Below are 57,435 nucleotides of genomic sequence, written 5' to 3'. Positions count from 1 at the left end.
CGGTCACCGGCCGGACCGGCGGGCCCTCAGACGGCGAGCGCCTGTGCGCGGCGCTTCACCTCCGTACCGCGATTCTCACCCAGGGCCTGCGCGGGGGTGCCGGGCAGGGTGTCGTCGGGAGTGAAGAGCCACTCGAGCATCTCTTCGTCGGTGAAGCCGTCGTCCCTCAGGAGCGTCAGGAGGCCGGAGAGCCCCTTGACGATCTTCTCGCCGTCGATGAAGTCGGCGGGTACCTGAAGCACCCTGTTCTCACCACGGCGTACGGCGATCAGCTGGCCGTCCTTGACCAGCTGCCGGACACGGGTCACCTCGACGTCGAACCGTTCGGCGATGTCGGGGAGGGTGAGCCAGGCGGGGACGAGAGCATCGATCTTTGCGTCAATCTCAGTCACGGGGACAAGCCTGCCATCTGGGGCTGACAGTCGGTACCCGATACTCGACCGTTTGCCGGGGACCCGCAGGCTCCGGCGGTATCGGCACGGGCGTCACGTGCGTGACCGGGGCGCGGTTTCACGCGCGGAAAGCGCGGTCCACGCGCGCGTGGACCGCGTCGAGTGCCGATCCGGGCAACCGGTCACTCCGCCGCCAGGACGGCCTTCTTCAGCGGCACCGCCGGATCGGCCAGCAGTTGCGGGTCCAGGAGTGCCCCCGCGTCGATCAGCCTGCGCCCCTGGGCGAGGTCGCGGGGCCGTCCGACGGCGAGCAATGCGACCAGGGCTCCGTCCTTGAGCCAGCACATGGACCAGGCCGGGCCGTTCGGGTCCCCGCGCCCGACGCTGGAGTCGGCCGCCGCGTGATGTCCGGCGTACTGCACGAAGCGTCCGAACTGCTCGGACCAGAAGTACGGCACCGGGTCGTAGTCGGGCGGGTTCTGGCCGAGGATGTCCGCGGCCACCGTGCGCGGGCCCTGGAGGGCGTTGTCCCAGTGGTGGACCAGCAGGCGTGTGCCGTAACGGGCGGACGGGAAGGACGCGCAGTCGCCGACCGCGTAGACGTCCGGCGCGGAGGTGCGCAGGCGGCCGTCGGCGAGGACCGCACCGTCCTCGCCGAGTGCGATGCCCGAGCCGGTGAGCCAGCGGGTGGCCGGCACGGCGCCGATGCCGACGACGACCGCGCCCGCGGGTACCCGGGTGCCGTCGTCGAGGACGACGGAGGAGGCTTCGACGCGCTCCACGCGCGCGTGGAGGCGCAGTTCGACGCCCGCGGCCGCGTACCAGGCGGGCATCGCCTCGGTGACCTCGGCGGGCAGCGCCCCGACCAGTGGCCGGTCCGCCGCCTCCACCACGGTGACAGCGCAACCGGCCGCACGGGCCGCGGTGGCGAACTCGGCGCCGATCCAACCCGCCCCGACGACGACGATCTCGTGCTGCGCGGCGAGCACCGGACGCAGCCGCTCCGCGTCGTCCAGGGTGCGCAGCAGATGAACCCCCGCGATCCCCTCGGCCCCCGGCAGCGCCCGCGGCTCGGCGCCGGTGGCGATCACCAGCACGTCGTACGCAACGGGTCCTTCGGCGGTGTCGAGACGGTGCTCGGCGGGCCGTACGCCGGTGACGGCGAGACCGAGGCGCAGTTCCACCTCGAGCTGCTCGAAGTCGACGTCGAAGGCGGATCCCTCGGCCGTCCCGAGCAGTACCGCCTTGGACAGCGGCGGCCTGTCGTACGGCTGATGGGGCTCCGCGCCGATGAGGGTCACCCGCCCGGTGAATCCGCCCTCCCTGAGGGCGACCGCGGACTGCACCCCCGCCATGCCCGCTCCGACGATGACGACGTGCCGCGCCTGCTGCGTCTGCTCACTCACCCGGCCACTGTAATCACCTGACGATCCGTCAGGACATGGGGCGGGGGCGGCCGCACCGTACGACCTCGGCCCGCGCATCCCCTGACCGCTCCCCCACCCCGCAAAGCAGCCTTCCCGCGCGCCGGGTCCCGCTCGGCCGCTCGCGAAGCACCCCTCCCGACGACAGCGTGCGCCGACGACAGTCCGCACGCACAGCCCCATCAGCCTCACGAGCCCCGCCCGTACCTCAGGTACGCCTCCCTTCAGCGGCCACGCGCGCGGGGGCTACGCTGGCCGGGTAGCAGCAGCACGCGGGAGCCCGGACGCACGGGCTGAGAGGGAGGCTGACGCGGCCTCCGACCGTACGAACCTGATCCGGGTCATGCCGGCGAAGGGAGGAGCGGGACACCCATGCCAGCACGTACCACTTCCGACGTCCTCGTCATCGGGGGCGGAATCATCGGCCTGGCCACGGCCTGGCGGGCCGCCCAGCAGGGACTCGGCACGGCGGTCGCCGATCCGGCGCCGGGCGGCGGCGCCGCCCAGGTCGCGGCGGGCATGCTCGCCGCCGTCACCGAACTCCACCATGGCGAGCAGGCGCTGCTGGCCCTCAACCTGGCCTCCGCAGAGCGCTATCCGGACTTCGCCGCGGAACTGACCGAGGCCACCGGCCAGGACCTCGGACATCGCGTCTGCGGCACCCTCGCCGTCGCCCTGGACGCGGACGACCGCGCCGAACTGCGGGAACTGCACCTCCTGCAACAGCGTTCCGGGCTCGACTCGCAGTGGCTCTCCGGGCGGGAGTGCCGTCGCCTCGAGCCGATGCTGGCCCCCGGGGTGCGTGGCGGCCTGCGGGTCGACGGCGACCACCAGATCGACCCGCGCAGGCTCGCCGCCGCCCTCGTCACGGCCTGCGAGCGGGCCGGTGTGACGTTCCACCGGCAGCGCGCCGCGCGGCTCACCGTGACCGGAGGCCGGGTGCGCGGTGCGGTGCTCGACGACGGCACCGCGCTGACAGCCGGACAGGTGGTCCTGGCCGCGGGCAGCCTGAGCGGCGAGCTGGCCGGGGTGCCTGCGCACGTCCTGCCGCCGGTACGGCCGGTGAAGGGCCAGGTGCTGCGCCTGCGTATGCCGGCGGGGCGGGCACCGTTCCTCGGCCGCACCGTTCGGGCCGTGGTGCGCGGCAGTTCGGTCTACCTGGTGCCGCGGGAGAACGGCGAGCTGGTCGTCGGCGCCACCAGCGAGGAGCTCGGCTGGGACACCACGGTCACCGCGGGCGGCGTCTACGCGCTGCTGCGCGACGCCCACGAACTCGTGCCCGGACTCAGCGAGTTGCCGCTCACCGAGACCCGGGCGGGACTGCGCCCCGGCTCGCCCGACAACGCCCCGCTGCTCGGCCCGACCGCACTGCCGGGACTGCACCTGGCGACCGGCCACTACCGCAACGGCGTCCTGCTCACCCCCGTCACCGGGGACGCCATGGCCCACGTACTGACGACCGGTGCCCTCCCCGACGCCGTACGCCCCTTCACGCCCACCCGCTTCGAGAGCCCACCCCCGGGACCGGCCGCCCTGCCCGCCGCCCAGCAGCACGGGCGGCGTGCGCAGCAAGCCCGGCACGACCAGGAGGAGCAGACCGTATGAAGCCTTCCCCCGACACCGTCCGGACGGGCCCGGCCGTCTCGGTCAACGGCGAGACCCGCTCCCTGGCGCGGGACACCACACTCGCCGAGCTCGTCGCCACCCTGAGCGCCTCGCCCTCCGGGGTCGCCGCCGCGGTCAACGAATCCGTCGTCCCGCGCGGGGAGTGGCATCGCACGACACTCACCGACGGAGACCGGGTCGAGGTCCTCACCGCCGTACAGGGAGGCTGAAAGCCATGGCAGACGATCCCCTGGTCATCGGATCCACGACGTTCTCGTCGCGGCTCATCATGGGTACCGGCGGCGCCCCCAGCCTCGACGTCCTGGAGCGCGCGCTCACCGCCTCCGGCACCGAGCTCACCACGGTCGCGATGCGCCGCCTCGATCCCACCGTCAAGGGCTCGGTGCTGTCCGTACTGGACCGGCTCGGCATCCGCGTACTGCCCAACACCGCAGGCTGCTTCACGGCCGGCGAGGCGGTCCTGACCGCCCGGCTCGCACGCGAGGCCCTCGGCACCGACCTGGTGAAGCTGGAGGTGATCGCGGACGAGCGCACTCTGCTGCCGGACCCGGTGGAGACCATCGACGCCGCCGAGACCCTGGTCGACGACGGATTCACGGTCCTGCCGTACACCAATGACGATCCGGTGGTCGCCCGCAAGCTGCAGGACGTCGGGTGCGCGGCGATCATGCCGCTCGGCTCCCCCATCGGCTCGGGACTCGGCATCCGCAACCCGCACAACTTCGAGCTGATCGCGGAGCACGCGCGCGTGCCGGTGATCCTGGACGCAGGAGCGGGCACCGCTTCGGACGCCGCGCTGGCGATGGAGCTGGGCTGCTCGGCGGTGATGCTGGCCTCGGCGGTGACCAGAGCACAGGAGCCGGTCCTGATGGCCGAGGCCATGCGGCACGCGGTGGAGGCCGGGCGGCTCGCACATCGGGCGGGGCGGATCCCGCGCAGGCATTTCGCCCACGCATCTTCACCGACGTCCGGTTTGGCCCAACTCGATCCGGAACGACCGGCTTTCTGAGTGGCTCCGGTCACGGCTCCGGCTCGAACGGTCACAGCTGCGCTGCAGTAGAGCCCCGAGAGCAGCGGGCGGGACGGTCCTGTCGGCGACGGCTCGTACACTCGCCTGCGTGGACACGACCCTCCAGGACCCGCTCGTCGGCCAGGTGCTCGACGAGCGGTACCGCATCGATGCGCGCATCGCGGTCGGCGGGATGGCCACGGTCTACCGGGCCGTGGACACCCGCCTCGACCGCGTGCTCGCACTCAAGGTGATGCACCCCGCCCTCGCCGCGGACACCACGTTCGTGGAGCGCTTCATCCGCGAGGCGAAGTCGGTGGCGCGGCTCTCCCACCCGAATGTGGTCGGCGTCTACGACCAGGGCACGGACGGCAGTTACGTCTACCTGGCGATGGAGTACGTGGCGGGCTGCACCCTGCGCGACGTCCTGCGCGAGCGCGGCGCCCTGCAGCCGCGCGCCGCCCTGGACATCCTGGAGCCGGTCCTGGCCGCCCTCGGCGCCGCCCACCGGGCCGGCTTCGTACACCGCGACATGAAGCCGGAGAACGTCCTGATAGGGGACGACGGCCGCGTCAAGGTGGCGGACTTCGGCCTGGTCCGCTCGGTGGACACGGTGACCAACACGACGGGCGCCGTGCTCGGCACCGTCTCCTACCTGGCGCCCGAGCAGATCGAGGCCGGCACCGTCGACCCCCGCGTCGACGTCTACGCGTGCGGGGTGGTGCTCTACGAAATGCTGACCGGCGGCAAGCCGCACGCCGGCGACTCCCCCGCCCAGGTTCTCTACCTGCACCTCAACGAGGACGTTCCACCGCCGTCCGCGGCCGTCCCCGGGCTGCCCTACGTACTCGACGAACTGGTCGCCGCCGGCACCGCGCGCAACCCCGAGCTGCGCCCGCCGGACGCCGTCGCCCTCCTCGCGGACACCCGCCGCGCGCGCGGCACGCTGACCGAGGACCAGCTCGACGCGGTACCGCCCGGCGCTCGCGCCACGGAGCACACGAACACGGACGACCGCACCAGCGTGATCCCGCGCACCGCCGCGGGCGTCGGCACCGCGCACGCGCGGCAGCTCGAGCTGCCCGAGCCGGCGGGGGCGGCCGAGGACGAGCAGTTGAACCGCACGAGCCGGTTCGTGATGCCGCCCGCGCCACCCGTCGGGCGTCCACCGGGCGGCTCCCGGCTCGCACGGGCCTGGCACAGGCCGCGCCGCGGCGTGCTCCTCACCGTGACCGCCGTACTGCTTGCGCTCGGCCTCGGCGCCGGTGTCTGGTACATCAACTCGGGCCAGTTCACCCGCGTCCCGCCGCTGCTCAGCAAGACGGAGAAGCAGGCCGCGTCCGCGCTCGACGACGCCGGTCTCTCGGTGCGCGAGGTGGACCGGGCCTACAGCGTCGCCTACGACCGCGGCACGGTGATGAACAGCGCCCCGAAGGCCGGTGACCGCATCCGCAGCAACGGCCGCGTGAAGCTCACCATCTCGCTCGGCCCGCGCATCGTCACCGTCCCGAACGTGAAGAACGAGACGCTGTCCGAGGCCAGGAAGGAACTGGACAAGAGCGGTCTCAAGCCCGGGATGGTCAAGCGCGCGTTCAGCGAGGACGTTCCGCGCAACTCGGTGATCGGCACCGAGCCGGCCGCGGGCAGCAAGCGCAAGCCCGGCAGCGCGATCGCCCTGACCGTCAGCAAGGGCAGCCCGATCGAGGCGCCCGACGTGGTCGGCGAATCACTGGACGACGCACGCGGTGAGCTCGAGGAGGCCGGCCTCGAGGTCAAGGTGGCCTCCCAGCGGATGTTCTCCGAACACGACGAGGGCGACGTCGCACGCCAGAAGCCGGGCGAGGGCACGCAGCTCGCCACCGGCGACACGGTGACTCTGACGGTCTCCAAGGGCCAGGACATGGTCGAGGTGCCGGACGTCGAAGGCATGCAGAAGGACGAGGCGCGCAGCGAACTCGAGGACGCCGGATTCGAGGTCAAGGTCCAGAGCTGGTTCATCGGCGAGAAGGTCTGGGACCAGTCGGTGGCCGGCGGCGAAGAGGCGAAGCGGGGCAGCGAGATCACCATCCGCGTGCGCTGACGCCCGCACGGCCGGGCCGCCGTCCGGGCACTGGCGGCTCCGTGTCACCCTGGACGGCGTGACCAGCAAGAACCTTCGCAATCCCGTCGGCGGCCATGTCCCGGTGGCAGGCGGCCTCGCATCCGTCGGCCTGACGTACGCCCGCGAGATGGGCGCCGAGTCCGTCCAGGTCTTCGTGGCCAATCCGCGCGGCTGGGCGACGCCCACCGGCAATCCGCAGCAGGACGAGGCCTTCCGCACGGCCTGCGCGGACGAAGGGCTGCCTGCTTTCGTCCACGCTCCGTACTTGATCAACTTCGGTTCCCACACGGCCGCGACGGTCGACCGGTCGGTGGATTCGCTGCGGCACTCGCTGCGCCGCGGGCGCGAGATCGGCGCACTCGGCGTCGTCGTGCACACCGGTTCGGCGACCGGCGGCCGGCACCGCGAGGAGGCGCTGCGTCAGGTGCGTGAACGGATGCTGCCGCTGCTCGACGAGCTGACCCACGAGGACGACCCGCAGCTGCTCCTCGAATCGACGGCCGGACAGGGCGCCTCGGTCTGCTCGCGCACCTGGGACTACGCCCCGTACTTCGAGGCCCTGGACGCACACCCGAAGCTCGGCGTCTGCCTCGACACCTGTCACATCTTCGCGGCCGGACACGACCTCACGGGTCAGGACGGCATGCGGCAGACCCTCGATCTGCTGGTCGACACGGTCGGCGAGGGCCGACTGCGACTGATCCACGCCAACGACTCACAGGACGTGGTCGGCGCACACAAGGACCGGCACGCGAACATCGGCGCAGGGCACATCGGACTTGACCCGTTCCGTGAGCTGCTCGCCCACCCCGCGACGGAGGGGGTTCCGCTGATCATCGAGACGCCCGGCGGCAAGGAGGGCCACGCGGCCGACGTGGCCCGACTCAAGGAACTCCGGGAGCTCCCGGACCGCCGAGCGCTCGCCCGCACCGCTTGAGGAACGCGCCTGCGCAGGCGCTACAGCTCAGGCCCGTCGCCGGGCTCCTCCTGGTAGGAGTAGCGCTGCTCGCGCCAGGGGTCGCCGACGTTGTGATAGCCGCGCTCCTCCCAGAAGCCGCGCCGGTCGGCCGTCATGTACTCGACCCCGCGGACCCACTTGGGCCCCTTCCAGGCGTACAGATGCGGAACGACGAGGCGGAGCGGGAAGCCGTGCTCCGCGGTGAGCGGCTCCCCGTCACGATGCGTGGCGAAGATGGCCTGCTCCGACGCGAAGTCGGCGAGGCGCAGATTGGAACTGAAGCCGTACTCGGCCCAGACCATGACATGCGTGACGTCAGGGGCCGGGGGCGAGAATTCCAGCAGCGTACGGGACGACACTCCGCCCCATTCGGCGCCCAGCATCGAGAATTTCGTGACGCAGTGCAGATCCGCGACGATAGTCTCGTACGGCAGGTCGCCGAATTCCTCGTGGGTCCAGCAGTGCTTGTCCCCGTCGGCGGTGGCGCCGAACACCCTGAACTCCCAGCGTTCCGGCCGGAATTTGGGGACGGGGCCGTAATGGGTGACCGGCCATCCGCGCTGCAGCCGCTGCCCTGGCGGAAGTTCCGACCGCTCCGACACTCCGCGACTTTCCGGCTGACCCATGCGTCCATCCTGACAGACCGGGCAGGGTGGACGTGACCAGGTCTGCACCGATTCGGGCAACTCCTACTAAGCATGCACTTACTGGACGCCCCACGGTGCCGATGCAAGGATGCGCGCACCTGCCCCGAACGCGCCTGGAAGGAGCCTCTGCCATGCAGGGCGACCCCGAGGTCATCGAATTCCTGAATGAGCAGCTGACCGCCGAGCTCACCGCGATCAATCAGTACTTCCTGCATGCCAAGATGCAGGACAATTTCGGCTGGACGAAGCTCGCCAAATACACCCGCGCCGAGTCCTTCGACGAGATGAAGCATGCCGAGATCCTCACCGACCGCATCCTGTTTCTCGACGGACTGCCCAACTACCAGCGGCTGTTCCACGTCCGGGTCGGCCAGACGGTCACCGAGATGTTCAAGGCGGACCGGCAGATCGAGGTCGAGGCCATCGACCGGCTCAAGCGCGGTATCGAGATCATGCGCGCCAAGGGTGACATCACCTCGGCGAACCTCTTCGAGTCGATCCTCGAGGACGAGGAGCATCACATCGACTACCTGGACACTCAGCTGGAGCTCGTCGAGAAGCTCGGGGAGCCGCTCTACATCGCGCAGCTGATCGAGCAGCCGGAGGGCTGACCGCGGCGACCGCGGCTCAGGCCGCTTCCGGTAGTCCGGGCCTGGCGAGGGGCTCGGCCTCCGGAGCCGGTACGGGTTCGGGGGCCAGGGCCGTCGCGCTGGACCCCTGCTCCACGAGCTCGCGCCGCGGGCACGCACCCCGGCCGAGCAGGGACTGGATGCGGCGGACACAGGAACCGCAGTCGGTGCCCGCCTTGCAGGCTGAGGCGATCTGCCGCGGGGTGTACGCACCGTCGTCCACGTGCTGCTTCACCTGCTGCTCCGTGACACCGAAGCAAGAGCACACGTACACGCGGTTCACCTCCCCGGGCTTGGTTCGGGATCGATCCGTACGGCCTGTCCCGATGATTCGGTGAGGCTAACCTAACCGTACCCGGCCTGCTCCGGCCACAAAACGCTGTGGGGCACGAATCACATCGATCCGTGCCCCACAGTCGTACGTCCAGCCAGGATCTACTGGTCCCGGTACATCTCCGCGACGAGGAATGCCAGGTCGAGCGACTGGCTGCGGTTGAGCCGCGGGTCGCAGGCCGTCTCGTAGCGCTGGTGCAGATCGTCGACGAAGATCTCGTCGCCGCCGCCCACGCACTCGGTGACGTCGTCACCGGTGAGCTCGACGTGGATACCGCCCGGGTGGGTGCCCAGGCTCTTGTGGACCTCGAAGAAGCCCTTGACCTCGTCGAGCACGTCGTCGAAGCGGCGGGTCTTGTGGCCGGAGGCGGCCTCGAACGTGTTGCCGTGCATCGGGTCGGTCACCCAGGCGACCTGTGCACCCGATGCGGTGACCTTCTCGATCAGGGTCGGCAGCTTGTCGCGGATCTTGTCCGCGCCCATCCGCACGATGAACGTGAGCCGGCCGGGCTCGCGGTCCGGGTCGAGACGCTCGATGTACTGCAGCGCCTCCTCCGGGGTCGTCGTCGGGCCGAGCTTGATGCCGATCGGGTTGCGGACCTGGGAGGCGAACTCGATGTGCGCGCCGTCCATCTGCCGGGTGCGCTCGCCGATCCACACCATGTGGCCGGAGGTGTCGTACCAGTTCCCGGTGCGGGAGTCGGTACGGGTCAGCGCAGTCTCGTAGTCCAGCAGCAGCGCCTCGTGGGAGGCGTAGAACTCGACGGTCTGGAACTCGGCGGGGTCGGTGCCGCAGGCGCGCATGAAGTTGAGCGCCATGTCGATCTCGCGGGCGAGCTGCTCGTAGCGCTGGCCGGACGGGGACGACTTCACGAAGTCCTGGTTCCAGGCGTGCACCTGGCGCAGGTCGGCGTAGCCGCCGGTGGTGAAGGCGCGGACCAGGTTCAGCGTCGAGGCGGAGGCGTGGTACATCCGCTTCAGGCGCTCGGGGTCCGGGATCCGGGCCTTTTCGGTGAAGTCGAAGCCGTTGACGGAGTCGCCGCGGTAGGTCGGCAGGGTCACGCCGTCGCGGGTCTCGTTCGGCTTGGAGCGCGGCTTCGAGTACTGGCCGGCGATGCGGCCGACCTTGACCACGGGCACCGAGGCCGCGTACGTCAGGACGGCGCCCATCTGCAGGAGCGTCTTGAGTTTGCTGCGGATGTGGTCGGCGGACACCGCGTCGAAGGCCTCGGCACAGTCGCCGCCCTGGAGCAGGAACGCCTCCCCCTTGGCGACGGACGCAAGGCGGGCGCGCAGCTGGTCACACTCGCCGGCGAAAACCAGCGGGGGATACGACTCGAGGTCCGCGATCACATCGCGCAGCGCCTCGGCATCGGGGTACTCGGGCTGCTGCGCCGCGGGAAGGTCTCGCCAGGTGTTGCCACCGGTTGCGGTGGTCTTAGCGTTCACGGTCACCTCGTCAACATTACGGGGTCGTCAGGCGTGCCCTGCGCCCGGACCACTGGGTGAGACGCGCTGTCCGGTTCCGCAGGAGCCGGCAGACACCTCGCCCATGCGGGTGACCGGGTCGCGAGACGCGAGTGCCCCCGCGCCCCCGGGTCCGCTAGGGTTCCCGGCATGTTCGCGCACACGACCCGTAACTGGTGGTGGACCGCTCAACCGGCGGCCCACTGACTGCGCGTATCCGAAGACGCGAAGGCCGCCCGAGGGGCGGCCTTTTCCATGTCCGGGGCCGTTCCTCCCACTCGAACCGTCGACGTGATCCGACTGGAAGGAACACCATGCCGCTGAACCGTCTGCTCGAGGACGACTCCCCGCCGTTCGCACTGCTGCGCCGCCGCACTCCGGGCCGCGATCACGACACCGTCGAGGTGCTGATCGGCCCCACCCACGAGGCCGAGCGCCTCGCGGACATCCCCGAGAGCCCGCTGCCCGTGCTCGCCCTGGTGCCGTTCCGGCAGATCGCCGAGCGCGGCTTCGACGTACGGGACGACGGCACGCCGCTGACCGTCCTGACCGCGTCGCAGAGTTACGAACTGTCCGTGGCGGAGGCGCTGGAGCAGCTGCCCGCGCACGAGGTGCGGGTCACCGACGGGGCCTTCGACGTGGACGACGAGGCGTACGCGGAGATCGTCGAGCGGGTGCTGCGGGACGAGATCGGCCGGGGCGAGGGGGCGAACTTCGTCATCCGCCGGAACTTCGAGGGGCGGGTGGACGGCTTCTCGCGGGCGGACGCTCTGGCCCTGTTCCGCCGGCTTTTGGACGGCGAGCGCGGGGCGTACTGGACGTACGTCGTGCACACCGGAGGCCCGCAGGGGCGCACGCTGGTCGGTGCGAGCCCCGAGGTGCATGTGCGGATGAGCGGCGGCACCGTCGTGATGAATCCGATCAGCGGTACCTTCCGCTACCCCGAAGGGGCGCCCAGCGCGGACGATCTGCTCCGGTTCCTCGACGACGCCAAGGAGACGGCCGAGCTGTCCATGGTGGTGGACGAGGAACTCAAGATGATGTGCACCGTCGGCGACATGGGCGGGGTGGTGGTGGGTCCGCGCCTGAAGGAGATGGCTCATCTCGCGCACACGGAGTACGAGTTGCGCGGCCGTTCCTCGCTCGACGTGCGCGAGGTCCTCCGGGAGACCATGTTCGCCGCGACGGTCACGGGCTCGCCGGTGCAGAACGCCTGCCGGGTGATCGAGCGGTACGAACCCGCCGCGTCGGACGGCGCCGGCCGCGGCTACTACGCGGGCGCGCTCGCACTGATCGAACGGGACTCGGGCGGCGCCCAGACCCTCGACTCCCCCATCCTGATCAGGACCGCGGACATCGCGGCGGACGGGCGGCTGAAGGTGGCGGTCGGCGCGACCCTGGTGCGTGACTCCGATCCGCGGGCCGAGGTCGCCGAGACGCACGCCAAGGCCGCCGGTGTACTGGCCGCGCTCGGGGTGCGCCCGGGGCGTGCACACGAGGAGGGCCGACGGGGGCGGCTCGCCGACGATCCCCGGGTGCAGGAGGCGCTGGATTCCCGGCGGGCCTCACTCGCGCCGTTCTGGCTGCGGATGCAGGAGCGGACCGCTGAGCTGAGCGGGCACGCGCTGATCGTGGACGGCGAGGACACCTTCACATCGATGCTGGCGCATCTGTTGCGGTCCTGCGGGCTCGATGTCACGGTGCGGCGCTACGACGAGCCGGGGCTGCGGGAGGCGGTGCGGGCCCATGAGGGGCCACTGGTCCTCGGCCCCGGGCCTGGCGACCCGGCGGATCTCGGGGATCCGAAGATGCGGTTCCTGCGGGAACTCGCCGCCCGGGCGGTGCGCGAGCACCGGCACGGGGTTCTCGGGGTCTGCCTGGGCCACGAACTCCTGGCCGCCGAGCTGGGGTTGGAGATCGTACGCAAGCAGGTGCCGTACCAGGGGGCGCAGGTGCGGATCGAGCTCTTCGGGCGCCCGGAGACGGTCGGCTTCTACAACAGCTTCGTGGCGCGCTGCGACGACGAGGGCGAAGCGGAACTGGCGGCGCACGGGGTGCGGGTGTCCCGGGACGCGGCCAGCGGGGAGGTGAACGCCCTGAGCGGACCGGGATTCGCCGGGGTGCAGTTCCACCCGGAGTCGGTGCTCACGCTGCGCGGCACGGCTGTCGTCTCGGAACTGGTGCGTCAGCTGGTGGCGGGCGGGGCCGGGACGAGCACGTTCTCGCTGCGTCGGCCCTCGGTGTAGTCGAGGACGTTCTGCAAGGTGGTGGCGATGATCTCGCCGACCGCGTCGACGGTGTAGTACGCCTGGTGCGAGGTCACCACCACGTTGGGGAACGTGACGAGGCGGGCCAGGGTGTCGTCCTCGATGCCCTGGATCGACTTGTCGAGGAAGAAGAGCCCGGCCTCGGCCTCGTAGACGTCGAGGCCGACGCCGGCGAAGCGGCCGAGGCGCAGCTCGCCGACCAGGGCCTCGGTGTCGATCAGGCCTCCGCGGCTGGAGTTGACCAGGATCGCGTCGTCCTTCATGGACTTCAGCTGGGCGGCGCCGATCAGGTGCTCGGTGGCCGGCAGCAGGGGTACGTGCAGGCTGATCAGGTCGGACTCGGCAAGGAGGCGCTCCTTGTCGACGTACTCCATGCCGAGTTCCTCGAGGGCCGGGTTCTCTGCGACGTCCCAGCCGAGCAGGCGCATGCCGAAGCCGTGGGCGATCCGGGTGAAGGCTTCGCCGATCTTGCCGGTGCCGAGTACTCCTGCGGTACGCCCGTGCAGGTCGCGGCCGAGCAGACCGTCGAGGCGGAAGTCGAAGTCGCGGGTGCGGCCGGCGGCGCGGACGATGCGGCGGTTGACGGCCATGGCGAGGGTCCAGGCGAACTCGGCCACCGAGTACGGCGAGTAGTACGAGACACGGGCGACGGTGAGGCCGAGCCGCTCGGCGACCTGCAGGTCGATGTTGTTGAAGCCGGTCGAGCGCTGGGCGATGAACTGGGTGCCGCCGGCTGCGAGGGTCTGCAGCACGCGGTGGTTGAGGCTGGCGTTGACGCTGGTCGAGACGGCCTCGTAGCCCGCCGCGATGGGGGCGGTGTCCTCGTTCAGGAAGACGTCCACGCAGCGGATGTCGTGGTGGCCCGCGAAGGCCCTCTCGAGCAGCGGCCGCTCGTCGGACTGCACACCGAACGCCAGGATCTCCACGTCTCGTCCCGTCTTCTCGTCGCTGCGGCTTTCGTCTGCTTTGCGCAGTGCACCGGACAGGGCGAATATACGGCGGTGTCCCGGCCGGGACACTCCGGAGCGCTCGGTGGAGCACGGCCGGCCGGGACCACGGATCGACGGACAGGGCGGACGGACGGGCCGGCGGGCCGACGGGCCGACGGGCCGACGGATCAGCCGAAGAAGACGCCGACCTCCTCGTACAGCTCGGGGTCCACCGTCTTCAGGCGGGCGGTGGCGTCGGCGATCGGCACCCGCACGATGTCGGTGCCGCGCAGCGCGACCATCTTCCCGAAGTCCCCGTCGCGCACCGCCTCGATGGCGTGCAGGCCGAAGCGGGTGGCGAGCCAGCGGTCGAAGGCGCTCGGGGTGCCGCCTCGCTGCACATGGCCGAGCACCGTCGTACGGGCCTCCTTTCCGGTGCGGTCCTCGATCTGCTTGGCCAGCCACTCGCCGACGCCGGAGAGCCGGACGTGACCGTAGGAATCGAGCGAGCCGTCCTTGAGCACCACGTCGCCGTCGCGTGGCATCGCCCCTTCGGCGATCACCACGATCGGTGCGTACGAGGCGCGGAATCGCGAGTTGACCCAGGCGCAGACCTGGTCGACGTCGAAGCGCTGTTCCGGGATGAGGATCGCGTTGGCTCCGCCGGCCAGACCCGAGTGCAGGGCGATCCAGCCCGCGTGCCGGCCCATCACCTCGACGACCAGGACCCGCATGTGGGACTCGGCCGTGGTGTGCAGCCGGTCGATGGCCTCGGTGGCGATGCCGACCGCGGTGTCGAAGCCGAAGGTGTAGTCGGTTGCCGAGAGGTCGTTGTCGATGGTCTTGGGTACGCCGACGACGTGGACGCCGTACTCGTCGTCGAGGCGGGCTGCGACGCCCAGGGTGTCCTCGCCGCCGATCACGATCAGGGCGTCGACCTCGGACTTGGCGAGGTTCTCCTTGATCCGGCGGATGCCGTCTCGCTCCTTGAGGGGGTTGGTCCGCGAGGAGCCGAGGATGGTGCCGCCGCGCGGCAGGATGCCGCGCACCGACGGGATGCCGAGAGGCACCGCGTCACCCTCGAGCGGTCCCCGCCAGCCGTCCCTGAAGCCGATGAATGAGTAGTCGTACTCCTGCACGCCCTTGCGGACGATGCCCCGGATGACGGCGTTGAGCCCAGGGCAGTCGCCTCCTCCGGTCAGTACTCCGACCCGCATGGAATCATCCCTTCACCACATGGCTGTGTGCGGCCACGCTAATGGTGATCCAGGTCACTCCGGGATGGTCGGGACGTCAATTCCCTTGAAAGAAGCAGGTGTTGATCTCCTGCTTCCCCCGGGTTGCCTCCGGGTCAGCGGGACTCCGGAGGCTCCTCGTCGAGGCCGCGCTCGATGGCGTAGCGGACCAGCTCGACCCGATTGTGCAGCTGGAGCTTGCCGAGGGTGTTCTGGACGTGGTTCTGCACGGTGCGGTGGGAGATCACCAGGCGCTCGGCGATCTGCTTGTAGCTCAGGCCCTTGGCGACCAGGCGGAGCACCTCCGTCTCCCGGTCGGTGAGCTGCGGGGCCAGGGGCTCGTCCGCGGTCGCCGGGGCTGGTTCGGAGGCGAGCCTGCGGTACTCGCCGAGGACCAGGCCCGCGAGACCCGGCGTGAACACGGGGTCTCCGTCGGCCGTCCGGCGCACGGCGTCGATCAGTTCCTCGGTGGAGGCCGATTTGACCAGGTACCCGGTGGCCCCGGACTTGACCGCCTCCAGAACGTCGGCGTGCTCGCCGCTGGCCGAGAGGACCAGGACGCGCAGAGCCGGGTCGGTGCCGACCAGTTCCTTGCAGACCTGGACCCCGGGCTTGGCGGGCAGGTTGAGATCGAGGACGAGGACGTCGGGTGCTGCCGCCCGGGCCCTGCGCACCGCCTGCTCGCCGTCGCCCGCGGTGGCGACGACCTCGAAGCCGGGCTCGGCGCCGAGGTCGCGGGCGACGGCGTCCCGCCACATCGGGTGGTCGTCGACCACCATGACCTTGATGGGGGCGGGGCCGCCGCTCCGCCGCGCTTCCGCCTGCTCGCCGTCCGGTGCGTCGGCGGCGTCCGTCGGCCTCCCGTCGCCTCCTTCGTCCGGCGCCTTCCTACGGTCCGCTCCGTCCGTCCGTGGTCCCACGGTGTCGCCAGGGCCTGTCATCGTGCCGCCTTCCCCCGCTTGTCGTCCTGCTTCGGTGTCTTGAGCTCGACCTCGGTGCCCTGCCCCGGCATCGAGACCAGGTCGGCCGTACCGCCGATGTCCCGGAGCCTGCCGCGGATCGACTGGGCCACACCCAGGCGGCCCTCCCCCTCCGCCTGCGCGAGCCGGCCGTCCGGGATGCCGGGGCCGTCGTCGCGCACCGTCACGATCACCTCGTCCGGCCAGTCCTCGACCAGGATCCAGGCTCGGGCCTCGTCCCCCACGTGCTGCCGCACATTGTCCAGGGCCGCACCGACAGCGGCGGCCAGTTCACGTGCGGCGTGCGCGGGGAGCAGGACCGGGGCGCCCGGTTCGGAGAGAGTGACCCGCGAACCGGCGTACGGGGTGAGCAGACTCCGCAGGTCACGGGGACCGTCCGACGCGCCGCCGGATTCGGGGTGCTCGGGATCGTCGACCTCGCGGACCAGCGCACCCTGCGAGGCGTCGTCGCTGGCGCGGGACACCGGGATCACACCGCCGGCCACCAGGCTGCGCAGGGCGACCTCCTGGTCCCCAGCCATCCGGCCGAGTTCCGCGGCCTCGCCGCCGATCTGGGCGCCTCGGCGCTGCACCATGGACAGGACCTGGAGCACGCTGTCGTGGATGTCGCGGGCGAGCCGTTCGCGCTCGCGGGTCGCGGCTTCGATCTCCAGCGCCCTGGCCAGGGTCCGCTCCGATGCGCGGGCCACCTCGACGACGTAGCCGATGGCGATGGAGGCGACCCAGACCAGGAGCACGTTGTGCACGACGTCCTGGCTCGGTGCGCCGCGCTGGACCAGGTTGGCCATGGCGACCAGCGAGGAGGCCACGGCCGCCCAGCGCCAGCCGCCCTTGACGGCGAAGGCCAGGACGGCACCCGCGGTCCAGATGGACGGCAGGGTCGGCCCGTCGCCCTCGGTGGTGTCGGCGAGCGGGGTCAGGAGTATGCCGGTGAGGGCGACGGTGAGGTCGGCGGCCAGGAAGCGCCGGGTGCAGCTGGCCGCGTTGGCCACTCTCGGCAGGGTGGCGACGGTCCAGACGGCGAGCACCGCGAGGAACGCGTAGCCGATCCAGGGTCGCTCGTAGTCCGCGCGGCCGTGCACGAACAGCGCGGCCGCGTACAGCATCGTCAGTACGCGGTAGGCGCTCAGGGCACGCCACAGCGGCAGCTCCACGGACATCCGCAGCACCTGTTCGCGTCGGGCCATCTCCCCCACCTCGCTTCCGCCGGTACCGCGTGCCCTCGCGGAGGGCGTGCGCGGCCGGAAACCTGTCGTCCTAACCGGGTACGGACCGGTCCGTCGTCCCACCCTCGTCCGCCGGCCCCGGCCGGTCCACCGGCCCCTGGCCGTCGGCCTTGCGGGCCTTCTCCAGCTCCGCCCGCTTCTTGGCCGCGTCCGCGATCTGCCGCTTCGCCGCCGTCGCGTAGATGTCGACGTACTCCTGGCCGGAGAGCTTCATGATCTCGTACATCACCTCGTCGGTGACCGAGCGCAGGATGAAACGGTCGCCCTCGAGCCCCTGGTACCGGCTGAAGTCCAGGGGCTCGCCGATCCTGATCCCCGGGCGCATCAGCTTGGGTACGGCCTTGCCGGGCGGCTGGATCTTCTCGGTGTCGATCATCGCGACCGGGACGACCGGTGCGCCGGTGGCGAGGGCCACGCGCGCGAGGCCACCGGGTTTGCCGCGGTAGAGACGGCCGTCGGGCGAGCGGGTGCCTTCCGGGTAGATGCCGAAGAGTTCGCCGCGTTCGAGTACCGAGATGCCGCTGCGGATGGCGGCCTCACCGGCGCCGCGCCCGCCGGAGCGGTCTACCGGGAGCTGTCCGACGCCCTTGAAGAAGGCGGCCGTGAGCCTGCCCTTGACCCCCGGCGACGTGAAGTACTCCGCCTTGGCGATGAACGTGATCTTCCGGTCGAGGACCGCGGGCAGGAAGAAGGAGTCCGAGAACGAGAGGTGGTTGCTCGCGAGGATCGCCGACCCCTCGGCAGGGACGTTCTCGAGGCCCTCCACCCAGGGCCTGAAGACAGTCTTCAGGGACCCGCCGACGGTCAGCTTCATCACGCCGTAGATCAACGCAGGTGCCTTTCTGTTCCGTCGAACAGACCCTATCCCTTGGCACCGCAGCGCTCCTGGGCACCGCGGCCTCCTGCGGCCCTGGTCGGTGTCGGTCCGGTCGCGTACGGTGAAGTACGCCTCCGCAGTGCGCTCCCCCCGCGAGGCACCCCGTCCCCTCTCCACGAACAGGAGACCGAAGGTGCCGGTCCTCCCCGGAGCCGAGCCGTACCGCCACGAGGGCGGCGAGATCGGCGTGCTCCTCTGTCACGGCTTCACCGGCTCGCCCCAGTCGATGCGCCCCTGGGCCGAGTACCTCGCCGAGCGCGGCCTGACCGTCTCGCTGCCGCTGCTGCCGGGGCACGGCACCCGCTGGCAGGACCTGCAGATCACCGGCTGGCAGGACTGGTACGCGGAGGTGGACCGCGAGCTGCGGGCCCTGCTCGACCGCTGCACCCGCGTCTTCGTCTTCGGACTCTCGATGGGCGGAGCCCTGGCCCTGCGACTGGCCGCCAAGCACGGCAGCGACGTCCAGGGCATCGTCGTGGTCAATCCGGCGAACAAGGTGCACGGCCTGGCCGCCCACGCCCTGCCGGTCGCCCGGCACCTCGTGCGGACCACCAAGGGCATCGCGAGCGACATCGCCAAGGAGACCGGCGTCGAGATCGGGTACGAGCGGGTGCCGCTGCATGCGGCCCATTCGCTGCGCCGCTTCTTCCGGCTCGTCGACTCCGAACTGCCCCAGGTGACCCAGCCGCTGCTGCTCCTGCACAGTCCGCAGGACCATGTGGTGCCGCCCGCCGACTCGGCGCGCGTGCTGAGCCGGGTCTCCTCCACGGACGTCACCGAGACCCTGCTGGAACAGAGCTTCCATGTCGCGACGTTGGACCACGACGCGGACCGGATCTTCGAGGACAGCTACGCCTTCGTGACCGGGCTCGCCCCGAGTGCGGACAAGGCTGCGGACAAGGAAGGGGCCTCGACCGGTGACTGAGCACGACGCGGACCGCGACCGAAGCCGCGAGGAGAAGGACGGCGCCGAGGAAGCGGCGGCCACGGACGAGGCCCTGGTGCCCGAGACGGCCGGCGGCCCTCCCCAGGATCCCGAAGGACCGTCCGAGGAAGCGCCCCGCAGCCTCGACGAGGACGAGGTCTGGGCCGAGATCGTCGCGGGGTACGGCGAGGAGCCGCCGGACCCGCCCGGCGCCAAGCCCTTCAAGTCGATCGAGGACCTCGCAGGTCTGGTCGCCGAGGCGACGGGCAAGGACACGCCGCCCGCCGGCGAGCCCGAGGCCGACACCGACGGCGAGCGGGACGAAGGCAGCTCCGCCGGCGCCGTCGGCGGCTCGATCGCCTTCGCACCGGGCGTCGGACCACGCGACTACAGCCCGAGCCGGCCGGCGCAGGACGAGCCCGAGACGGACGACGAGGGGCACTTCGTGCCGCCGGAGCCGCCGCCGCTGCCCAGCGCGGACACCACCGCGAGGTTCGCGTGGCTGGCCGTGCTCGGCGGGCCGTTGCTCCTGCTGCTCGCGATCCTGCTCGGCTGGCCGATGACGTGGTGGCTGGCCACCCTCAGCATCGGCGGGTTCCTCGGCGGATTCGCGACGCTCGTCGCCCGGATGAAGGACGACGACGAGGAGGACGAGGACCCGGGGCGCGGCGCGGTGGTCTGAGGCGTGCGGGGCCGCGGCGCGCGGACGACTCGACACCCCGGTCCCCGAACAGTCACGCCGCCGGTGTGACTATTCGGGGACCGGGGTGCGCCGTACGGGCGACGGGTAGAGCTGGGCCGTATCCGACCCGCTCACCGTGAAAGGCCCTGGTGCATGGCGCAGCCCTTCGAGCTCCCGGACTTCTATGTGCCGTATCCGGCACGTCTGAACCCCCATGTCGAGTCCGCCCGGCGGCACACCCGGGCATGGGCCCACCGGATGGAGATGCTGGAGGGCTCCGGCATCTGGGACGCACGCGATCTGGAGGCGCACGACTACGCGCTCCTGTGCGCGTACACCCATCCCGACTGCGACGCCGAGACCCTGGCGCTCGTCACCGACTGGTACGTGTGGGTCTTCTTCTTCGACGACCACTTCCTGGAGCTCTTCAAGCGCACCCAGGACCGCGAGGGCGCGAAGCGCTATCTGGACCGGCTGCCCGCGTTCATGCCCACCGGCCTGCCGGCCGACGGCGCGGCCCCGGAACCGACCAATCCGGTCGAGGCCGGTCTCGCCGATCTGTGGGCGCGTACGGTGCCCGCGATGTCCGGCGGCTGGCGCGAGCGCTTCGCCGAGGCCACCGAGAACCTGCTGCGCGAGTCGATGTGGGAGCTGTCCAACATCAACGAGGGCCGGATCGCCAACCCGGTCGAGTACATCGAGATGCGCCGCAAGGTCGGCGGCGCCCCGTGGTCGGCGGGGCTCGTGGAGTACGCGGCCCGGGCCGAGGTGCCTGACCGGGTCGCGGACGCCCGGCCGCTGCGCGTACTGCGGGACGCCTTCAGCGACGCGGTACATCTGCGCAACGACCTCTTCTCGTACCAGCGCGAGGTCGAGGACGAGGGCGAGAACAGCAATGGTGTGCTGGTCCTGGAGCGTTTCCTCGGCTGCTCCACCCAGGAGGCCGCCGAGTCCGTGAACGATCTGCTCACCTCCCGGCTGCAGCAGTTCGAGCACACGGCGCTCACCGAACTCGGGCCGCTGTGCGCCGAGTCGGGGCTCGACCTGGCGGAGGCCACCGCGGTCGGCGCGTATGTGAAGGGCCTGCAGGACTGGCAGTCGGGCGGCCACGAGTGGCATCTGCGCTCGAGCCGGTACATGAACGAACACGCGGAAGGGTCCGGTACGCCGTCCATCGCGGGCGGGATCCGGCTGACGCCGCGCTCCGAGACGGCCCGGCTCCGCCGGCACAGCCACGTCCCGTACCAGCGGGTCGGCCCGGGCCGGTTGCCCGACTTCGAGATGCCGTTCCGCACCACGCTCAGTCCGCATCTGCCGGGTGCCCGCCTGCGGTGTGTCGACTGGGGCGAGCGGATGGGCATGCTGCGCGCGCAGCCCGGGATGCCGCACTCGGACATCTGGGACCAGCGCAGACTCGCCGGATTCGACTTCCCGCTGTGCGCCGCGGGCCTGCATCCGGACGCCACACCCGAGGCCCTCGACCTGGCCTCGCACTGGTTGACCTGGGGGACGTACGGGGACGACTGGTTCCCGGTGGTGCACGGCCATGCGCGGGATCTGGCGGGTGCCCGCGCGGCGAACGAACGCCTGTCGCTGTTCATGCCGCTCGACGGCGAGCCGGTGCCGGAACCGGCCGATGCCCTCGAGCGCGGTCTCGCCGACCTGTGGGCGCGTACCGCCGGCCCGATGCGGCCGCGCGACCGTGCCGAATTCCGCCGGGCCGTGGAGGAGATGACCGCGAGCTGGCTGTGGGAGCTGGCCAATCAGGCGGCGCACCGGATCCCCGACCCGGTCGACTACATCGAGATGCGGCGCTACACCTTCGGCTCCGACATGACCATGTGGCTGGCCCGGCTCCAGCACGGCGGCCTGATCCCGGACGAGGTGTACCGCAGCGGCCCGCTGCGCTCCCTGGAGCACTCGGCGCAGGACTACGCGGCGTTGCTCAACGACCTGTTCTCGTACCGGAAGGAGATCGAGTACGAGGGCGAGGTGCACAACGCGGTCCTCGTCGTGGAGAACTTCTTCGGGATGGACCACCCGACGGCGGTGGGGGTCGTGGCGGATCTGATGAACGCGCGGATGCGGCAGTTCCAGCACGTGGCGCGGCACGAACTCCCGGTCCTGTACGACGACTTCGACCTGGACGAGGAGACGGTGGTCGTCCTCGAGGCACATGTGCACGAGCTGGAGAACTGGATGGCGGGGATCCTCACCTGGCACCGCGGCTGCCGCCGCTACCGGGAGGAGGACCTGCGTCAGGGGACCGGCGGGGCGCCCTGGCGGCTCGAGGGACCGCGCGGGCTCGGCACCGAGGCGGCACGGATCGGGGCGCTGATGACGCGGTAGCCGGGCGGGAGGTGCCGGCCCGCCGGGGCTCAGGCGGCCGGCACCCGCAGCGCGGTGAGGACCGGCAGGTGATCGGTGGCCGCCAACAGGTCCTCGGCGTCCACACCCGGCAGATCGAGGGGCACTCCGCAGCCGAGCACCTCGATCCCTTGGGTGGCGAAGACGGCGTCGATGCGCTGGTGGGGATCGGCGGGCGTCGAGGTGTACTCGGCGCCCCACGGCCGTACCGCCCAGCAGTCCTGCAGCTGTCCGGCCAGGCGCCGGAAGGTGCGGCCGGTGGGACGCTCGTTGATGTCACCGCCCGCGAGGGCGTGCGGCACACCGAGGGCCGCGAGCCGGTCGAGAAGCATTCCTCCCTGCGCGTACCGCTCGTCCTTCTGCAGCGAGAGATGGCAGCTCACCACGCCGAGACGGGCGCCGCCGAAGCGGACCACTGCGGTGGCGAAGCCGCGCCGGTGCAGTCCGGGCGTGAGCGGGAGGAGCACATCCTCGGTGCGCTCCACGGTGGCGCGCAGCGAGCAGAGCAGCGCGGGCCCCGACGCGGTGGCACCGCCGGAGAGCACGACCAGACCGGAGGTTCTGGCGAGCCGGGCGAGGTGCTTGCGCCAGCGGAAGAATCGCGGCGCCTCCTGGACGAGGACGAGGTCGGGCGCACAGGCGGTGATCACCCGGGCGAGCGCCGCGGTGTCGTCGCGCATCGAGCGGATGTTGTAGCTGAGCACCCGGACGACGGCCGAACCGCCTTGTTCCGTACGGGAGTCGGGAAGATCTGTACGGGAGTCCGGGAGCTGTGCAAGGGACTCGGGGAGCTCTGCACGGGGGTCGGAAGGCACGCGGATCAGGCTAGCCCGCGGACTCCCCCACTCCACATACCGCAACGCAGCCCGACCGACCGCAACGCGCATCGATCGACCGCAACGCGCCCCGACACATGGCGCCTTCACCACGCAACACAGTGCCCGGCCGCTCCAGGACGGAGCGGCCGGGCACCGGGTTCTGCCGTGGTCAGCCCTGCCGGGCGAGGTCCGCGGCGCCCACCAGGCCCGCGCGGTTGCCCAGTTGAGCCGCGAGCACCTGTGCGTGCGGGCGCCAGGCGCCGCCGATCAGCCAGCGGCGGAACGACTTGCGGATCGGGTCGAGCACCAGGTCGCCCTCGTCCGAGACACCGCCTCCGACGATGAAGGCGGACGGGTCGAACAGCGAGGCCAGATCGGCCAGTCCGGCGCCGGCCCACCGGGCCAGCTCACGGAACGAGTCGATGGCCACCGGGTCGCCGTCACGGGCCGCGGCCGAGACGTGCTTGCCCTTGATGCCCTCCGGAGTGCCGTCACCCAGCGAGAGCAGCAACTCGGCTTCCTTGGGCGTGGCTTGGGCGCGCTGATGGGCGTAGCGCAGGAGCGCGCGGCCCGAGGCGTACTGCTCCCAGCAGCCCTGGCTGCCGCAGCCGCACAGCAGACCGTCCGGCACCACCCTGATGTGGCCGAACTCCGCGGCCACGCCGAAGCGTCCGCGGCGGAGCTTGTTGCCGATGATGATGCCGCCGCCGAGGCCGGTGCCGAGCGTGATGCAGATGACGTCCTCGTGGCCCTGACCGGCACCGAAGCGGTACTCGCCCCAGGCGGCCGCGTTGGCGTCGTTCTCCACGACGACCGGCACCCCGACGCGCTGCTCGACCTTGTCCTTGAGCGGCTCGTGACGCCAGTCGATGTTGGGCGCGAAGAGCACGGTGGCGCGCTTGTCGTCGACGTATCCGGCCGCGCCGATGCCGACGGCCTCGATGTCCTGGCCCTCGCCGGCCGCCGCGACGGCGGCGCAGATCGCGTCGACGATGCCTTCGGCGGTCGGCGGAGTCGGCACGGTGTGGGTGTCGAGGATGGTGCCCTCCTCGTCGACCACTCCTGCCGCGATCTTCGTACCGCCGATGTCGACGCCGATGGTGAGTCCCATTAGTCCCTCAGTTTTCGGTCGAGCCCCGCTGCGCCCACCTTAACCGAGGAGGCCCTCAGTCCAGGTCGATGTGTTCATTTGTTGAAGGCCCGTTGTCCTCGGGGCCGTCGGTCCAACGGCGCTCCTGGCCCTCCACGGCCGACCGGTAGGCGGCGAGCAGTTCGGAGCCGGCCGCCGCGAGGTGGTCGAACACGTCCGGATTGCGCTCGATGACCGGTTCCACCGCGGCCTTGGCCTGATCGATGAACTGCTGCACGGCGCCCTGGGCGGCGAATCCGGCGAGCGGACCCTGTACCCCGCCGAGCTTGTCGGCGACCGCGTCGACGAGACGGCGCAGCTCTTCGGCTGCGGATCCCGGCGGGGTGCCGTACTCCTGCCGGCGCCGGGCCTTCTCGGCGGCGAGATCCTCGGCGCAGGCCTTGGCCCACGCGTCGTCGTCGACGGCCTCACGCGGATCGGGAACGTTACGGGCGCCACCCATGCCGTCGGGGCTAGGGGGGAGCTCGGTGTCACTCATGACGGGCTCCTGCGGGCTGAGGGAGACGGTGCACGACCGCGTACGGCCTGCGAAGCGCTGGTACGGATCGGCGAACCGCTGGTACCACTCGACGTTACCCGAACGGCGGTATCCCGTTCACGTCCTGCCCGCACGAACCAGTCAGGTGCCGCGCGGCCACAGATCCGGATCGGGAGCGAAGCGGACGCACAGTTCGCCCTCGCGCAGTCCCGCGCCCGCCACCGTGCACCGGCGCAGGGCCGCGGGCAGATCCAGGATCCGCCGGAACCGGCCCGCTGTGACCAGGAGTTCGTCGCCCTTGCGGACCAGGTCGAGTTCCTCGCGTACGGCACCGGGCAGCGGGAGGTGCCAGACCAGAACGCCGTCGTCGGCGAGGCGGTCGACGATCCGAGGGGCCGAGGGGCCGGCCTCGGCGGGAGCGGGCAGGCCGAGCGCCGCGAGGTCGTCGCCGCCGCGGGGGTCGTGGCCCAGGTGCGGGACGCGGTGCACGGCGGGACCGCCGTCCGCCTCCCACTCGGCGAGCGTCTTGGCCTGCTGGGCGGCCAGCGAGGCGAGCCAGGGGTCGGCGGACCCGGCGGACCGCTCGGGAACGGTGCGGTTCGCCACCAGGGACTCGACCGCGAGTCCGTGCAGGGCCAGACCGAGGCGGGCTCCGCATATCGCTTCGGCGCCGGCCGGTCCCGGTTCGGCGACCAGGCGTACCGCGGTCCCGGGGGCCTGGATCAGGGCCTGTACGGCCGAGAGGTGCTCGGCCCAGCGGGCGGCCGCGCCGAACAGCCACTGGGCGGGCATCGGCACACCGGCGAGCTGGGCGAGTACCGGGCGCAGTGCCCGGGCGGCCTGCCGTTCCTGCGGCAGCACCCGCTCCAGGTAGCGGCGCAGGCGTTCCGGGAGCGCGAGCAGTTCCAGGGCGCGGTCCGCGGACGGCAGATCCGCCACGATCAGGTCGTACGGGCCGGCGGCGGCCTCCCGCAGGGCGCCGAGCAGGGCGAACTCTTCGGCGCCCGGCAGTTCGGTGAGCTCCTCCTCGTCCAGGCGCCGGGCTCCGAACGCGTCGAGGGCCGGGCCCGCGCGGTGCTGCAGGGCGAAGACCTCGGCGCGGAAGCGGGCGCCCGGGTCGACGCGGCGGGCGTCGAGCCCCGGCGCCGCCTCGGCGCCGCCCGGCCCGGTAGCCGCACCGAGCGCCGCACCCAGGCCGTCCTCGCGGTCGGCGGAGAGGACCAGCGTGCGGTGGCCCTCGCGGGCGGCCGCGAGGGCGGTGGCCGCGGCGACGCTGGAGCGGCCGGATCCGGCGGTGCCGGTGACGAGAAGGGTGCGCATGCCATGAACGGTACGGGAGCGCGCTGCCGTCAACTCCTGTAGGCGGACGGCGTCCTGGCGCCGGGCGGCGTCTGGCCGGACATCGTCGTAGCGGCCGCGCCCTCCCGGACCCGGCCGACGGCCGGAGGCGTCCGTGGAGCGGCCGTCAGGTCACTCGGTGGGCTTGCCCTCGCCCGTGGCATCCCCCGCGGGCTCGTCCCCGGACTCCACCCGCTTCTTCAGGCCGGCCAAGGCGCGGTCGATGATGACCTTCTCGGCCTTGCGCTTGATCATGCCGAGCATCGGGATCTTGACGTCGACCGTGAGCTGGTACGTCACCTCGGTGCCCTGGCCCGCGGGGGCGAGCCGGTAGGAGCCCTCGAGGGCGCGGAGCATCTGGGACTTCACCAGGGTCCAGCTGACCTCGTTCGCCCCGGTCCAGGTGTACGCGAGGGTCTGGTCGTCCTTGATCGCGCCGGCGTCCATCACCAGGCGGACCTGCTCGGCCCGGCCCTGGTCGTCGGAGGCCAGTACCTCTGCCTCCTTCACCTCGCCGGTCCAGTCGGGGTAGCGGGCGAAGTCGGCGATCACTCCCATGACATCGGCCGGCGCCGCCTCGATCGTGATGCTCGAGCTGGTGTGTTCCGCCATCGCCGTGGCTCCTCCAGTGCGGTCCTGCGGGGGTAGTGGATGGCGTGGGCCTAGGGCTTGTCCGGCCGCCGGGGTCCGCCGCGTGCAGGCTACCGGCTGAGGCCGCGCCGACGTGCGCCGCCCGCCGGGTCACGGCCTGCCGGTCGCCGCCACCGGGCGCCGTCCGTCGGCCCGGCGGGTGGCGCTGTCACCACTCCAGCGCCCACGGCCTGCCCGCCGAGGCGAAGTGTCCGACGTTCACGCACTCGGTCGCCCCGACCCGCATCCGGCGCACCAGCGGCTGATGGACGTGCCCGAAGAGCGCATAGCGCGGGCGGGTCCGCCGGATCGCCTCGAGCAGTGCCTTGCTGCCGCGTTCGAAACGGCGGGCCACCGTGTCGTAGACCAGTTCCGGCACCTCGGGCGGGATGTGGGTGCAGAGCACGTCGACCTCGCCGATCGCCTCGATCTTGGCCGCGTACTCCTCATCACTGATCTCGTACGGGGTGCGCATCGGGGTGCGCAGTCCGCCGCCGACGAAGCCGAAGACGAGACCGCCGATCTCGACCCGCTCGCCGTCCAGGACGGTGGTGCCCTCCTGGGCGTACTCGCTCCACAGTCCCGGGATGTCGACGTTGCCGTAGGTGGCGTACGTCGGCGTGGGGAAGACCGCGAAGAGTTCGGCGTACTGCTTGCGGACGGCTCGTTCGATGGCGCTCGCGCGGTCCGTCTCGATCGTCCCCCAGAGTTCGGCGCCGAGGACCCGGGCCTCCTCGAAGCGGCGGGCGGTGCGCAGTTCCACCAGACGGTCCGCGTTGTCGACGCCGAACAGGTCGGGGAAGATGCCTCGCGAATGGTCGGCGTAGTCGAGGAAAAGGACCAGGTCGCCGAGGCAGACCAGCGCGTCCGCGCCCTCGCCGGCCCGGGCGAGGTCCCGGGCGTTGCCGTGTACGTCGCTCACCACATGGACCCGCATGACCGTCAGCCTAGAACGGATGCGTCCACCAGTTAAGAGGCCCTGGACCTGCGGTTACTTCCGAGTCGCCGACGAAGGGGACTACTGTGCGCAAACGAACGCCATGGCGTGTGACACAAGGAACATCTGGCCGGACCCCCCTATCGAAAACGCGGTACCGGTGGGTAACGTCCGGGCAGTCCAGTCGTGCTCGGCCCTCTCGTAGCGCCCCCTGCCTCGATGAGTCCGAGCACCTGCCAGATCTTGGACCGCACCGTCGCATCGCACAGTGTCGTGGCGCCGGCGCCCAATGAGGAGCAGCAGTCTTGCGCGAGTTCAGCCTTCCGGCCTTGTACGAGGTCCCCGCGGACGGCAATCTGACCGACATCGTGCGCCGCAATGCCGCACAGCATCCGGATGTCGCCGTGATCGGCCGCAAGGTCGACGGCAGTTGGCAGGACGTGTCGGCGAAGGACTTCCTCGCCGAGGTCCACGCCGCCGCCAAGGGTCTGATCGCCTCCGGGGTCGAGGCGGGCGACCGGGTGGGCCTGATGTCGCGCACCAGATACGAGTGGACGCTCCTGGACTTCGCGATCTGGAGCGCCGGCGCGATCACCGTGCCGGTGTACGAGACGAGTTCGCCCGAGCAGATCCAGTGGATCCTCGGCGACTCCGGCGCCGTCGCCTGCCTGGTGGAGCTGGACACGCACGCCGCCGCCGTGGAGTCGGTACGCGACAGGCTGCCGGCCCTCGGCAACGTCTGGCAGATCGAGCGCGGTGGCATCGAGGAGCTCGGCCGTGCCGGAGCAGCCCTCAGCGACGAGACGGTCGACCAGCGCTCGTCGGTGGCCTGCGCCGACGATCCGGCCACCATCGTCTACACCTCGGGCACCACCGGCCGCCCCAAGGGCTGTGTGCTCACCCACCGCAGCTTCTTCGCGGAGTGCGGCAATGTCGTGGAGCGTCTGCGGCCGCTGTTCCGTACCGGTGAGTGCTCGGTGCTCCTGTTCCTGCCGCTGGCTCACGTCTTCGGCCGGCTGGTGCAGGTCGCGCCGATGATGGCGCCGATCAAGCTGGGCCACGTACCGGACATCAAGAACCTCACCGACGAGCTGGCCTCGTTCCGGCCGACCCTGATCCTGGGGGTGCCGCGGGTCTTCGAGAAGGTCTACAACTCGGCGCGCGCCAAGGCGCAGGCCGACGGCAAGGGCAAGATCTTCGACAAGGCCGCGGACACCGCGATCGCCTACAGCCGCGCGCTGGACTCCCCGTCCGGCCCGTCGCTCGGCCTCAAGATCAAGTACAAGACGTTCGACAAGCTCGTCTACTCCAAGCTGCGCGCGGTGCTCGGCGGCCGGGGCGAGTACGCGATCTCCGGCGGTGCCCCGCTCGGCGAGCGGCTCGGCCACTTCTTCCGCGGGATCGGCTTCACGGTCCTGGAGGGATACGGCCTCACCGAGTCGTGCGCGGCGACGGCGTTCAACCCGTGGGACCGCCAGAAGATCGGCACGGTGGGCCAGCCGCTGCCCGGTTCGGTGGTACGGATCGCCGACGACGGCGAGGTGCTGCTGCACGGCGAGCACCTTTTCACCGGGTACTGGAACAACGAGGCGGCGACCTCCGAGGCGCTCGCCGACGGCTGGTTCCACACCGGCGACCTCGGCACGCTCGACGCGGACGGCTATCTCGCGATCACCGGCCGCAAGAAGGAGATCATCGTCACGGCCGGCGGCAAGAACGTGGCCCCGGCGGTGCTCGAGGACCGGATCCGCGCCCATGCCCTGGTCGCCGAGTGCATGGTGGTCGGCGACGGCCGTCCCTTCATCGGTGCCCTGGTCACCCTGGACGACGAATTCCTCGGCCGGTGGGCGGAGGAGAACGGCAAGTCCGGCCGTACGGCGGCCGAACTGCGCGACGACCAGGACCTGCTCGCGACCGTGCAGTCCGCCATCGACGAAGGCAACGCGGCCGTCTCCAAGGCCGAGTCGGTGCGCAAGTTCCGTGTCCTGGCCGCCCAGTTCACGGAGGAGTCGGGCCATCTGACGCCGTCCCTGAAGCTCAAGCGCAATGTGGTCGCCAAGGACTACGCGGACGAGATCGAGGCCGTGTACCAAGCCTGACCGGTCTCGTCCGAAGGGTGAGGGGCTCGCGCCGGGCGCGAGCCCCTCACCCTTCGCATGGTCCGAAGCAGGCTGCTAGAGCAGCCCCTTGAGCTCCTCCGCCAGCAGGTCCCAGCGCCACTTCTCCTCGACCCAGGCGCGCCCTCGCTCCCCCATCCGGCGCCGCAGCTCCGGGTCCTGGAGCAGTGTCACGATCCGCTCGGCCGCCTCCGTGTGCTCGGCGCCGCGCACCACCCAGCCCGTCTCGCCGTCGAGCACCGCGTCCGGCGCACCGCCCGAGTCGCCCGCGACGACCGGCAGTCCGGTCGCCGAGGCCTCCAGATACACGATCCCGAGCCCCTCGACGTCGAGCCCGCCGCGCCGCGTTCGGCAGGGCATCGCGAAGACGTCACCGGCCCCGTAGTGGGCGGGCAGTTCGGCCCACGGCACGGCCCCGGTGAAACGCACCGAGTCGGCCACCGAGGTCTCCTCGGCCAGCTTGCGCAGCTCGCCCTCGTAGGGACCACCGCCGACGACGAGCAGTACGGCGTCGGGGACCTCGGCGAGGATCCGCGGCATCGCGCGGATCAGGGTGTCCTGGCCCTTGCGCGGTACGAGCCGCGAGACGCACACCACCACGGGCCGCTCGCTGAGGCCGAGCCGGGCCCGGACCGCGTCCCCGCCCGAGCCCGGGTGAAAGGTCTTCTCGTCGACGCCGGGCGGCAGTTGCACCATCCGGGCCGCCGCCTCGGGAGTCAGCGCGGCGGCGATACGGGAGCGGGTGTACTCGCCGAGATAGGTGATGGTGTCGGTCGACTCACCGATCCGGCGCAGGAGTTGCCGGGCGGCCGGCAGTTGGGCCCAGCCCGCCTCGTGGCCGTGGGTGGTGGCGACGAGCCGCTCGGCGCCGGCCCGGCGCAGCGCAGGCGCCATCAGGCCGAGCGGGGCCGCGGCCCCGAACCACACGGAGGTACAGCCGTGTTCGCGCAGCAGCGCGGTGGCCCGCCGGGTGACCCGCGGGGTCGGCAGCAGCATCGTGGTGCGGTCCCGTACGACGGTGAAGGGCTGCTCCGCGTCGAAGGCCGCGGTCGCCTCGGCGCCCTCGCGGCCGCGCTTCCAGGTGGAGGCGTAGACGACGATACGGGCGGGGTCCAGGCGCAGCGCCATGTTGTGCAGGAAGGCCTGGATGCCGCCGGGCCGGGGCGGGAAGTCGTTGGTCACGATCAGGGTCTTGTGCATCGCCGCCGACAGTACCGAACGGCCGGGCGCCGGGCGACGACGGCGGATCGAGGACTGTCGCTACCGAACCTGCCCGCGCACGTACTCGCGCCAGCGTGCGGTGAAGTCCTGCGGTGTGGTGTCCAGAACGTCCCGCAGGGCGTGCTCGACGGCGTCGCCCTTGCTCCTGGCCCGGCTGTCGCCGACCGCACGGTAGAAGTCGAGGAGCTCGGACTCGCCCCAACGCTCGGCGATCATGCGGCAGGCGAGCCAGCCGCCCTCGTAGGCCCTGGCGAGCGCTTCGGGGTCGTCCTCGAAGCCGAAGTCGTCGTCGGCGGGCAGCGCCTCGGGCACCTCGCCGCGCTCGACGGCGTCCTTCGTCTCGGGTGCGGCCTGCGCCGCGCCCCGTCCGGAGCCTCGATAGCCGACCCAGTCCGCGAAGCCCTCGGAGAGCCACATCGGCGTGGTTTTCGAGGTGGCGGCGCGGGTGGCCACATGCGTCGTCTCGTGGGTGAGGACGACCTGCCGGCCGAACGAACCGAGTACGTCGAAGGCGTCGGGATTGAGCACGACGCGGTCCGCGGGCGCCCGGTCCGCCCCGCCCGTCTCCCCCGTGGTGACCGCGGCGATCCCCCGGTACCCGGCTGCGGGCGCGCCGAGCAGGTCCCCCATGTCGTCCAGCGACTCCGGTACCAGGATCACCACCCGGCCCGGCCAGTCCCGCCCCCAGGCGTCCTGCACGGCCGGTACCGCACGGTCGGCGAGGTCCGCGTACTCCCGGAGCTTCGCGCGGGACCGGCCGACGCCGAGCACCAGGCTGTGCCGTCCGGTCACCGAGACCACGTCGCCCTGTTCCCAGAGCTGCTCCCCCGCGTCCTTGCCGGCCCGCTCGTCGGCCACGTACCAGCGGTCCGCGCGGCGGTCCAGGCGCAGCGTGCGCTGCACCGTGACGGGGGCGCGGTCGTAGCCGCCGATCCGGAAGCTCAGCTCCACCCCGGCGGTGGCGTGCGCGCCGGACCGCTCGAGATCCGTCAGGCGGTACTTCCACGCGCTGAGCGGCACCTGCCCGACCCGGTCGAACTCGCCGCCCGAGGCCTTGCCCGGCGCCTGCGTGGCCCGGTAGGCCCGCGCGTCCCGGTCGACCACGGCCTCGGCCCGTCGGTCGAGCAGCGCCTGCACCTCGTCGTGCGCGCCGTCGTCGGGGGCCGGCGCCTGGCAGGAGGCGACGCCGAGCAGCGCGGCGAGGCACAGCCCCGCCACCGCACGTCTGCTCCCCTGTCGGCCCGCCACCGTATCGATCGTACGAGGTGGTGGCGGGTGGGCGCCGCCCCTCGGTCGGCCCGGGACCCGCGTCACCCGAGCGAGGGCCGCTCCGGGGTCAGACGCGGGTGACCGACGACACCGGCATCATGCCGACCGGGTCGTAGCGCACCGATGCTCCCGGGTGCGGGGCGTGCACGACCTGGCCGTCGCCCACGTACATGCCGATGTGGCTGGCGTCGTCCCGGTAGGCGACCAGATCGCCGGGCTGTGCCTGGCCGAGCGGGACCTGGCGGCCCGCGTACCGCTGCGCCTGCGAGGTCCGCGGCAGGCTGACCCCTGCCTGCGCGTACGCCCACTGGGTGAGGCCCGAACAGTCGAAGCCCGACGGCCCGTTGGCGCCCCAGACGTACGGACGGCCGACGGCCTGCCTGGCCGCCGCGAGAGCCGCGGCCGCGCGGGAGGAGGCTGCGGCGCCCGAGGGGCCCGCGAGTTCGCCGCCCGCACCGTCCTCGAAGGCCGCACGCTCCGAGGCGGGCAGCGAGTTGAGCAGCCGCTGAGCAGCGGCGAGTTTGCTCTTCACACCGCGCTTGTGGCGGGCCACGGACGCCCGTGCCTTCACCAGGTCGCCGAGGACGCGCTCGGCCTCGGCGCGCTCCTGGGCCAGCGAGCGCTGGGCGCGCTGGAGTTCGGTGAGTTCACCGGCCTGCCGGAACGTGATCCGGTCCAGGGTGGAAGCCTTGTCGAGGTAGTCGTCGGGATCGTCGGAGAGCAGCAGGGCCAGCGAGGGGTCGATTCCGCCGGACCGGTACTGGGAACCCGCCAGAGAACCGAGCGCGCCCCGCATGGTGTTGATCCGGGACTGCCCCCTGGCGACCCGGTCCTGCAGCCGGCTCACCTGGCCGCGCAGTCCGTCGGCCCGCTCGTCGGCCTTGTTGTAGGCCTCGGTGGCCCGCTCCGCCTCGGTGTGCAGGCGGTCGACCTTCGCCTTGGTGGCGTCGGCTCCGCCATCCGGTTCGGCGATCGCGGGTACGGCGCCGAAGGCCGCCGCGACGGTGGCCGCCGCCGTGGACACGACGGTGATGCGGGTACTGCGGTCGAGGCCGCGATGGTGCGCGGTCCGGCGATGGAACGCCACGGGTGGCCGCTCCCTTCCCCTGACAGGTCCCCCGCCAGTCGGGGGCAATCAGCGGCAGACAGTAGCCGGGGGAAGGTCGTGGCGGCGCCGGGCCGCGCCGGTCCGGGCGGCCGGTCCGGGTGTGACGGCGCAGGTCGCAGGCGGGGAACGGGAGTTGACGCGGCAGCGGTGAATTCGCCCGTTCGGACGGCACCGTGGCGACCTGTTCGGTCACTTGTGCGCCGGGTGCCGCGCGGTCGGGTGCCGGGCGCCGGGGTGGCCGAACCGGCGCCGCAGACCAGGCAGTTCGGCCCGGGAACGACGAAACCCGGGGCCGTCTCGCGACAACCCCGGGCTCCGGCGGATGAATCAGATACGCACGCCGAACATGTACGGCATGTTGTTGATCGACTCGTAGCGCACGCTGGCACCGGGCTTCGGGGCGTGCAGCACCTGGCCGTTGCCCGCGTAGAAGCCGACGTGGTGCATGTCGCCGTAGAAGATCACCAGGTCGCCGGGCTGCAGGGCGCTCTGCGAGGAGATCCGCGTACCGGCGTTCGCCTGGTCCTGCGAGATGCGCGGGATGGAGACACCGGCCTGGCCGAAGGCCCAGGAGGTGAGGCCCGAGCAGTCGAAGGAGCTGGGGCCGGTCGCACCGTAGACGTACGGCGAACCGATCTTGCCCTTGGCCGCGGCGAGTGCTGCGGCGCCCCGGTTGGAGGCCGGCTTCTCGTTGCCCAGGTCCGCGCGGTCCGCGCTGTCCCGGCTCGCCCGGGTCTCCTGGTCGGCGAGCGCCTGACGCTCTTCGGCGGTCAGGGAGTTGAGGAGGCGCTGGGCGTCGGAGAGCTTGCCCTGGACCTGCTTCTTCTTCTTGCCGAGCTCCTTGCGGGTCTCGGCCAGGTCCCCGAGCTTGTCGGAGGCTTCCTTGCGCTGCTGCGCGAGGGTGCGCTGCTTCGACTGGATCTTCTTGAGCGCCTCGGCCTGCTTGCCCGTCAACTGATCGAGGGCAGAGGCCTTGTCGAGGTACGTGTCCGGGTCGGAGGACAGGAACAGCTGCACCGACGGGTCGATTCCGCCGGAGCGGTACTGGGCGCTGGCCAGCGAACCCAGGCCCGACCGCAGGTCGTTGAGATCGCTCTGGCCGCGGGCGACCTTGTCCTGCAGCTCGTCGATGCTCTCCTCGAGCTGCTCCTGCGTCTCCTTGGCCCCGTTGTACTGCTCGGTGGCCTTCTCCGCCTGCGTGTAGAGCTTGTCGACCTTGGCCTTGACTTCCTTCTTGCTCGGCTTCGGATCCGCGTGGGCGGACTGGGCCGTAAGTGCCACGGCAGCGGCGGCGGTCGCGGTGAGCACGGTCACGCGGGTGCGGCTCGGCTGCTTGGGTCGACGGTGGGACGCCACGAAGGCGAGCTCCTTCTTCCTCCAGCCGCCTACCGAAATACCCGGTGGGCGGGCCTCCACCGATACCCCGGATGGGTGATCAACCGAGCGGAGGTTCGAGCCGACCTTAGTGATGGACTTGTGATCGTTCAAATCCCCACAGAGAAAATCTCGCCCCACGCGAGCATTCTTTACTCACAACCCACAAGCAGTGACGACCGATTGACGCTACGTCCCTCACCATGCACATCAAATCGGGCATATGTCACAGGAGTTTCCCAACTCCCTGTTAGTTCCGCGAAAGCCGCTTCAGGAGCACCACGGACGCCACCGGCCGCGCACCGGCGCGCGCGATGCCGTCGGCGACCTCCCGGTCGGTGGAGACGACCGTCACCGGGCGGCCGGGCGGCTCGGCCCGTACCAGCTGCCGGATCAACTCGTCCGCCGTGACTCCCGGCTTGGAGAACAGCACCCGCACCCCGCGCGGCGGCGCGAGCAGGACGGGCGCGGCCAGTTCGGCCCCGTCGAAGACGCAGGTGACCTCGGCGCCCGTCTGCGCCGCGAGCCCGGAGAGCCCGCCGAGCAGGCGCAGCCGCTGCTTCTCCAACGGCATCGTGGGGTAGCCGGTCTTGGTGACGTTGTAGCCGTCGACGACGAGGTGCGCCTGGGGCAGCGCCAGCAACTGGTCCAGGATCGCCGGATCGTGCTCGGACAGGGCGCGGGCCGCGATGTCCTTGGGAGACATCCGGCCGGGCTCGACCGCGTCGACCGTCTCCGCGGGCCGCACCGAGACCGGCGGCAGGGCGAGTTCGCGCCGCAGCCCCTGGGAGGCCTCGAGCACAGTGTCGAGCAGCAGCCGGACCCGCATGTCCTCTATGGAGCGGCCCTCGCGCACCGCCTTGCGGCTGGCCTCGAGCGCCGCCTCGGCCTCGCTGAGCCGGGTCTTGAGCCGCCGGCTCTCGCTCTCCGCGGCCGACACCCGGCTCTGCCCGTCGGTGCGTACGGCCTCGGTCTCCGCGGAGGCCTTGCGCAGCGCGGCCTCGCCGCGCCTGATGTCGCTGTGGGCGGCGCGGAGCTTGCGGTGCAGGGACTCGGCCTCCTTGCGCGCAGCGTCCAGCTCGGCGCGCAGGCGGTCGGTGTCGGCCTTGGCCGTCGACCGTGCCTCGGCCAGATCGGTGCGCAGCTGCTGGAGTTCGGCCCTGGTCTCGTCCTCGGCACGCTCGGCGTCGGCCCGCTCGGCCTCCTCGCCGGCGGCGGCCACGAGCTTGACCCATCCCGGCGGGCGCAGCACGTACGCGGCGGCCGCCACGTCCAGCGGGTCGGCGGCCGGTGGCGGGGTGCCGGCGTCGAGGGCGGCGGCGAGTTCGGCCTGGGCCTCCTTGAGGCGTTCGCCGATGCGCTGACGGAACAGCGCGTCGCTCTCCACGGCCGCAGCCATCGCGTTGCCCGCGAACTTCAGCCGGCGGTTCGGGGTGAAGCGGGCGTACTGCCGTAGCTGGGCGGGCAGTTCGGAGACGGTGAGGCCGCCGAAGCCGTCCGAGACGATCCCCACGACACGGCGGCGCACGCCTTCGGGCAGCGGGCGGTCGAGCGACTCGGCCGCTTCACCGGCCGCGTCGGCCGGCTCGGCACCGTTCGACGCCTCCACTATCCGTCACCCCACTACTGTGGCCGACTCGCTCAGGAGCCGGCGCCCGGCCTGTCCACGAGTTCCACCTGGTTCTCGGCGTTGCACCAGCGGCAGCGCACCGACTCGATGGTCTCACTGACCACGTCGCGCTCCTCGACCTTGGGCTCACCGGCCAGGTCGAGATGTACGTACTCCACAACCTTCGACGAACGGGTCACGTCGAAACGCGTGAGATTGCCGCAGAGCGCACAGCGCCAGCGGGTTTCGGCGGTCGGCTGGGGAACCGTCATCGTGGCGGTACGCCTTTCTCGTGTGCACGCGCCCGTGCCCGGCGCATGCCCTGATGTGTCTCTTCCACTCCCCGGAGCCCGCGGAGTCCTTCAACCCTACGGCCTGCCGGAACGCCCCGCGGCCCGCTCCCGAACCACCCCGGCGAGGCGCGAAGGCCCCGTCACTCCCTTTACGTCAGGATCTGTCCCATGAGCGGCTGGCGGGGCAGGCGGGGACGGCACGGGGACGTGGGGGGCGACTCCTCCGGGAGCGGCGACGGGAACACGGCCAGGGCGGCGCTCGGCCGGCTGCTCCGCGGCCAGGGCCCCTCGGTGACGTACGGACTGATCGCCGCCTGCTGCGCGGTCTTCCTGCTGTCCCCCGTCTCCGGCTTCAACCCGGTGTACGGCACCGGCGACGAGCTTCTCGCCGCCCAGCGCGCCCACTTCGCCCGCTGGGGCGTGATCCCCGCCGAGCTGCTCAGCGGCTCGCCGCGCGCCGCGGTGACCCCGCTCACCGCCCTGTTCGTGCACGGCAGCTGGGTGCACCTGCTCGGCAACCTGCTCTTCCTGTACGTCTTCGGGGCGATGGTCGAAGAGCGCCTCGGGCATCTGCGATTCGCCCTGTTCTACCTGGTCAGCGGGGGCCTGGCGCTGCTCGGCTTCGCGGTCGCCGACGCAAGCTCGCGCGAGACCCTGGTCGGCGCCTCGGGAGCGATCTCCGCGGTGCTCGGCGCGTTCCTGTGGCTCTTCCCGAGCGCCCGGGTGACCAGCCTCTTCCCGTTCCTCTTCTTCCTGCCGCTGCGCTTTCCCGCCTGGCTGGTCCTGCCGTTCTGGGCGTGCCTGCAGTGGCTGGCCGCGCAGCGCGAGACCAGTGGCCCCGGTGTGGCGTATCTCGCGCACCTGCTCGGCTTCGCCCTCGGCTTCCTCTACGCGTGGGTCCGCTGCCCGACGAGGGACGGTCCCGTCGGAGGTGTCGGCAGGAGAGCTAAGGTGAAGCGGCAAACCGTGGCGACCGAGGGAGACAGTCAGCCGTGATCACCGCGATCGTGCTCATCAAGACCAGCGTGGACCGCATCCCCGAGATCGCCGAGTCGATCGCCTCGCTCGAGAACGTCAGCGAGGTGTTCTCCGTGACCGGCACCTACGACCTGATCGCCATGGTGCGGGTACCACGCCACGACGATCTGGCCGATGTGATCCCGGGCCGGATCAGCAAGATCGCCGGTGTGGAGGGCACGGACACCCACGTCGCGTTCCGTACGTACTCCCAGCACGACCTGGAGGCGGCGTTCGCGATCGGCCTCGACTCCTGAACCGTACGGCTCCATCGCGTGGCGGGGTCCGTCGGTCACCGGAGGGCCGCCGGACCCGCACACCGCGGATGAGGACTTCTTCATCCGCTGCTCATGCTGGATCTCCCCTTCGCGCCCCAGTCTTGCCGTCATGGCCTTCTCGCATCGCATCGCGGCGCTAGCCGCCGTCGTGGCGATCCCCCTCGGTATCGCCGCCACGAGCTACGCCCTCACCGACAGCCCCGAGACCCCGAAAGTGCCGCCCAAGGTGGAACTGGAGGAATCACCCTCCGGCCCGGCGGACCGCACGACCAAGGACCCGGCCCCCAGTGACGAGGTCGTCTCCCCGCCCCCGGTGACCGACGAGCCTTCGGGCGACGACGATGACGACACGACCGGCGGCGACTCGACCTCGGATGATGATGACGACAACGGCGCCGACGACAGGGACGACGGCTGAGCCTGTGCCCCGCCGCCTCTCCGCCCGCGTCCGCATCCTGCTCTGGCTGCTCCTCGTGATGGCCGTCGCGCTCGCGGCGGTCGCCACCACCACCCGCTCCATCCTCGGGCGCGACACCGACCACCGGGTCGCGCGGCTGCTCGCCCAGGAGGCGAGCGAATTCACCAACTTCGAGCGCCAGGGCGTCGACCCCGAGACCGGTCAGCGCTTCACCGATCCCGACCGGCTGCTACGGCTCTTCCTGCAGCGCCAGTACGCCGACTCCGACGAGGAGTTGATGGGTCTGGTCGCCCGCACCGGCCGGGACCCGGCCAAGCTCGTACAGCAGCGGGACATACCGGCCGCGCTGCCGCTGCACAAGGACGCTGCGGCCCGCCGCGCCATCTTCGCCTCCGACGACCCCGCCGGCACCCTGCACCGCCCGCAGGGCGAGATCCGCTGGGCCAAGGTCGAGGTGGCCCGGCACGGCGGCGATCCCGAGGCCGCCTTCGTCGTCGCCTTCCACCCGGGCCGCGAACAGGACAAGGCCGACGAGGTGTTCCGGATCCTGCTCGCGATATCGGGGGTGGCCCTGCTCATGACGACCGGCATCGGCTGGGTCGTCGCCGGCCGCATCCTCAAGCCCGTACGCCTGGTGCGGACCGCCGCCGCGCAGCTCACCGAGCAGGATCTGACCCGGCGGATACCGGTGCAGGGCAAGGACGACATCGCCGCGCTCGCCGAGACGTTCAACGGCATGCTGGACCGCCTGGAGCGGGCCTTCGCCGCCCAGCGCGAGTTCGTCGACGACGCCGGCCACGAACTGCGTACGCCCATCACGATCGTGCGCGGGCATCTGGAACTGATGGGCGACGATCCCGCCGAACGCGAGGAGACCGTGCGGCTCGTCACCGACGAGCTGGACCGGATGAGCCGCATCGTCGAGGACCTGCTGCTGCTCGCGAAGGCCGAGCGGCCCGACTTCGTCACCCCCGAGCCCGTACAGCTCGCCGAGTTGACCGCGGATGTCTTCGTCAAGGCCAGGACGCTGGGCGACCGCGACTGGAAGCTGGCCGAGGTCGCCGACCGCGAGGTGCGCGTCGATGCCCAGCGCATCACGCAGGCCATGGTGCAGCTCGCGCAGAACGCGGTGCAGCACACCACCCAGGGCCGGACCGTCCGGATCGGCTCGCGCGCCGCGGCCCACCGGATCGAGCTGTACGTGGCGGACACCGGACCCGGGGTGCAGCCGCAGGACGTGGACGTGATCTTCGAACGGTTCCGACGCGGCACCGCCCGCCGTGGTGCCCGCGGGAGCACCGGAGCGGGCCTCGGCCTGTCCATCGTGCGCGCCATCGCCGACGGCCACCGGGGCCGGGTGAGCCTGCGTACCACCCAGGGCGGTGGAGCCACCTTCGCCCTCGACCTGCCGGAGCACCCGGAGGCGGCCGAGCGCCCGGAGAAGCCGGAGAAGCCGGAGAAGCAGAACAGAGAGGACGACCGGTGAACCGCATCCTGATCGTGGAGGACGAGGAACGCATCGCCTCCTTCGTCGAGAAGGGCCTGCGGGCCAACGGCTTCACGACCACGGTCGTCGGCGACGGTGACGAGGCGTACGACTACGCGGTCACCGGCGGCTTCGACCTGATGGTGCTCGACATCGGCCTGCCCGGCCGGGACGGCTTCACGGTACTCAGACAGCTGCGCGAGGACCGCGTGACGGTACCGGTGATCGTTCTGACGGCCCGCGATTCCGTACGCGACACGGTGGCCGGCCTCGAGGGCGGCGCGGACGACTGGATGACCAAGCCGTTCCGCTTCGAGGAGCTGCTCGCCCGGGTGCGCCTCAGGCTGCGCACCGCGGCCCGCGCACCCGAGGTCACCGTGCTGCGCAACGGGCCGCTGGCGCTGGATCTGCGGACCCGCAGGGCCCGTGTCGACGACCGCCTCGTCGACCTCACGGCCCGGGAGTTCGTCCTGCTCGAGCTGTTCCTGCGCCATCCGGGCCAGGTGCTGTCCCGCGAACAGATCCTGTCCCACGTCTGGGGCTACGACTTCGATCCCGGGTCGAACATCGTGGATGTCTACGTACGGGCGCTGCGCAAGAAGCTCGGCGCCGAACGGGTGGATACGGTCCGCGGCATGGGCTACCGGCTGCCGGCCGGAGACTGACCGGCTCGGCGTCGTCCGGGCGGGCCCTGCCCGGATGACGCCGGGTCGGTGAACTTCCTTTCATGAGGGCCTCATTCAGCGCTCACGGCCGGCCCGAAGACTGCGTGGCGTGACACTGAATCTCCGGCAGACGGCAACCCTCTGCGTGGCTCTGAGCATCTGCGCGCTGCTGCTCGTGCCCGGGAACTTCCCCGAGCTGAGCGGCCAGGCCCGGCTCACCCTGGGTGTCTTCACGCTCGCCACCTGCGCCTGGATCGCCACCCCGATCGACGACACGTACATCGCGCTGGGTGCGGGGCTCGCCCTGACGGCTACCGGGGTGATCAGCAGCGAGACCCTGTTCGGCACTCTGGGCGACGAGACGGTGTGGTTGCTGATCTGCGCGTTCGTGCTCGCCGCGGCGGTGGCGCGCACCGGACTCGCGGGACGGGCGGCGGCCTTCCTGGTGAGCGGGGCCCGTTCGGTGCGTCAGCTGACGCATCTGACGACGGCGGCGCTCGTGGTCACCGCCTTTGCCGTACCGGCGACTTCGGGCCGGGCCGCGCTCGCGCTGCCGGTGTTCCTGGCCCTCGCCAAGGTGCTGGCCGGCCGCCGGCGTCTGGTGGTGATGCTGGCCCTGCTCTTCCCGACGGTGATCCTGTTGTCCGCGGTGGCGACACTGATCGGTGCGGGCGCGCATCTCATCACGGTGTCCGTGCTGTGGGAGGCGACCGGCGACCGTATCGGCTTCACCCAGTGGCTGCTGCTCGGCTTGCCGCTCGCCGTCGTCTCGTCCCATCTGGCCGCCGAGGTCGTGTTGTGGACGACGACGAAGCGGGAGGACCGGCGCGGGCCGGTGACGATCACGGCCGAGCAGATCCAGGAGCACAGCGACCGGCCGGTCACCGGACCGCTCGCCCAGGACGAGACGCGCTGCGCACTGCTGCTCGCCACCGTCGTCGCCCTGTGGTGCAGCGAGCCGCTGCACCAGGTGCCGCCCGCGGTGGTCGCGCTGATCGGCGCGGTCGTCGCGGCCTCCCCCGCGCTCGGCACCGTACGCCTCAAGGACGCGCTGAAGACGGTGCCTTGGGCGCTGCTGCTCTTCATGGCCGCGACGATGGCCATGGGCGTCGCACTCGCGGAGTCCGGGGCGGCGAAGTGGCTGGTCTCGCATCTGCCGGGTTCGCTGCCGCCCTGGGTGTTCCTGGCCTCCGTGATCGCGATCAGTACGGCCGCGCATCTGGTGCTGCAGTCCCGTTCGGCGCGGTCCTCGGTGCTCGTACCGCTGGTGGTGGCGGCCGCGATCGGCGCCGGCGTGAATCCGGTGGCCGCAGCCCTCGCCTCCACGGCGGCGGCCGGCTTCTGCCACACGCTGCCCGCCTCCGCGAAGCCGGTCACGCTCTTCGCCGAGATACCCGGTACGCCCACGTACACGTCCGCCGACCTGCTGCGGATGTCCGCACTGCTCGCGCCGCTGACCGCCGTCCTGGTGCTGCTCTTCGCCCTGGCGGTGTGGCCGCTGCTCGGTGTTCCGGTGCTCGCGCCGTAGCGCCCTCGTTCTGCCCGACCGCCCCACGTACCGTGCCCCTGAAGGGAATTCGAGCATGCTGACTCGATTCGTCGTCGCCCCGAGCGGTTTCAAGGAGTCGCTCTCCGCACAGGCCGCCGCCGCGGCCATCGCCGAGGGGGTACGCCGGGTCGTCCCGGACGCCGAGGTCGATCTGATCCCTCTGGTGGACGGCGGTGAGGGAACGGCCGAGACGCTGGCCGCTGCCGCCGGCGGACGGCTCGTCGAGCAATCGGCCACCGGTCCGGTCGGACAGCCGGTAGCCACCCACTTCGCGCTGCTCGACGCGGACACCGCGGTCGTGGAGATGGCGGCGGTGGCCGGACTGTCTCTCGTTCCGCGGGAGTTGCGCGACCCGGGCGCCACCACCACGCACGGCGTGGGCGAACTGATCCGAGCGGCCCTCGACTTCGGGGCCCGCCGCATCCTGGTCGGCTGCGGCGACTCGGGTACGTCCGACGGCGGCGCCGGCGCGCTGCAGGCACTCGGCGCCCGGCTCCTCACCGCCGACGGCACGGAACTCCCGTACGGCGGGAGCCGATTGAGCTCCCTGGCGCGGATCGACTCCTCGGGCCTCGACCCGCGCCTGGCCGGCACGGACCTCGAGGTCGCCTGCAACCCCTACAACGTGCTGTGCGGCCCGCGCGGAGTCGCCCGCGTCTTCGGCCCGCAGAAGGGCGCGACCCCCGCCCAGGTCGAGGAGCTCTCGGCCGCACTCGACCACTGGGCCGCCGTGCTGCGCCGTGACCTGCCCACGGATACCGATCTGCGTCTGGGCAGCGGCACCGGCGCCTCCGGTGGTCTCGGTGCGGGGCTCGCGGCTCTCGGCGCCCGGCTCCGCCCACGTTTCGACGTACTCCTCGACCATCTCGACCTGGACGCCCGGCTTGCCCGCGCCGATCTGGTGCTCACCGCGGAGGGCGCGCTCGACCACCAGACGCCACGCGGCAAGGTGCCCGCCGAGGTGGCCCGCCGCGCCAAGCTCTCCGGGCGTCCGGTCCTGGTCCTTGCGGGCACCATCGGCGAAGGGGCGCACCACGTCGAGGCGTCGGGCGTCGACGCGTACAGCTCGATCCTGCCCGCGCCGGTCTCGCTGCACGAAGCGCTCGGCCGGGGCGCGGAGTTCCTCACCGACGCGACCGAACGCGCGCTGAGGATGGTCCAGTTGGGCGCGCGCCTGGCCGCGTAGAACGTCGGGCGTCGGTGCGAGGGCGCCCGGTGTCAGGCGTCGGTGTCCGGGACGCAGCGGCCGTCCTCGGTGCGGTAGTTCCACCGCGCACCGTCCCTGACCAGCTCCCGCACGGCCCGGACGAAGCGCTCGACGTGCTCGTCGGGCGTGCCGGCCCCGAAGCTCACCCGGATCGCGTTGAGGGACTTCTGGCCGGGCGCGGCCTCGGGGGCACCGCACTCGCCCTGCTCCTGGGGGTCGCTGCCGAGCAGGGTGCGCACCAGCGGGTGGGCGCAGAACAGTCCGTCGCGTACGCCGATCCCGTACTCGGCGGAGAGAGCGGCGGCGAAGTGCGAGCTGTTCCAGCCGTCCACGACGAAGGACAGCACCCCGACCCGGGGCGCGTCGTCGCCGAACAGCGACAGCACCCGCACCTCGGGCACATCGGCGAGCCCGGACCGCAGCTCCGCGATCAACTCCTGCTCACGGGCGACGAGTTCATCGAAGCCGGCCTCGGTGAGCGCCTTGCAGGCGGAGGCGATGGAGTACGCACCGATGACGTTCGGCGAACCGGCCTCGTGCCGGGCGGCGGTGGTGTGCCACTCGACGTCGACGCCGCCGTCCTCGCGCCGGGTCACCGCACGCGAGGCGCCGCCGCCGGCCAGGTACGGCTCGGCCTCCTGCAGCCAGTCGGTCCGTCCGGCGAGCACGCCGGCACCGAACGGCGCGTAGAGCTTGTGGCCGGAGAACGCCACCCAGTCGACGCCGAGTTCGGCGATGTCGACGGCGTGGTGCGGGACCAGCTGTGCGGCGTCGAGCACGATCCGTGCGCCGTGGGCGTGCGCGGCGGCAGCGAGCTCCTGTACGGGCCACAGTTCACCGGTCACGTTGGAGGCGCCGGTGACGCAGACCAGCGCGGGACCGTGCGGATCGCGGGCCGCGAGCGCGCGCTCCAGAGTGGCGACCGCCTCGTCGGGCGTACGCGGGGCGTCGAGGTAGGTGACGCGGGCGTCCCGCCAGGGCAGCAGCGAGGCGTGGTGCTCGGTCTCGAAGACGAAGACCTGGCAGTCGGTGGGCAGCGCGGAGGCGAGCAGGTTCAGCGAGTCGGTGGTGGAGCGCGTGAAGACGACCTGGTCGTCGGTGCGGCAGCCGAGGAAGTCGAAGACGGTGCGGCGGCTGTTCTCGAAGAGGTCCGTGGACAGCTGCGACAGGTAGCCGGCACCGCGGTGCACGCTGCCGTAGTACGGGGCGTAGGCCGCCACGTCGTCCCAGACGCGCTGCAGGGCGGGGGCGCTGGCGGCGTAGTCGAGGGCGGCGTAGGTGACCTCGCCACCGGTGACCAGCGGGACGCTCACGTCACGGCCGAGCACCTCGAGCGGCGTACAGGCGACGGGGCCTTCGGTGGTGGCGGCGGCGGCGGCGGTGACTGCAGACATGGCGAACTCCCGTGACAGGCAAACGAATTCACTGCGCGAACGGTGCACGCGGGGGCACACGTCGACGCAGGAGAAAGGAAGGGGGTAACCGGAGGTGGGGCGGGACGCCCTATCGCATTCGCTTGCTCACGAGACTGCTCCCTCGAGGACCAGGACCCCAAGTTCGCAGGGGTCCGCGCTTGCCGCAGACCTCGCTGCCTACGGCCTGGTCTTCACCCGGGGCACCCCGCCACGGACGGAGGGTTGCCGGACAGCGGGCCGGGGCCTCGTCGCTGTCGCTCATGACCTGCCTGGAAGTATGCCAAACGATGCTCTGCGCGCAACACCCGGTCCACATCCCGGACCCTCCCCGAGCCCGCCAGGCGGCCGAGGACGTCTCGAAATCGCACCCGCCCGGCACGCACCGGCCGAACACGCCCTCAATCGCCGACGGGCTGCAAGGGGAACGGCTCCACCGCCCCCACCGAGCCGAACCCGATACCGAGCCGAACCCGATCCCGAGCCGCCCCCGATACCGAGCCGCACCGCAGGCACTACGAGTTGCTGACGGCCACCCACCGCTCGAGCGCAGCCTTCGCCGCCCCCGAGTCGATCGCATCGGCGGCCAACTCCATCCCACCCCGAATCCGATCCACCAGGGACCCCTCAGCGCGCCCGGCCGCAACCAGCGCTGCGGAGGCGTTGAGCAGGACCGCATCCCGCACCGGCCCCCGCTCCCCCGCCAGCAGCCGATGCGCCACCTCCGCGTTGTACGAGGCGTCGGCGCCCCGCAGTGCCTCGACCGGCACCAGGTCCACGCCCACGTCCCGGGGGTCGAAGCCCTCCTCGCGCACCGCTCCGTCCCGTACCTCCCAGACCCGGGACGTCGCTGTGGTGGTCAGCTCGTCGAGTCCGTCGTCCCCGCGGAACACCAGGGCACTCGAGCCGCGCTCGGCCAGCACCCCGGCGATGATGGGCGCCATCCGGGCGTCCGCGACACCGGTCGCCTGGGCCTTCACCCGGGCCGGATTGGTCAGCGGACCCAGAAAGTTGAACACCGTGCGGATGCCCAACTCCTTGCGCGCGACCGCCACATGACGCAGCGCGGGGTGGAAGCGCACGGCGAAGCAGAAGGTGATGCCGGCCTCGTCGGCGACCTGGGCCACCCGCCCCGGGCTGAGCTCCAGATTCACGCCGAGCTTCTCCAGGACGTCGGAGGCCCCCGACGCTGAGGACGCGGCCCGGTTGCCGTGCTTGACGACCTTGGTCCCGGTACCGGCCACGACGATCGCGGACATCGTGGAGATGTTGACGGTCTTCGCGCCGTCGCCGCCCGTACCGACGATGTCGACACTCGGTCCAGGTACGTCGATCACGTTGGCATGCTCGTACATCGTGCGGACGAGCCCGCTGATCTCGTCCACCGTCTCGCCCTTGGCCCGCAGCGCCACCGCGAAGCCGGCGATCTGCGCGTCGCTCGCCTCGCCGCGCATGATGCGGTCCATCGCCCAGGCGGTGTCGTCGGCACTCTGGTCGTGGCCGTCGAGGAGTCCGTTCAGTACTCCGGGCCAGGAACGGGCCGCCGCGGTGTCGCCTCCAGCGGGGTGCACAGCGCTCATGGTCGCTCCTGGTGTCGTAACGGCGTTTTCGGGAACGGGGCTCAGCCTAGCCAAGCCCCGGAACCGCAAAGAGCCCCGTCCGACGAATGGACGGGGCTCAGAGCGGTGGCACAGCAGATACTGCTCAGGTACTGCTACGGAGCATCAGTGGTGGCCGTGGCCGCTGGTGATCTCCTTGTACTCCTCCGCCGTGGGCTTGGGGATCTGGTTGTCCTCCCCGTAGTAGCCCTCGGACAGCTTGGCGCGCAGCTTCTCGGTGGCGGGCACCTTGCGCTCCACACCGTTCTCGTCGGTCGTCGCGCCGATGGCGGCCGGCTGGTACTGCTCGTGTGCCGTGAGGGTGTGCAGGTCCTCCTGGCTGAGCGGCTCGTGCACCTCGACGAACTCACCGTGCGGCAGCCGCTTGATGATGCCGGACTCGCGGCCGTGCAGGACCTTGTCCTTGTCCCGGCGCTGCAGTCCGAGGCAGATCCGCTTGGTGACGATGAAGGCGAGCACGGGCCCGACGAAGAACGCGATCCGGACGAACCAGGTGATCGAGTTGATCGACAGATTGAAGTGCGTCGCCCAGATGTCGTTACCACCACCGACGAGCAGGATGAAGTACCAGGTGAGCCAGCCGACACCGAAGGCCGTACGGGTCGGGGCGTTGCGCGGGCGGTCCAGGATGTGGTGCTCGCGCTTGTCCCCGGTGATCCAGGACTCGATGAACGGGTACACGGCGATCGACACGAGGACCAGCGGGAAGATGATCAGCGGGACGAAGACGCCCAGTACGAGGGTGTGACCCCACGCGTTGATCTCCCAGCCAGGCATCACACGGATCAGGCCCTCGGAGAAGCCCATGTACCAGTCGGGTTGGGCGCCCGTGCCGACCATGTCCGGTCGATAGGGACCGATGGCCCAGATCGGGTTGATCGTGGCGACCGCCGCGACGACCGCGATCACACCGAACACCAGGAAGAAGAATCCGCCGGCCTTCGCCATGTACACCGGGAGCAGCGGCATGCCGACGACGTTCTTGTTCGTCTTGCCGGGACCCGCGAACTGGGTGTGCTTGTGGTAGAAGACCAGGATCAGGTGCGCCACCAGCAGGCCGAGCATGATGCCCGGCAACAGCAGGATGTGGACCGAGTAGAAGCGGGCCACGAAGTCGCCGCCCGGGAACTCCCCGCCGAACAGGAACATCGACAGATACGTGCCGACGACCGGGACGGACAGGATCGCGCCCTGCATGAAGCGCACACCGGTACCGGAGAGCAGGTCGTCCGGCAGCGAGTAACCGGTGAAACCGGTGAACATGCCGAGGACGAGCAGCAGGAAGCCGAACAGCCAGTTGACCTCACGCGGCTTGCGGAACGCGCCGGTGAAGAAGACGCGCATCATGTGGACCAGCATCGCGGCCACGAAGATCAGCGCCGCCCAGTGGTGGATCTGCCGGATCAGCAGACCACCGCGGACGTCGAAGCTGATGTGCATCGTCGAGTTGAAGGCCTCGGACACCAGCTGGCCCTGCATGGGGATGTAACTGCCGTGGTACTCCACCTCGTTCATCGACGGGTGGAAGAACAGCGTCAGGTACACACCCGTGAGGATGATGATGATGAAGCTGTAGAGGCAGACCTCGCCCAGCATGAAGGACCAGTGGTCCGGGAAGATCTTCCGCATGTTGGCCTTGGCCAGGCCGTAGATGCCCAGCCTGCCGTCGGCCCAGTCGGCGACCTTCTCGCCGGCGGGTGCCTTGCGGCCCGAGGGGGCCGCCGGTGCGGTCTTGGTTGCTTCAGTACTCATCCGCGCTCCCAGAAGGCAGGACCGACGGGCTCGTCGAAGTCGCCGAGCGCCTCGAGGTAGCCCTCCTCGTTCACGCCGATGCGCAGCTGCGGCAGGGCGTGACCGGCCGGGCCGAAGATGACTCGGGCGCCGTCGGAGAGGTCGAAGGTGGACTGGTGACACGGGCAGAGGACGTGGTGCGTCTGCTGCTCGTACAGGGAGATCGGGCAGCCCACGTGGGTGCAGATCTTCGAGTAGGCGACGATGCCCTCGTGCGCCCACTCGCGCTGCTGCTTGTCCTTGATGTCGTCCGGCTTGATGCGGACGATCATCAGGGCAGCCTTGGCGATCTCCTTCTGGAAGTCGTGGTCGTGCTCCTCCAGACCCTCCGGCTTGCAGAAGGTCAGCGAACCGACGCGGACGTCCGAGGGACGCAGCGGCTCGTTGGTGTTCTGGTTGACCAGGAGCTTGCCCTTGGACCAGAGCGTGTGACGCAGCTTGTCCTCCGGCAGCGGGCCGAGGTCGCGCAGCAGCACCACACCCGACAGCGGAACCAGGGCCAGTGCACCGAACATGGTGTTACGGACCAGCTTGCGCCGACCGATGACGGACTCCGCGGCACCCTGCCGGAAGTCCTCCATGACCTTGGCCTTGACCTCGGGCTCGGCCTCGATCGGGTGCCGCTCGTCGGCGATCTCCACGTCGGACATCAGCGTGCGGGCCCAGTGGACCGCGCCGGCGCCGATGCAGAACAGGGCGAGGCCGAGAGTCAGTCCGAGCGAGAAGTTGAGCGCGCTGATCCGGCCGAACGGGAAGATGTAGACGATCTTGTCGACCGGGAACGCCACGAAGGACGCGATGAACGCGACCGTGGCGATCATGGACAGCGTGAACAGCAGGGCCACGGTGCGCTCGGAGCGCTTGGCGGCCCGCTCGTCGATGTCCTGGATCCGGTGCTCATGGGGCGGAAGCCCCGGATTCTCGAACGGGTCCTTGGCGTCCGCGTGCGCCACCTCGCCGTGACCGGCGGCCTGCTCACTGGGCAGGTTCTCTTCTGGAATGTCTTGGGTACTCATGACTTCCTGGCCTTTGCGGTCCGCGCGGCAACCCAGACGGCGACGGCGATCATCATGCCGAGACCGAAGATCCAGGCGAACAGACCCTCACTGACCGGACCGAGGCCGCCCAGGGTGAGCCCGCCGGGGTTGTCGGTCTTGTCGCTGTTGACCGACTCGAGGTAGCCGATGATGTCGCGCTTCTGCTGCTCCGGCATCGTGGTGTCGGGGAAGGACGGCATGTTCTGCGGGCCGGTCTGCATGGCCTCGTAGATGTGCTTGGGCGAGACGTCCGCAAGATCCGGTGCGTACTTGCCGTGGGTGAGTGCGCCGCCCTTACCGGTGAAGTTGTGGCACTGCGCGCAGTTGTTGCGGAACAGCTCGCCACCCTTGCCGATGTCGGCGCCCTCGGGGTTGTACTGCTTCTCGGTGGGCGTGACCGGACCGGCACCGAGCGACGCGATGTACGCCGAGAGCTGGTCGACCTCCGCCTGCGAGTAGATGGCCTTCTTCTTGGGCACCTGGGCGCCGGGCTGCTGGGCCGGCATCCGGCCCGTGCTCACCTGGAAGTCGACGGCTGCGGAGCCGACGCCCACCAGGCTGGGGCCGTCGGAACTGCCCTGACCGCCGGTTCCGTGGCAGCTGGAGCAGCCCACGGAGTACAGCTTCTTACCCTCGTCGATGGCGAGGGACTGGGCGGTTTCTTCGGCCTGCGCCTTGTCCGCCGGCGCGAACGCGGCGTACAGCCCCCCGGTAGCCGCCAGCGCGAGGAGTAGGACGACGAGCGCCGCCAGCGGATGGCGTCGTCGTGCGGAGAGCTTTTTCACGGATTACCCCGGTGTCAGGATCTTCTGCGTCGATGCTTCTGGACTGTGTCCGGATGTGCCGCCGGTGCGGCGCCCGTTTACTTGATCATGTAGATCGTGGCGAAGAGGCCGATCCAGACGACATCGACGAAGTGCCAGTAGTAGGACACGACGATGGCGGCGGTTGCCTGCTCGTGGGTGAACCTCTTGGCCGCATAGGTCCTCCCGAGGACCAGCAGGAAGGCGATGAGCCCACCCGTCACATGCAGGCCGTGGAACCCGGTGGTCAGGTAGAACACGGAGCCGTACGGGTCGGACGAGAGGGAGAGCCCCTCGTGCTTGACCAGCTCCGTGTACTCGAGGACCTGACCTCCGATGAACACCGATCCCATGATGAAGGTCACGATGAACCACATCCGGAGCTTCTTCACGTCCCCGCGCTCGGCGGCGAAAACGCCGAGCTGGCAGGTGAGGGAGGAGAGCACCAGGATCGTGGTGTTCGTGAGGGAGAACGGGAAGTTGAGGGCCGAGGCCATTTCCTTCCAGTGCTCGGCACCCGTAACCGAACGCAGGGTGAAGTACATCGCGAAAAGGGCCGCGAAGAACATCAGCTCGGAACTCAGCCAGATGATGGTTCCGACGCTGGTGAGGTTCGGCCGATTGACCGACGGGTGCGCGTGCCCGGTATCTACTGTCGTTGCTGTCGCCACGACCGACATTATGTCGGTCGCTTATCCCGCCCTCACCCCGGGGGGTGCCGTTCGGAGTGTTCCACCCCGATGTCCAGCCCGGATGGCCCATCGAAGGCCTGTCCTTACCGGTGTTGACGGGGTGTTGGACGGAGTAGCATCCGGCCATCGGTTCATGACCGTCACAGCCCTCACGGGGCCGATGGCTCCGACCGCCCGGATGGCCAACTGACAGCGCAGTCACGGAGGAACGATGCAGGCGACCGCCACGGTCCTGGTCTACAGCGACGACGCCAACACCCGCGAGCAGGTGCGACTGGCCACGGGACGGCGCCCGGCGACGGACGTGCCCCAGGTCGAGTTCATCGAGTGCGCCACGTTGCCCGCGGTCCTCAAGGAGCTGGACAACGGCGGCGTGGACGTCTGCGTCCTGGACGGCGAGACCGCTCCGGCGGGTGGCATGGGTGTCTGCCGGCAGATCAAGGACGAGATCTTCAACTGCCCGCCCGTACTGCTGCTCATCGGACGCCCCCAGGACGCCTGGCTGGCCACCTGGAGCCGTGCCGACGCGGCCGTGACGCTGCCCGTCGAGCCCGTCGAGTTCGCCTCCGCGCTGGCGCAGCTGCTGCGCGCCCGTACAGCCGTCGGGGCCTGAGAGCCGCCGGCTGCCTCCCTGCGGCCGTCCCACGCACCCACGGGAGCTTCGGTACGGCCGACGGCCCGGGCGTCGTCTCCGGCGCCCGGGCGGCATCCGGCTCAGACCTGCGGCCGGAGCCGGGCTGCATCGACCTTGCTGCGACCGACGGGCGTGTCACCGAACACGGCACTGCCCGCACGCCACTTGTCCCAGCTGAGATTCCAGTCACCGAGACCATTGCCGAAGGCGGGCATGTCCTCGCCCTCGCTGTTGACGGTCTTCACCAGGTCGCCCTGGCGGACGGTCTCGTAGAACCAGGCGGCGTTCCCGGTGCTCATGCCCACGCAGCCGTGGCTGACGTTGGCCGCTCCCTGCGAGCCCACCGACCACGGTGCCGCGTGCACGTACTCACCCGTGTCGGTGAGTCTCGTCGCGTAGTACACCGGCAGGTCGTACGAGTCCGAGGTGCCCTCGGCGATGCCGATGCTGGTCCCGCGCATCCGGACGAAGTACTCCTTGCCGAGCACCACTTTGGTGCCGTTGCGGGTGGAGTAGCCGGGCTTGCCGGTCGTCACCGGGATCGAGTTGATCTCCTCGCCGTTGCGGTACACCGTCATGTAGTGCGCGCCGGCGTCCGCGACGGCCTCGACCCGGTCGCCCGTCTTCAGCTTCAGCGGCTTGGACTCACCGCCCCTGAGCTTGTCCGTGACCTTGATGCCGCGCAGGTTCGAGCTGACGTCGATGGTCGCGTTGGCCGGCCAGTACTCCTTCGGGCGGTAGTGCAGCTTCTCGCTGTCCACCCAGTGCCAGGTGCCCTCGGTGACGGGCTGCGAGCGCACCTTGAGGGCGCGTTCGACGATGGACCTGGCCTCCTTGCCCTTGACCGGCTCACTGAGCTCGGCGGTGACGGGCTGGCCCACTCCGTAGGTCCCCTTCTCCGGGCCGAACTCCACCTTCAGTTGCTTCTTCTTGGCGACGCCCGTATCGAAGGTGAGCTGCTTGCGGCCGGGCGAGCCGTCCTCGTTCTCGGTGCTGACCTGCACCGTGTACGTGGCCTCGGCCGCCAGCGACGCCGTGGAGTGCCAGCGGGTGCCGTCCGCGGAGAGTTCGCCGGCCACGTAGCGGCCGGCGGCGTCGGTGGCCGTCACATCGGTGATGCGGCCGTCCTCGCCCTGCGCGGTGACCTCGATGGGCTTGTCCGGGTCGGCCTTCTTGCCTTCGGAGGGACCGTTGAAGTCGACCTGCCCCGCCGCGTCGTACGGCTGCGCCGAGAGCGGATGGCCGTCGGAGCTGCCGCAGCCCGCGGCGCCCGCCCCGAGGGCGACGACAACGAGCGTGCAGCTCAGTACCGTGCGGATTCGCGGTGAGTGGCTCATGGTCCGACGGTATGAACCACCGTCAATTCCGGCGCGTCGGGTGACCCGTACGAGGGTCACCCGATACGGCAAAGGAAGGACCCGGACCTCCTGATGGAGTGTCCGGGTCCCTCGGGCAGTGCGGTGTGCTACTGGTTCTGGCTCTCTCCGCGGTAGTACTCGAAGACCCAGCCCCACAGGCCGATCAGCAGCAGCGGCGCCGAGAAGAACAGCAGCCACCAGCCGATCGCGACGCCCAGGAAGGCCAGAGCGCCACCGACGGCGAGCGAGAGAGGCTGCCAGCTGTGCGGGGAGAAGAACCCCACCTCGCCGGCCTCGTCCGCGACGTCGGCCTCTTTGTTGTCCTGCGCCATGGAGTCGACCCGCCGGGCCGTGAAGGCCAGGTAGAAGCCGATCATCACGCTCAGTCCGAAGGACAGGACCAGCGCCGTGGTGCCGACCGGCTCCTTCGACCAGTAGCCGTACACGACGGCGACGATCAGGATGAAGGCGCTCAGCCACAGGAACATCTTGCCCTGGATCTTCACTTGCCGGCCTCCTTGCTGCCGGAGAGGGCCGAGGCCCCGTGCCCGGAGTGCCCGAGCTGGTCGATGGCGGAGATCTCAGGGTGGTGCAGGTCGAACGCCGGGGATTCGGACCGGATCCGCGGCAGGGTGAGGAAGTTGTGCCGCGGCGGCGGGCAGGACGTCGCCCACTCGAGCGAGCGGCCGTAGCCCCACGGGTCGTCGACCTCGATCTTCTTGCCGTACTTGGCCGTCTTCCAGATGTTGTAGAAGAACGGCAGCATCGACAGGCCGAGCAGGAACGAGCTGATCGTGGAGATGGTGTTCAGCGCGGTGAACCCGTCGGCCGCGAGGTAGTCCGGGTACCGGCGCGGCATGCCCTCGGCACCCAGCCAGTGCTGGACCAGGAACGTGCCGTGGAATCCGATGAACAGCGTCCAGAAGGTGATCTTGCCGAGACGCTCGTCCAGCATCTTGCCGGTGAACTTCGGCCACCAGAAGTGGAATCCGGCGAACATCGCGAACACCACGGTGCCGAACACCACGTAGTGGAAGTGCGCCACCACGAAGTACGAGTCGGAGACGTGGAAGTCCATCGGCGGCGAGGCCAGGATGACACCCGTCAGACCACCGAAGAGGAAGGTGATCAGGAAGCCGATCGACCAGAGCATCGGTGTCTCGAAGGACAACGAGCCCTTCCACATCGTTCCGATCCAGTTGAAGAACTTCACACCGGTCGGCACCGCGATGAGGAACGTCATGAAGGAGAAGAACGGCAAGAGGACGCCGCCCGTCACGTACATGTGGTGCGCCCACACCGTCACCGAGAGACCGGCGATGGCGATCGTCGCGCCCACCAGACCCGAGTAACCGAAGATCGGCTTCCGCGAGAAGACCGGAATGACCTCGGAGACGATGCCGAAGAACGGCAAGGCGATGATGTACACCTCTGGATGCCCGAAGAACCAGAACAGATGCTGCCAGAGCAGCGAACCTCCGTTCTCCGGACTGAAGATCTGCGCCCCGAATTTCCGGTCCGCCTCCAGGGCGAACAGCGCGGCGGCGAGCACCGGGAAGGCGAGCAGCACGAGCACACCGGTGAGCAGGACGTTCCAGGTGAAGATCGGCATCCGGAACATCGTCATGCCGGGGGCGCGCATGCAGATGATCGTGGTGATGAAGTTGACCGACCCGAGGATCGTACCGAAACCGGAGAAGGCCAGACCCATGATCCACATGTCGGCGCCGACGCCCGGTGACCGGACCGCGTCGGACAGCGGTGAGTACGCGAACCATCCGAAGTCGGCCGCACCCTGCGGGGTGAGGAAGCCGGCCACCGCGATGATCGAGCCGAACAGGTAGAGCCAGTAGGCGAACATGTTCAGCCGCGGGAACGCCACATCGGGGGCGCCGATCTGCAGCGGCATGATCCAGTTCGCGAAGCCGGCGAACAGCGGCGTCGCGAACATCAGCAGCATGATCGTGCCGTGCATCGTGAACGCCTGGTTGAACTGCTCGTTCGACATGATCTGCGTGCCGGGACGGGCGAGTTCGGCGCGCATGAACAGCGCCATCACGCCGCCGATGCAGAAGAACGCGAACGACGTGATCAGGTAGAGCGAACCGATCGTCTTGTGGTCAGTGGTGGTGAGCCACTTGATGACGACGTTGCCCGGCTCCTTGCGCCGTACCGGCAGCTCGTCCTCGTATGAGTCGTCGGCTGCGGCGGCACCCTGGGGTTCATTGAGGATGCTCACAGTTGGTTCTTCTCCGCATTCCTGGCCGGGTCCGTCTGCTCGATGCCTGACGGGACGTAGCCGGTCTGGCCCTTCTTGGCCAGCTCCTCCAGGTGCTGCTGGTAGCGCTCGGGGGAGACGACCTTGACGTTGAAGAGCATCCGGGAGTGATCGACGCCGCAGAGCTCGGCGCACTTACCCATGAAGGTGCCCTCCTTGTTGGGGGTCACCTCGAAGGTGTTGGTGTGTCCCGGGATGACGTCCTGCTTCATGAGGAACGGCACCACCCAGAAGGAGTGGATGACGTCACGGGAGGTCAGGACGAACCGGACCTTCTCCCCCTTCGGCAGCCACAGCGTCGGGCCCGGGTTGTTGTTCTGCGGGTTGCGCTCGCCGGGAGTACCGACGTGGTGCACACCGCCCGCGTTGTCCGGGAACTGCTCGACGAGCCGGTTGGGGATCGCCTTGAGGTTCTCGTCCTTCTTCGCGTCGCCGTTCGAGCCTTCGACGTCCTCGACGTAGTTGAAGGCCCAGCTCCACTGGAATCCGACCACATTGACCGTGTGAGTCGGTTTGTCCGAGAGTGCGAGGAGCTTCGACTCGTCCCGAGCGGTGAAGTAGAAGAGGACGGAGACGATGATCAGCGGAACCACGGTGTACAGCGCCTCGATGGGCATGTTGTACCGCGTCTGCTGAGGAACCTCGATCTTGGTGCGGCTGCGCCGGTGGAAGATCACGCTCCACAGGATCAGGCCCCATACGAGCACACCCGTGACGAGAGCTGCCGCCCACGAGCCCTGCCAGAGTGACAGGATCCGCGGCGCCTCCTCCGTCGTCGGGGTGGGCATACCAAGGCGGGGAAAGTCCTTGTATGTGCAACCTGTGGCGGATGCCAGGATCAGGCCCGCAGTCATTGCCTGGAGCAGCTTCCGCCGCATCGGGCGCCGCGACATGGGGGTACCGCCCACGCCCTTCAGGCGATGGGGGAGGTCGGAGCCGTTGGGACTCACGTAGCGCCTTCCCGAGAGTCTCGCCCGCTCGGCCGGGCTCGTCCTTAGAGGTGGTCGGGCTCCGGACCCTGTACGGGCAGGGTTTGGATGTTTATGCGGACCAAACCCTACTGGACGCTATTTAGGGTCGCGCGGGGAGGGTGCCCAACGCGCCGCGGCACTCCCCGAAGGGGTGGTGAGCAGGGGCTGCGGCGCCCCGAGTCCGGGCCTCGGCGCGGTATCTGACGGTGGCTTCACTGCGGTGCGGGTGCACATCGGGCACCCGGCGCGTCGCGCGTGGACCGTCGCACGGATGCGGTGGCGGCTGCCGCGGAAGGAAGGGGACGCGGGCCGTCGCGGGCCGTCCGCTGGGCGGGGATAGCGTGAGTGCGTGCCCTACTTCGATGCCGCTTCCTCCGTTCCTCTGCATCCGGTGGCCCGGCAGGCCCTCGAGGCCTCGCTGGACGAGGGCTGGGCGGACCCTGCCCGGCTCCATCGCGAGGGCCGGCGGGCCCGGTTGCTGCTCGATGCCGCGCGCGAGGCCGCTGCCGAGGCGGTGGGCTGCCGCCCGGACGAGCTGGTGTTCACCCCTTCCGGTACGCGTGCGGTGCACTCCGCCATGTCCGGGGCGCTTGCCGGCCGGTCGCGGGTGGGGCGTCACCTCGTCGTGTCCTCCGTCGAGCATTCGTGCGTACTCCATTCGGCCGCGGTGCACGAGAAGGCCGGCGGCGAGGTGGTGGAGGTGGGCGTCGACCGTGCCGGCCGGGTCGATCCGGCGGGCTTCGCCGCGGCGCTGCGGGCGGACACCGCCCTGGCATGTCTTCAGTCGGCCAACCACGAGGTGGGGACGCGACAGCCGGTGGCGGAGGTGGCCTCGGCGTGTCGCGCGGCGGGGGTGCCGCTTCTGGTGGATGCGGCGCAGTCCTTGTTGTGGGGGCCGGTGCCGGGTGACTGGTCGCTGCTCGCCGGGAGTGCGCACAAATGGGGCGGGCCCGCCGGTGTCGGTCTGCTCGTGGTCCGCAAGGGGGTGCGCTTCGCGCCGCAAGGGCCGGTCGACGAGCGGGAGTCGGGGCGGGCCGCCGGCTTCGAGAACATTCCGGCGGTGGTGGCCGCGGCCGCCTCGCTGCGGGCCGTACGGGCGGAGGCGGCCCAAGAAGCGGCCCGGCTGCGCGAGTTGACGGACCGGATCCGGCGGCGTGTGGCCGAACTGGTGCCGGACGTCGAGGTCGTCGGTGATCCGGAACAGCGTCTGCCGCATCTGCTGACGTTCTCTTGTCTCCATGTCGACGGGGAGACTTTGCTGCACGAGCTGGACCGGGCCGGATTCTCGGTGTCGTCCGGGTCCTCGTGCACCAGCTCCACGCTGACGCCCAGCCATGTGCTGAAGGCGATGGGGGTGCTGAGCGAGGGGAACATCCGGGTGTCGCTGCCGCTGGGTACCGCGGAGGACGACGTCGACCGGTTCCTCCAGGTGGTGCCGGGGGTGGTGGCGGAGGTGCGCGCGAAGCTGGGGGCACCGGCCGCGGGGTCCTCGGCGGCGGGGAATTCGGCTGCGGGCTCCGTGGCGCCCGCGGACGGGGATGCGGTTTCACCGGACGCGAGCCCGGGGGATGCGGGCGAGGCGCCGGACCTGGTCGTCGACGCGCTCGGCAAACGGTGCCCGATCCCGGTGATCGAGCTGGCGAAGGTCATCGGCCGGGTGCCGGTGGGCGGCACGGTCACGGTCCTGTCCGACGACGCGGCCGCCCGCCTCGACATCCCGGCCTGGTGCGAGATGCGCGCACAGACCTACGAGGGCGAGCACCCGGTGGACGGCGGAGTCGCCTATCGGGTGCGACGGCTGAAC

The 57,435-nt window shown here is 70.7% G+C and carries 52 protein-coding genes and 2 riboswitches; of the genes, 20 read left to right on the top strand and 32 right to left on the bottom strand.

Annotation, left to right across the window (positions count from 1 at the left end; translation table 11 throughout):
* Positions 1–26: 26 nt before the first annotated feature.
* Together DSC45_RS10245 and DSC45_RS10240 are read right to left on the bottom strand one after the other, a co-directional pair.
* Positions 27–392 carry an Rv2175c family DNA-binding protein gene (locus DSC45_RS10245; RefSeq protein WP_119289348.1) on the bottom strand — a complete coding sequence of 122 codons (366 nt, stop codon included), beginning with the start codon at positions 390–392 and terminating at the stop codon, positions 27–29.
* A 182-nt stretch (positions 393–574) separates the two neighbouring features.
* The gene (locus DSC45_RS10240; RefSeq protein WP_240434569.1) at positions 575–1,798 is read right to left on the bottom strand and encodes an NAD(P)/FAD-dependent oxidoreductase; all 1,224 of its coding nucleotides are present in this window, start codon (positions 1,796–1,798) and stop codon (positions 575–577) included.
* A 280-nt stretch (positions 1,799–2,078) separates the two neighbouring features.
* A riboswitch (TPP riboswitch) is annotated at positions 2,079–2,192 on the top strand.
* Between DSC45_RS10240 and thiO the strand changes: the two genes are divergently transcribed.
* The 5 genes from thiO (at position 2,189) to DSC45_RS10215 (ending at position 7,489) form a co-directional block, all read left to right on the top strand.
* Positions 2,189–3,421, top strand: a complete 1,233-nt coding sequence (gene thiO / locus DSC45_RS10235) for a glycine oxidase ThiO (RefSeq protein ID WP_119289344.1) — start codon at positions 2,189–2,191, stop codon at positions 3,419–3,421. (Overlaps the previous riboswitch by 4 nt.)
* Complete coding sequence (thiS, locus tag DSC45_RS10230; RefSeq protein ID WP_119289342.1) at positions 3,418–3,651, top strand: sulfur carrier protein ThiS; 234 nt, start codon at positions 3,418–3,420, stop codon at positions 3,649–3,651. Before thiO ends, thiS begins: the two co-directional genes overlap by 4 nt.
* Before the next feature lie 5 nt (positions 3,652–3,656).
* On the top strand, positions 3,657–4,451 hold the full coding sequence (locus tag DSC45_RS10225; RefSeq protein WP_119289341.1) for a thiazole synthase: 795 nt from the start codon (positions 3,657–3,659) through the stop codon (positions 4,449–4,451).
* Between the two features lie 109 nt (positions 4,452–4,560).
* Positions 4,561–6,531, top strand: a complete 1,971-nt coding sequence (gene pknB / locus DSC45_RS10220) for a Stk1 family PASTA domain-containing Ser/Thr kinase (RefSeq protein WP_119289339.1) — start codon at positions 4,561–4,563, stop codon at positions 6,529–6,531.
* A 58-nt stretch (positions 6,532–6,589) separates the two neighbouring features.
* Positions 6,590–7,489: a deoxyribonuclease IV gene (locus DSC45_RS10215; protein WP_162929181.1), complete on the top strand. Its 900-nt coding sequence runs from the start codon at positions 6,590–6,592 to the stop codon at positions 7,487–7,489.
* Between the two features lie 20 nt (positions 7,490–7,509).
* On the opposite strand, the gene DSC45_RS10210 is transcribed toward DSC45_RS10215, so the two are convergent.
* On the bottom strand, positions 7,510–8,136 hold the full coding sequence (locus DSC45_RS10210; RefSeq protein ID WP_119289335.1) for a sulfite oxidase-like oxidoreductase: 627 nt from the start codon (positions 8,134–8,136) through the stop codon (positions 7,510–7,512).
* 152 nt (positions 8,137–8,288) lie between these two features.
* On the opposite strand from DSC45_RS10210, the gene bfr reads away from it, so the two are divergent.
* A complete protein-coding gene (gene bfr / locus DSC45_RS10205) occupies positions 8,289–8,768 on the top strand; it encodes a bacterioferritin (RefSeq protein WP_119289334.1) in 480 nt (159 codons plus the stop codon).
* A 16-nt stretch (positions 8,769–8,784) separates the two neighbouring features.
* Here bfr and DSC45_RS10200 read toward each other — a convergent pair whose 3' ends face one another.
* On the bottom strand, positions 8,785–9,021 hold the full coding sequence (locus DSC45_RS10200) for a (2Fe-2S)-binding protein (protein ID WP_240434568.1): 237 nt from the start codon (positions 9,019–9,021) through the stop codon (positions 8,785–8,787).
* Between the two features lie 200 nt (positions 9,022–9,221).
* Positions 9,222–10,568 carry a class II 3-deoxy-7-phosphoheptulonate synthase gene (locus DSC45_RS10195; protein ID WP_162929193.1) on the bottom strand — a complete coding sequence of 449 codons (1,347 nt, stop codon included), beginning with the start codon at positions 10,566–10,568 and terminating at the stop codon, positions 9,222–9,224.
* A gap of 332 nt (positions 10,569–10,900) precedes the next feature.
* On the opposite strand from DSC45_RS10195, the gene DSC45_RS10185 reads away from it, so the two are divergent.
* Positions 10,901–12,832, top strand: a complete 1,932-nt coding sequence (locus tag DSC45_RS10185) for an anthranilate synthase family protein (RefSeq protein WP_119289327.1) — start codon at positions 10,901–10,903, stop codon at positions 12,830–12,832.
* On the opposite strand, the gene DSC45_RS10180 is transcribed toward DSC45_RS10185, so the two are convergent.
* The 5 genes from DSC45_RS10180 to DSC45_RS10160 form a co-directional block, all read right to left on the bottom strand.
* Positions 12,772–13,779 (bottom strand): 2-hydroxyacid dehydrogenase, encoded by a 1,008-nt coding sequence (locus DSC45_RS10180; RefSeq protein ID WP_119289325.1) that lies wholly within the window; start codon positions 13,777–13,779, stop codon positions 12,772–12,774. The two genes, DSC45_RS10185 and DSC45_RS10180, sit on opposite strands and share 61 nt — an antisense overlap.
* Positions 13,780–13,970: 191 nt before the next feature.
* A complete protein-coding gene (locus DSC45_RS10175) occupies positions 13,971–14,999 on the bottom strand; it encodes a 6-phosphofructokinase (protein WP_119289323.1) in 1,029 nt (342 codons plus the stop codon).
* Positions 15,000–15,133: 134 nt separating this feature from the next.
* Positions 15,134–15,796: a response regulator gene (locus tag DSC45_RS10170; protein WP_119289913.1), complete on the bottom strand. Its 663-nt coding sequence runs from the start codon at positions 15,794–15,796 to the stop codon at positions 15,134–15,136.
* A 158-nt stretch (positions 15,797–15,954) separates the two neighbouring features.
* Positions 15,955–17,184: a MacS family sensor histidine kinase gene (locus DSC45_RS10165; protein ID WP_119289321.1), complete on the bottom strand. Its 1,230-nt coding sequence runs from the start codon at positions 17,182–17,184 to the stop codon at positions 15,955–15,957.
* 70 nt (positions 17,185–17,254) lie between these two features.
* A complete protein-coding gene (locus DSC45_RS10160; protein WP_240434582.1) occupies positions 17,255–18,037 on the bottom strand; it encodes a lysophospholipid acyltransferase family protein in 783 nt (260 codons plus the stop codon).
* Positions 18,038–18,233: 196 nt separating this feature from the next.
* On the opposite strand from DSC45_RS10160, the gene DSC45_RS10155 reads away from it, so the two are divergent.
* The 3 genes from DSC45_RS10155 to DSC45_RS10145 all read left to right on the top strand — a co-directional run bounded on the left by DSC45_RS10155 (position 18,234) and on the right by DSC45_RS10145 (position 22,056).
* Positions 18,234–19,025: an alpha/beta hydrolase gene (locus tag DSC45_RS10155; RefSeq protein WP_119289319.1), complete on the top strand. Its 792-nt coding sequence runs from the start codon at positions 18,234–18,236 to the stop codon at positions 19,023–19,025.
* Complete coding sequence (locus tag DSC45_RS10150; RefSeq protein ID WP_119289318.1) at positions 19,018–19,707, top strand: hypothetical protein; 690 nt, start codon at positions 19,018–19,020, stop codon at positions 19,705–19,707. Before DSC45_RS10155 ends, DSC45_RS10150 begins: the two co-directional genes overlap by 8 nt.
* Positions 19,708–19,860: 153 nt before the next feature.
* Positions 19,861–22,056 carry a terpene synthase family protein gene (locus tag DSC45_RS10145; protein WP_119289316.1) on the top strand — a complete coding sequence of 732 codons (2,196 nt, stop codon included), beginning with the start codon at positions 19,861–19,863 and terminating at the stop codon, positions 22,054–22,056.
* 29 nt (positions 22,057–22,085) lie between these two features.
* Here the strand turns inward: DSC45_RS10145 and DSC45_RS10140 are convergent, their stop codons facing one another.
* The 6 genes from DSC45_RS10140 to DSC45_RS10115 form a co-directional block, all read right to left on the bottom strand.
* Complete coding sequence (locus DSC45_RS10140) at positions 22,086–22,778, bottom strand: endonuclease/exonuclease/phosphatase family protein (protein ID WP_119289314.1); 693 nt, start codon at positions 22,776–22,778, stop codon at positions 22,086–22,088.
* A 283-nt stretch (positions 22,779–23,061) separates the two neighbouring features.
* Positions 23,062–24,003, bottom strand: a complete 942-nt coding sequence (locus tag DSC45_RS10135) for an ROK family glucokinase (protein WP_119289312.1) — start codon at positions 24,001–24,003, stop codon at positions 23,062–23,064.
* A 55-nt stretch (positions 24,004–24,058) separates the two neighbouring features.
* A complete protein-coding gene (locus DSC45_RS10130; RefSeq protein WP_119289310.1) occupies positions 24,059–24,484 on the bottom strand; it encodes a DUF5304 domain-containing protein in 426 nt (141 codons plus the stop codon).
* Positions 24,485–24,661: 177 nt separating this feature from the next.
* Entirely contained in the window at positions 24,662–25,840 is a 1,179-nt protein-coding gene (locus tag DSC45_RS10125; RefSeq protein ID WP_119289307.1) for an ArsA family ATPase, read from the bottom strand.
* Between the two features lie 150 nt (positions 25,841–25,990).
* On the bottom strand, positions 25,991–26,470 hold the full coding sequence (locus tag DSC45_RS10120) for an SRPBCC family protein (protein ID WP_119289306.1): 480 nt from the start codon (positions 26,468–26,470) through the stop codon (positions 25,991–25,993).
* 187 nt (positions 26,471–26,657) lie between these two features.
* Positions 26,658–27,425, bottom strand: coding sequence for a metallophosphoesterase family protein (locus DSC45_RS10115; RefSeq protein WP_119289304.1), 768 nt, complete (start codon positions 27,423–27,425; stop codon positions 26,658–26,660).
* A 305-nt stretch (positions 27,426–27,730) separates the two neighbouring features.
* Between DSC45_RS10115 and DSC45_RS10110 the strand changes: the two genes are divergently transcribed.
* Positions 27,731–29,524 (top strand): AMP-dependent synthetase/ligase, encoded by a 1,794-nt coding sequence (locus tag DSC45_RS10110; RefSeq protein ID WP_119289302.1) that lies wholly within the window; start codon positions 27,731–27,733, stop codon positions 29,522–29,524.
* A 75-nt stretch (positions 29,525–29,599) separates the two neighbouring features.
* Here DSC45_RS10110 and DSC45_RS10105 read toward each other — a convergent pair whose 3' ends face one another.
* From DSC45_RS10105 to DSC45_RS10080, 6 genes are all read right to left on the bottom strand, one after another.
* A complete protein-coding gene (locus DSC45_RS10105) occupies positions 29,600–30,742 on the bottom strand; it encodes a glycosyltransferase family 4 protein (protein WP_119289300.1) in 1,143 nt (380 codons plus the stop codon).
* A gap of 60 nt (positions 30,743–30,802) precedes the next feature.
* Entirely contained in the window at positions 30,803–32,011 is a 1,209-nt protein-coding gene (locus DSC45_RS10100) for a hypothetical protein (RefSeq protein ID WP_205571298.1), read from the bottom strand.
* Positions 32,012–32,099: 88 nt separating this feature from the next.
* Positions 32,100–33,119, bottom strand: coding sequence for a C40 family peptidase (locus tag DSC45_RS10095; RefSeq protein ID WP_119289297.1), 1,020 nt, complete (start codon positions 33,117–33,119; stop codon positions 32,100–32,102).
* A 348-nt stretch (positions 33,120–33,467) separates the two neighbouring features.
* Positions 33,468–34,496, bottom strand: coding sequence for a C40 family peptidase (locus DSC45_RS10090; protein ID WP_119289295.1), 1,029 nt, complete (start codon positions 34,494–34,496; stop codon positions 33,468–33,470).
* A 268-nt stretch (positions 34,497–34,764) separates the two neighbouring features.
* On the bottom strand, positions 34,765–36,126 hold the full coding sequence (locus DSC45_RS10085; RefSeq protein ID WP_119289293.1) for an NYN domain-containing protein: 1,362 nt from the start codon (positions 36,124–36,126) through the stop codon (positions 34,765–34,767).
* A gap of 29 nt (positions 36,127–36,155) precedes the next feature.
* Positions 36,156–36,395 carry a hypothetical protein gene (locus DSC45_RS10080; RefSeq protein ID WP_119289291.1) on the bottom strand — a complete coding sequence of 80 codons (240 nt, stop codon included), beginning with the start codon at positions 36,393–36,395 and terminating at the stop codon, positions 36,156–36,158.
* A gap of 189 nt (positions 36,396–36,584) precedes the next feature.
* Here DSC45_RS10080 and DSC45_RS10075 point away from each other — a divergent pair, with 189 nt between their 5' ends.
* The 7 genes from DSC45_RS10075 to DSC45_RS10045 all read left to right on the top strand — a co-directional run bounded on the left by DSC45_RS10075 (position 36,585) and on the right by DSC45_RS10045 (position 43,015).
* Complete coding sequence (locus DSC45_RS10075; protein ID WP_119289289.1) at positions 36,585–37,412, top strand: rhomboid family intramembrane serine protease; 828 nt, start codon at positions 36,585–36,587, stop codon at positions 37,410–37,412.
* Positions 37,409–37,690: an Lrp/AsnC family transcriptional regulator gene (locus DSC45_RS10070; protein ID WP_119289288.1), complete on the top strand. Its 282-nt coding sequence runs from the start codon at positions 37,409–37,411 to the stop codon at positions 37,688–37,690. Before DSC45_RS10075 ends, DSC45_RS10070 begins: the two co-directional genes overlap by 4 nt.
* Positions 37,691–37,820: 130 nt before the next feature.
* Positions 37,821–38,129: a small secreted hydrophilic protein gene (locus tag DSC45_RS10065; RefSeq protein ID WP_119289286.1), complete on the top strand. Its 309-nt coding sequence runs from the start codon at positions 37,821–37,823 to the stop codon at positions 38,127–38,129.
* Positions 38,092–39,615: a sensor histidine kinase gene (locus DSC45_RS10060; RefSeq protein ID WP_162929192.1), complete on the top strand. Its 1,524-nt coding sequence runs from the start codon at positions 38,092–38,094 to the stop codon at positions 39,613–39,615. The genes DSC45_RS10065 and DSC45_RS10060 overlap by 38 nt, the downstream gene beginning before the upstream one ends.
* On the top strand, positions 39,612–40,280 hold the full coding sequence (locus DSC45_RS10055) for a response regulator transcription factor (protein ID WP_119289284.1): 669 nt from the start codon (positions 39,612–39,614) through the stop codon (positions 40,278–40,280). The genes DSC45_RS10060 and DSC45_RS10055 overlap by 4 nt, the downstream gene beginning before the upstream one ends.
* A gap of 109 nt (positions 40,281–40,389) precedes the next feature.
* Positions 40,390–41,808 (top strand): SLC13 family permease, encoded by a 1,419-nt coding sequence (locus DSC45_RS10050; protein WP_162929178.1) that lies wholly within the window; start codon positions 40,390–40,392, stop codon positions 41,806–41,808.
* A gap of 55 nt (positions 41,809–41,863) precedes the next feature.
* Positions 41,864–43,015: a glycerate kinase family protein gene (locus DSC45_RS10045; RefSeq protein ID WP_119289282.1), complete on the top strand. Its 1,152-nt coding sequence runs from the start codon at positions 41,864–41,866 to the stop codon at positions 43,013–43,015.
* Between the two features lie 32 nt (positions 43,016–43,047).
* Here the strand turns inward: DSC45_RS10045 and DSC45_RS10040 are convergent, their stop codons facing one another.
* From DSC45_RS10040 to DSC45_RS10015, 6 genes are all read right to left on the bottom strand, one after another.
* Complete coding sequence (locus DSC45_RS10040; RefSeq protein ID WP_119289280.1) at positions 43,048–44,430, bottom strand: aminotransferase class V-fold PLP-dependent enzyme; 1,383 nt, start codon at positions 44,428–44,430, stop codon at positions 43,048–43,050.
* Positions 44,431–44,600: 170 nt separating this feature from the next.
* Positions 44,601–44,717, bottom strand: a riboswitch (SAM riboswitch).
* A 246-nt stretch (positions 44,718–44,963) separates the two neighbouring features.
* The gene (gene trpD, locus DSC45_RS10035) at positions 44,964–46,028 is read right to left on the bottom strand and encodes an anthranilate phosphoribosyltransferase (RefSeq protein ID WP_119289279.1); all 1,065 of its coding nucleotides are present in this window, start codon (positions 46,026–46,028) and stop codon (positions 44,964–44,966) included.
* A 144-nt stretch (positions 46,029–46,172) separates the two neighbouring features.
* A complete protein-coding gene (locus tag DSC45_RS10030) occupies positions 46,173–47,819 on the bottom strand; it encodes a cytochrome bc1 complex cytochrome b subunit (RefSeq protein ID WP_119289277.1) in 1,647 nt (548 codons plus the stop codon).
* On the bottom strand, positions 47,816–48,874 hold the full coding sequence (locus tag DSC45_RS10025) for a cytochrome bc1 complex Rieske iron-sulfur subunit (protein WP_119289275.1): 1,059 nt from the start codon (positions 48,872–48,874) through the stop codon (positions 47,816–47,818). Before DSC45_RS10025 ends, DSC45_RS10030 begins: the two co-directional genes overlap by 4 nt.
* Complete coding sequence (locus tag DSC45_RS10020; RefSeq protein ID WP_119289273.1) at positions 48,871–49,680, bottom strand: cytochrome bc1 complex diheme cytochrome c subunit; 810 nt, start codon at positions 49,678–49,680, stop codon at positions 48,871–48,873. The genes DSC45_RS10025 and DSC45_RS10020 overlap by 4 nt, the downstream gene beginning before the upstream one ends.
* A gap of 77 nt (positions 49,681–49,757) precedes the next feature.
* Positions 49,758–50,378 (bottom strand): aa3-type cytochrome oxidase subunit III, encoded by a 621-nt coding sequence (locus tag DSC45_RS10015; protein ID WP_119289272.1) that lies wholly within the window; start codon positions 50,376–50,378, stop codon positions 49,758–49,760.
* 223 nt (positions 50,379–50,601) lie between these two features.
* On the opposite strand from DSC45_RS10015, the gene DSC45_RS10010 reads away from it, so the two are divergent.
* The gene (locus tag DSC45_RS10010) at positions 50,602–51,003 is read left to right on the top strand and encodes a DNA-binding transcriptional response regulator (protein WP_119289270.1); all 402 of its coding nucleotides are present in this window, start codon (positions 50,602–50,604) and stop codon (positions 51,001–51,003) included.
* Positions 51,004–51,104: 101 nt separating this feature from the next.
* Here DSC45_RS10010 and DSC45_RS10005 read toward each other — a convergent pair whose 3' ends face one another.
* The 4 genes from DSC45_RS10005 to coxB all read right to left on the bottom strand — a co-directional run bounded on the left by DSC45_RS10005 (position 51,105) and on the right by coxB (position 55,553).
* On the bottom strand, positions 51,105–52,361 hold the full coding sequence (locus tag DSC45_RS10005) for a L,D-transpeptidase (protein WP_119289268.1): 1,257 nt from the start codon (positions 52,359–52,361) through the stop codon (positions 51,105–51,107).
* A 128-nt stretch (positions 52,362–52,489) separates the two neighbouring features.
* Positions 52,490–52,888, bottom strand: a complete 399-nt coding sequence (locus DSC45_RS10000) for a cytochrome c oxidase subunit 4 (RefSeq protein WP_119289266.1) — start codon at positions 52,886–52,888, stop codon at positions 52,490–52,492.
* Entirely contained in the window at positions 52,885–54,621 is a 1,737-nt protein-coding gene (ctaD, locus tag DSC45_RS09995) for an aa3-type cytochrome oxidase subunit I (protein ID WP_119289264.1), read from the bottom strand. Before ctaD ends, DSC45_RS10000 begins: the two co-directional genes overlap by 4 nt.
* On the bottom strand, positions 54,618–55,553 hold the full coding sequence (gene coxB, locus DSC45_RS09990; protein ID WP_119289907.1) for an aa3-type cytochrome oxidase subunit II: 936 nt from the start codon (positions 55,551–55,553) through the stop codon (positions 54,618–54,620). The genes ctaD and coxB overlap by 4 nt, the downstream gene beginning before the upstream one ends.
* 427 nt (positions 55,554–55,980) lie before the next feature.
* Between coxB and DSC45_RS09985 the strand changes: the two genes are divergently transcribed.
* A partial coding sequence (locus DSC45_RS09985) for a cysteine desulfurase/sulfurtransferase TusA family protein (RefSeq protein WP_119289262.1) occupies positions 55,981–57,435 on the top strand: 1,455 nt, incomplete at its 3' end.

It is taken from the genome of Streptomyces sp. YIM 130001, from assembly GCF_003574445.1.
In the GTDB taxonomy this organism is placed as follows: domain Bacteria; phylum Actinomycetota; class Actinomycetes; order Streptomycetales; family Streptomycetaceae; genus Streptomyces.
This window is presented reverse-complemented; position numbering and strand designations above follow the sequence as displayed.

Coding starts and splice junctions, on each gene's coding strand:
- DSC45_RS10010 (WP_119289270.1), top strand. CDS start 50,602: ATGCAGGCGACCGCCACGGTCCTGGTCTACAGCGACGACGCCAACACC.
- DSC45_RS10175 (WP_119289323.1), bottom strand. CDS start 14,999: ATGCGGGTCGGAGTACTGACCGGAGGAGGCGACTGCCCTGGGCTCAAC.
- DSC45_RS10065 (WP_119289286.1), top strand. CDS start 37,821: ATGGCCTTCTCGCATCGCATCGCGGCGCTAGCCGCCGTCGTGGCGATC.
- DSC45_RS10120 (WP_119289306.1), bottom strand. CDS start 26,470: ATGGCGGAACACACCAGCTCGAGCATCACGATCGAGGCGGCGCCGGCC.
- DSC45_RS10060 (WP_162929192.1), top strand. CDS start 38,092: ATGACGACAACGGCGCCGACGACAGGGACGACGGCTGAGCCTGTGCCC.
- DSC45_RS10040 (WP_119289280.1), bottom strand. CDS start 44,430: ATGTCTGCAGTCACCGCCGCCGCCGCCGCCACCACCGAAGGCCCCGTC.
- DSC45_RS10030 (WP_119289277.1), bottom strand. CDS start 47,819: ATGAGTACTGAAGCAACCAAGACCGCACCGGCGGCCCCCTCGGGCCGC.
- trpD (WP_119289279.1), bottom strand. CDS start 46,028: ATGAGCGCTGTGCACCCCGCTGGAGGCGACACCGCGGCGGCCCGTTCC.
- DSC45_RS10170 (WP_119289913.1), bottom strand. CDS start 15,796: ATGGTGGTCGACGACCACCCGATGTGGCGGGACGCCGTCGCCCGCGAC.
- DSC45_RS10115 (WP_119289304.1), bottom strand. CDS start 27,425: ATGCGGGTCCATGTGGTGAGCGACGTACACGGCAACGCCCGGGACCTC.
- DSC45_RS10080 (WP_119289291.1), bottom strand. CDS start 36,395: ATGACGGTTCCCCAGCCGACCGCCGAAACCCGCTGGCGCTGTGCGCTC.
- thiS (WP_119289342.1), top strand. CDS start 3,418: ATGAAGCCTTCCCCCGACACCGTCCGGACGGGCCCGGCCGTCTCGGTC.
- DSC45_RS10105 (WP_119289300.1), bottom strand. CDS start 30,742: ATGCACAAGACCCTGATCGTGACCAACGACTTCCCGCCCCGGCCCGGC.
- DSC45_RS10225 (WP_119289341.1), top strand. CDS start 3,657: ATGGCAGACGATCCCCTGGTCATCGGATCCACGACGTTCTCGTCGCGG.
- DSC45_RS10135 (WP_119289312.1), bottom strand. CDS start 24,003: ATGGGACTCACCATCGGCGTCGACATCGGCGGTACGAAGATCGCGGCA.
- DSC45_RS10165 (WP_119289321.1), bottom strand. CDS start 17,184: ATGGCCCGACGCGAACAGGTGCTGCGGATGTCCGTGGAGCTGCCGCTG.
- bfr (WP_119289334.1), top strand. CDS start 8,289: ATGCAGGGCGACCCCGAGGTCATCGAATTCCTGAATGAGCAGCTGACC.
- DSC45_RS10160 (WP_240434582.1), bottom strand. CDS start 18,037: ATGAAGCTGACCGTCGGCGGGTCCCTGAAGACTGTCTTCAGGCCCTGG.
- DSC45_RS10075 (WP_119289289.1), top strand. CDS start 36,585: ATGAGCGGCTGGCGGGGCAGGCGGGGACGGCACGGGGACGTGGGGGGC.
- DSC45_RS10045 (WP_119289282.1), top strand. CDS start 41,864: ATGCTGACTCGATTCGTCGTCGCCCCGAGCGGTTTCAAGGAGTCGCTC.
- DSC45_RS10210 (WP_119289335.1), bottom strand. CDS start 8,136: ATGGGTCAGCCGGAAAGTCGCGGAGTGTCGGAGCGGTCGGAACTTCCG.
- coxB (WP_119289907.1), bottom strand. CDS start 55,553: ATGTCGCGGCGCCCGATGCGGCGGAAGCTGCTCCAGGCAATGACTGCG.
- DSC45_RS10015 (WP_119289272.1), bottom strand. CDS start 50,378: ATGTCGGTCGTGGCGACAGCAACGACAGTAGATACCGGGCACGCGCAC.
- thiO (WP_119289344.1), top strand. CDS start 2,189: ATGCCAGCACGTACCACTTCCGACGTCCTCGTCATCGGGGGCGGAATC.
- DSC45_RS10185 (WP_119289327.1), top strand. CDS start 10,901: ATGCCGCTGAACCGTCTGCTCGAGGACGACTCCCCGCCGTTCGCACTG.
- DSC45_RS10145 (WP_119289316.1), top strand. CDS start 19,861: ATGGCGCAGCCCTTCGAGCTCCCGGACTTCTATGTGCCGTATCCGGCA.
- DSC45_RS10005 (WP_119289268.1), bottom strand. CDS start 52,361: ATGAGCCACTCACCGCGAATCCGCACGGTACTGAGCTGCACGCTCGTT.
- DSC45_RS10130 (WP_119289310.1), bottom strand. CDS start 24,484: ATGGGTGGCGCCCGTAACGTTCCCGATCCGCGTGAGGCCGTCGACGAC.
- DSC45_RS10125 (WP_119289307.1), bottom strand. CDS start 25,840: ATGCGCACCCTTCTCGTCACCGGCACCGCCGGATCCGGCCGCTCCAGC.
- DSC45_RS10025 (WP_119289275.1), bottom strand. CDS start 48,874: ATGAGTACCCAAGACATTCCAGAAGAGAACCTGCCCAGTGAGCAGGCC.